At 43.0% G+C, this 43,209-nt stretch carries 35 protein-coding genes and 1 pseudogene (1 of these 36 cut by a window edge); 9 read left to right on the top strand and 27 right to left on the bottom strand.

The window, feature by feature from the left end; all coding sequences use genetic code 11:
* Positions 1-843: 843 nt before the first annotated feature.
* A pseudogene (locus CXF62_RS15015) lies at positions 844-1,185 on the top strand (septal ring lytic transglycosylase RlpA family protein); the annotation flags it as partial.
* 161 nt (positions 1,186-1,346) lie between these two features.
* Here the strand turns inward: CXF62_RS15015 and radA are convergent.
* From radA to CXF62_RS11980, 11 genes are all read right to left on the bottom strand, one after another.
* Positions 1,347-2,783: a DNA repair protein RadA gene (gene radA, locus CXF62_RS12030; RefSeq protein WP_102094543.1), complete on the bottom strand. Its 1,437-nt coding sequence runs from the start codon at positions 2,781-2,783 to the stop codon at positions 1,347-1,349.
* 392 nt (positions 2,784-3,175) lie between these two features.
* Positions 3,176-3,886 (bottom strand): LPS export ABC transporter ATP-binding protein, encoded by a 711-nt coding sequence (gene lptB, locus CXF62_RS12025; protein WP_371547716.1) that lies wholly within the window; start codon positions 3,884-3,886, stop codon positions 3,176-3,178.
* 143 nt (positions 3,887-4,029) lie between these two features.
* Positions 4,030-4,518: a lipopolysaccharide transport periplasmic protein LptA gene (gene lptA, locus CXF62_RS12020; protein WP_179799007.1), complete on the bottom strand. Its 489-nt coding sequence runs from the start codon at positions 4,516-4,518 to the stop codon at positions 4,030-4,032.
* Positions 4,519-4,676: 158 nt separating this feature from the next.
* The gene (lptC, locus tag CXF62_RS12015; RefSeq protein WP_102094540.1) at positions 4,677-5,261 is read right to left on the bottom strand and encodes an LPS export ABC transporter periplasmic protein LptC; all 585 of its coding nucleotides are present in this window, start codon (positions 5,259-5,261) and stop codon (positions 4,677-4,679) included.
* Positions 5,258-5,824, bottom strand: a complete 567-nt coding sequence (locus tag CXF62_RS12010) for a KdsC family phosphatase (RefSeq protein WP_102094539.1) — start codon at positions 5,822-5,824, stop codon at positions 5,258-5,260. The genes lptC and CXF62_RS12010 overlap by 4 nt, the downstream gene beginning before the upstream one ends.
* A gap of 77 nt (positions 5,825-5,901) precedes the next feature.
* Entirely contained in the window at positions 5,902-6,894 is a 993-nt protein-coding gene (locus CXF62_RS12005) for a KpsF/GutQ family sugar-phosphate isomerase (protein WP_102094538.1), read from the bottom strand.
* Between the two features lie 220 nt (positions 6,895-7,114).
* Entirely contained in the window at positions 7,115-7,642 is a 528-nt protein-coding gene (gene hfq, locus CXF62_RS12000) for an RNA chaperone Hfq (protein ID WP_102094537.1), read from the bottom strand.
* Positions 7,643-7,969: 327 nt separating this feature from the next.
* Positions 7,970-9,136 (bottom strand): tRNA (adenosine(37)-N6)-dimethylallyltransferase MiaA, encoded by a 1,167-nt coding sequence (gene miaA / locus CXF62_RS11995; RefSeq protein ID WP_102094536.1) that lies wholly within the window; start codon positions 9,134-9,136, stop codon positions 7,970-7,972.
* Between the two features lie 82 nt (positions 9,137-9,218).
* A complete protein-coding gene (mutL, locus tag CXF62_RS11990) occupies positions 9,219-11,003 on the bottom strand; it encodes a DNA mismatch repair endonuclease MutL (protein WP_102094535.1) in 1,785 nt (594 codons plus the stop codon).
* Between the two features lie 53 nt (positions 11,004-11,056).
* Positions 11,057-11,587 (bottom strand): tRNA (adenosine(37)-N6)-threonylcarbamoyltransferase complex ATPase subunit type 1 TsaE, encoded by a 531-nt coding sequence (tsaE, locus tag CXF62_RS11985; protein WP_102094534.1) that lies wholly within the window; start codon positions 11,585-11,587, stop codon positions 11,057-11,059.
* Positions 11,587-12,207 (bottom strand): 6-pyruvoyl trahydropterin synthase family protein, encoded by a 621-nt coding sequence (locus tag CXF62_RS11980; RefSeq protein WP_102091507.1) that lies wholly within the window; start codon positions 12,205-12,207, stop codon positions 11,587-11,589. The genes tsaE and CXF62_RS11980 overlap by 1 nt, the downstream gene beginning before the upstream one ends.
* 351 nt (positions 12,208-12,558) lie before the next feature.
* Here CXF62_RS11980 and CXF62_RS14945 point away from each other — a divergent pair, with 351 nt between their 5' ends.
* Entirely contained in the window at positions 12,559-12,681 is a 123-nt protein-coding gene (locus tag CXF62_RS14945; protein ID WP_021815223.1) for a hypothetical protein, read from the top strand.
* Between the two features lie 108 nt (positions 12,682-12,789).
* Here CXF62_RS14945 and CXF62_RS11975 read toward each other — a convergent pair whose 3' ends face one another.
* Positions 12,790-13,122 carry a YnfA family protein gene (locus CXF62_RS11975; protein ID WP_057760460.1) on the bottom strand — a complete coding sequence of 111 codons (333 nt, stop codon included), beginning with the start codon at positions 13,120-13,122 and terminating at the stop codon, positions 12,790-12,792.
* Positions 13,123-13,343: 221 nt separating this feature from the next.
* On the opposite strand from CXF62_RS11975, the gene htpX reads away from it, so the two are divergent.
* Entirely contained in the window at positions 13,344-14,252 is a 909-nt protein-coding gene (gene htpX, locus CXF62_RS11970) for a protease HtpX (protein WP_102094533.1), read from the top strand.
* A 160-nt stretch (positions 14,253-14,412) separates the two neighbouring features.
* Here the strand turns inward: htpX and CXF62_RS11965 are convergent, their stop codons facing one another.
* The 3 genes from CXF62_RS11965 to CXF62_RS11955 all read right to left on the bottom strand — a co-directional run bounded on the left by CXF62_RS11965 (position 14,413) and on the right by CXF62_RS11955 (position 19,145).
* Complete coding sequence (locus tag CXF62_RS11965) at positions 14,413-16,107, bottom strand: alpha/beta hydrolase-fold protein (RefSeq protein WP_102094532.1); 1,695 nt, start codon at positions 16,105-16,107, stop codon at positions 14,413-14,415.
* A 246-nt stretch (positions 16,108-16,353) separates the two neighbouring features.
* Positions 16,354-17,628, bottom strand: a complete 1,275-nt coding sequence (locus CXF62_RS11960; RefSeq protein ID WP_102091503.1) for a saccharopine dehydrogenase family protein — start codon at positions 17,626-17,628, stop codon at positions 16,354-16,356.
* Positions 17,629-17,903: 275 nt separating this feature from the next.
* Positions 17,904-19,145: a carboxynorspermidine decarboxylase gene (locus CXF62_RS11955; protein ID WP_102094531.1), complete on the bottom strand. Its 1,242-nt coding sequence runs from the start codon at positions 19,143-19,145 to the stop codon at positions 17,904-17,906.
* Between the two features lie 99 nt (positions 19,146-19,244).
* Between CXF62_RS11955 and CXF62_RS11950 the strand changes: the two genes are divergently transcribed.
* Positions 19,245-19,910 carry a DUF924 family protein gene (locus CXF62_RS11950; RefSeq protein ID WP_102094530.1) on the top strand — a complete coding sequence of 222 codons (666 nt, stop codon included), beginning with the start codon at positions 19,245-19,247 and terminating at the stop codon, positions 19,908-19,910.
* 133 nt (positions 19,911-20,043) lie between these two features.
* Here the strand turns inward: CXF62_RS11950 and CXF62_RS11945 are convergent, their stop codons facing one another.
* The 3 genes from CXF62_RS11945 to lpxB all read right to left on the bottom strand — a co-directional run bounded on the left by CXF62_RS11945 (position 20,044) and on the right by lpxB (position 23,824).
* Entirely contained in the window at positions 20,044-21,285 is a 1,242-nt protein-coding gene (locus tag CXF62_RS11945) for a CAP domain-containing protein (protein WP_102094529.1), read from the bottom strand.
* Between the two features lie 321 nt (positions 21,286-21,606).
* Positions 21,607-22,485, bottom strand: coding sequence for a ribonuclease HII (locus tag CXF62_RS11940; protein ID WP_102094528.1), 879 nt, complete (start codon positions 22,483-22,485; stop codon positions 21,607-21,609).
* A 22-nt stretch (positions 22,486-22,507) separates the two neighbouring features.
* Positions 22,508-23,824, bottom strand: coding sequence for a lipid-A-disaccharide synthase (lpxB, locus tag CXF62_RS11935; protein ID WP_102094527.1), 1,317 nt, complete (start codon positions 23,822-23,824; stop codon positions 22,508-22,510).
* A gap of 429 nt (positions 23,825-24,253) precedes the next feature.
* Here lpxB and CXF62_RS11930 point away from each other — a divergent pair, with 429 nt between their 5' ends.
* Positions 24,254-25,336 carry a 3-deoxy-7-phosphoheptulonate synthase gene (locus CXF62_RS11930; protein WP_102078467.1) on the top strand — a complete coding sequence of 361 codons (1,083 nt, stop codon included), beginning with the start codon at positions 24,254-24,256 and terminating at the stop codon, positions 25,334-25,336.
* 177 nt (positions 25,337-25,513) lie between these two features.
* Here the strand turns inward: CXF62_RS11930 and pepN are convergent, their stop codons facing one another.
* Entirely contained in the window at positions 25,514-28,114 is a 2,601-nt protein-coding gene (gene pepN / locus CXF62_RS11925; RefSeq protein WP_228153231.1) for an aminopeptidase N, read from the bottom strand.
* 433 nt (positions 28,115-28,547) lie between these two features.
* Here pepN and CXF62_RS11920 point away from each other — a divergent pair, with 433 nt between their 5' ends.
* The 3 genes from CXF62_RS11920 to CXF62_RS11910 all read left to right on the top strand — a co-directional run bounded on the left by CXF62_RS11920 (position 28,548) and on the right by CXF62_RS11910 (position 30,851).
* Complete coding sequence (locus tag CXF62_RS11920) at positions 28,548-29,156, top strand: DUF6231 family protein (RefSeq protein ID WP_102094525.1); 609 nt, start codon at positions 28,548-28,550, stop codon at positions 29,154-29,156.
* A 141-nt stretch (positions 29,157-29,297) separates the two neighbouring features.
* Positions 29,298-29,816, top strand: a complete 519-nt coding sequence (pal, locus tag CXF62_RS11915; RefSeq protein ID WP_102094524.1) for a peptidoglycan-associated lipoprotein Pal — start codon at positions 29,298-29,300, stop codon at positions 29,814-29,816.
* A gap of 216 nt (positions 29,817-30,032) precedes the next feature.
* Entirely contained in the window at positions 30,033-30,851 is an 819-nt protein-coding gene (locus CXF62_RS11910; protein ID WP_102094523.1) for a 4'-phosphopantetheinyl transferase family protein, read from the top strand.
* Positions 30,852-30,984: 133 nt separating this feature from the next.
* Here the strand turns inward: CXF62_RS11910 and CXF62_RS11905 are convergent, their stop codons facing one another.
* Positions 30,985-31,881, bottom strand: a complete 897-nt coding sequence (locus CXF62_RS11905) for a hypothetical protein (protein ID WP_102094522.1) — start codon at positions 31,879-31,881, stop codon at positions 30,985-30,987.
* A 593-nt stretch (positions 31,882-32,474) separates the two neighbouring features.
* Between CXF62_RS11905 and CXF62_RS11900 the strand changes: the two genes are divergently transcribed.
* The gene (locus CXF62_RS11900; RefSeq protein WP_102078462.1) at positions 32,475-33,233 is read left to right on the top strand and encodes an IclR family transcriptional regulator; all 759 of its coding nucleotides are present in this window, start codon (positions 32,475-32,477) and stop codon (positions 33,231-33,233) included.
* Positions 33,234-33,423: 190 nt separating this feature from the next.
* Here the strand turns inward: CXF62_RS11900 and mmsB are convergent, their stop codons facing one another.
* From mmsB to CXF62_RS11865, 7 genes are all read right to left on the bottom strand, one after another.
* On the bottom strand, positions 33,424-34,368 hold the full coding sequence (gene mmsB, locus CXF62_RS11895) for a 3-hydroxyisobutyrate dehydrogenase (protein WP_102094521.1): 945 nt from the start codon (positions 34,366-34,368) through the stop codon (positions 33,424-33,426).
* 107 nt (positions 34,369-34,475) lie between these two features.
* Entirely contained in the window at positions 34,476-35,735 is a 1,260-nt protein-coding gene (locus tag CXF62_RS11890) for an enoyl-CoA hydratase/isomerase family protein (protein ID WP_102094520.1), read from the bottom strand.
* 71 nt (positions 35,736-35,806) lie between these two features.
* Positions 35,807-36,589 (bottom strand): enoyl-CoA hydratase, encoded by a 783-nt coding sequence (locus CXF62_RS11885; RefSeq protein ID WP_102094519.1) that lies wholly within the window; start codon positions 36,587-36,589, stop codon positions 35,807-35,809.
* A gap of 32 nt (positions 36,590-36,621) precedes the next feature.
* The gene (locus CXF62_RS11880; RefSeq protein ID WP_102094518.1) at positions 36,622-37,782 is read right to left on the bottom strand and encodes an acyl-CoA dehydrogenase family protein; all 1,161 of its coding nucleotides are present in this window, start codon (positions 37,780-37,782) and stop codon (positions 36,622-36,624) included.
* Positions 37,783-38,001: 219 nt separating this feature from the next.
* Positions 38,002-39,486 carry a CoA-acylating methylmalonate-semialdehyde dehydrogenase gene (locus CXF62_RS11875; protein ID WP_102094517.1) on the bottom strand — a complete coding sequence of 495 codons (1,485 nt, stop codon included), beginning with the start codon at positions 39,484-39,486 and terminating at the stop codon, positions 38,002-38,004.
* A 343-nt stretch (positions 39,487-39,829) separates the two neighbouring features.
* Entirely contained in the window at positions 39,830-41,851 is a 2,022-nt protein-coding gene (locus CXF62_RS11870) for a propionate--CoA ligase (protein ID WP_102094516.1), read from the bottom strand.
* A 313-nt stretch (positions 41,852-42,164) separates the two neighbouring features.
* Positions 42,165-43,209, bottom strand: the 3' portion of a protein-coding gene (locus CXF62_RS11865; protein WP_102094515.1) for a fatty acid--CoA ligase. 626 nt of this gene lie beyond the right edge of the window; 1,045 of the gene's 1,671 nt are visible here — the last part of the coding sequence; its start codon lies off the right edge, out of view — the gene reads right to left on this strand; it ends in the stop codon at positions 42,165-42,167.

Genomic DNA, 43,209 nt, shown 5'->3' with positions numbered 1-43,209 from the left:
ATAGACATGATTTTCAATATGAGTTAATCGCCTATAAGTTCAGAAAGATTTTATTCCTTGTTTTTTACAAAAAATTGCGTTAACCTCGTTTTACTGTACTCTGATACATAACCCGTACATAGCTACTAATAAACTTTGCATTTAAATATATTTAGGTTGTAGCGTAGCCGTATAGTTAGCATCTTGTAGATTCCAGACTTTCAAATACACTACTTAATTAACGGTTTGATAACAAAGCGATACGCGATGTCCTCTGAACCTTTTATTAACGTAGCATTCTAAAAAAGTTTGTAGATCGCACATCATGTAAATACGACATATAGTGACATTGTCACTCAGTCCTGATTTTGGACTTTGTATTCAATGCTTATCGCTAACTATCATTTGAGCGTATCATCAGTCGCTTTAGCTCTATTTCTGCTGAACACTGATGATAATGAAATGAAAAATTACCATATATTAATATCTATAAGAGCCACGCATTAATCAATATGAAAATAATAGATTAATACCATGCTCAATCTAAAATATTTAGAGTTAGGTTTTGATGTATAAGTTATAGAGGTATTTATGAACAAGCGTTTATCTGGTTTACTTACAATGTCAGCAATGTTATTTGCTGGCTCTGCAGTCGCTACCAATGCAAATGCTGTAGAAGCAAAGACCACACTTGCTATGATTTCGCAAGATAACGCCTCCCACATTGACCGTGTACTTGGTGAACTAAGCCGTCAGCATGATGGTGCATCAAGTTTGGTAAAGTCAGCCCGTCAGCCGACTTCATTGGCACTTAGCAGCTCATTGTTAGCCAATGATACGACACAAGTTACCAATGATGAAGATGTATTAGAGCGCTTAACAGCTGTTGCTTCTAACTCTGTCAGTAAGTTCAAGCAGACTGGTCTTGCGTCTTGGTATGGTCGTAAGTTTCATGGTCGCAAGACTGCCAGTGGCGAAACTTTTGACATGAACGGTTTAACTGCAGCGCATCGCTCATTACCATTGAACTGCTATGTCAAAGTCACTAACAAGACCAATGGTAAAAGTGTCGTGGTAAAAGTGAACGATCGTGGCCCATTTCATGGTAACCGTGTATTAGACTTATCTTATGGTGCCGCCAAAAAACTCGGTATTACGAGTAAAGGCGTGGGTAACGTTGCTATTGAGCGCGTTGCAGGACCTTAACTTTAGGTATCAGTTTTAAAGACCAATAATATTGCTAGCCTATCTAGCAAAAAAAGCCTAACTCATCATTAGTTAGGCTTTTTTATGGTCTATATTTATCGTTCCAAACTAACAGTAGCGACTAAACTACTCAAAACAAAGTACTACTAATTCTATATAACTTATAACTCAAAGGCGCTTTCGATAGCATCATCGAGTCGCTCAACAGCAATCACATTGATACCTTTAAACTGAGGCGCATCTTTAGCAGGCGCATTGGCCTTTGGAATGATGGCATGCTTAAACCCATGTTTCATCGCTTCCTTCAGGCGCTCTTGTCCATTAGGTACTGGGCGGATTTCACCAGATAGACCGACTTCGCCGAATACTGCTAATGAAGATGGTAACGCTCTCTCTTTAATACTTGAAGCACAAGCCAACAGTACGGCCAAATCAGATCCTGTCTCTATGACTTTGACGCCACCAACGACGTTGACATAGACATCTTGTCCACTGGTATGTATTCCGCCGTGACGATGCATCACTGCTAGCAACATGGATAAACGTTGGAAGTCTAAACCTAGCGCCATTCTTCTAGGCGAACCTTGTGAATCATCGACCAAGGCCTGCACTTCTACTAGTAACGGCCTTGTACCTTCACGGCTGACCATTACTACAGATCCAGCAACAGGTTTATCGTAACGACTTAAAAATATCGCTGATGGATTGGCGACTTCTTTGAGCCCCATATCAGTCATACCAAAGATACCCAATTCATTAACCGCACCAAAGCGATTTTTGACCGCACGGATCATACGAAAACGTGAGTCAGACTGGCCTTCAAAATAAAGTACGGTATCAACCATATGCTCCAATACTCGCGGACCCGCTAGCGTACCTTCTTTGGTTACATGTCCTACTAAAAATAGTGCCGTTCCCGTTTGCTTAGCATAGCGGGTCAAAATTGCAGCAGACTCTCTAATCTGACTGACACCACCTGGTGCAGAGTTGATAGCGTCCGTATAAATTGTCTGAATAGAATCAATAATAGCAATGGCGGGCTGCTCTTGCGTTAATGCAGCGCAGATAGTTTCTACGTTAGTTTCGGCCAGTACACGCAGTCTATCAGCAGGCAAGTCTAAACGTTTGGCTCGCATGGCTACCTGCGCAAGTGATTCTTCACCCGTCACATATAGTGCACTACCTGCTAGTGAATCCGCCCGTGCCATATTGGTCGCCGTTTGCAGCAAGATCGTTGATTTACCAATACCTGGATCACCGCCGATTAACACTACGGAACCCGCCACTAACCCACCACCCAGTACGCGATCGAACTCACTGATACCAGTTGGTAGGCGTGTGTCGAGCGTCACACTTACTGCATTAAGCGGCATGACAGCACTGTGAGTACCAGAGTAGTTACCAGCTGGCGCACTGGTACCACGAGTAGCAGCTCGTGCGTTATTAGGCTTCGCGGTGCTCTTATTGTGATGAGGCATGCTGACATTTGGGGCTTCGACCAAGCTATTCCATTCCCCGCAATCCGTACACTGCCCGGCCCATTTACCAAAATGCGCACCGCAATGCTGACAGACATAGCTGCTTTTATTTTTTGCCATAGCTTATAAGCCTTATTCAGAGGGTCAATCGAGAATAATGAAGAAAGTATTGTCACGCTTTATAAGCGCTGATTCAAAAATATTTGTTATGATAAGTCAGCCTTTAGTTTTACAAGCTGTACTTGAAAGAGGATGATATTAATTGTAGAGATGTTAATTGTAGATATAAGTAGTAACTGGCTTACAGGCTCTATATAGAATAGTGTTAACCAGCTCTATTAGTTAATTAGAAAATATAAAGTTGTTAGTATAACTTTACGCAGCGTTTTGAAGGCAAAATGCAGAGGAAGTAAGGAAAACCTATGCCAGCACAACTCTACTTTAACGGCACCTTTTTGTTTTGAGCGCACTATATAAAATAGAGTATGAGATAAGCAACTTAACGCTCTCACTTATACTTGAAAGTCTTTACCTAGATAAACGGATTTCACTAAATCATTTTCTAACACTTCAGCCGAAGTGCCTTCTGCAATGATAGCGCCTTCTGATACGATATAAGCCTTTTCACAAATCGCCAATGTATCTCGAACATTATGATCGGTGATTAAAACGCCAATACCGCGATTTTTAAGCGTCAAAATAACGTCTTTAATATCACCGACAGAGATAGGATCTACCCCTGCGAAAGGTTCATCTAATAAGATAAACTTAGGATCAGCGGCCAATGCTCGCGCAATCTCACAGCGTCGACGCTCACCGCCTGACACGCTCATACCCTGAGACTTGCGCACATGTTCTAAATGGAACTCGCCAATCAACTTTTCAAGTTCTTGATGCTGTTCAGCTTTACTTAATTCTTTACGAGTCTGTAGGATAGCTAAGATATTATCTTCGATAGATAATTTACGAAAGATTGATGCCTCTTGTGGTAGATAGCCGATACCCGCACGCGCACGCTCGTGCATTGCGTATTTAGATAAATCCATTTTACCTAGCGTAACACGGCCCTTATCCATATTGACCAGTCCCACCACCATATAGAAACTTGTCGTTTTACCAGCACCGTTAGGCCCCAACAATCCGACAACTTGACCCTGTTCGACAGAAAATGAAACGTCTTTGACCACCCAACGCTTTCCATAGCGCTTGCCTAGATTTTGCATAGTCAATCGAGCGACAGGCGCCGTATTAGTATTTGATGCCGATAGGTCTAGATTTTTATCATCGCTCATAACTTACTCTTACTTTCACAAAATTTAAGCATTGCTAAAGGCAGACTGATTTACTCATAGCCTGTTTATTTGGATTAACGTACGCCACTCTGATTTGTACCATTGTTAGGCGGGAATACCAATTCAACGCGCTGATTACCACCAGCAGTCGCTTCAACATCACCTGCTTTTAGGCTATAACGAATGACGTTACCAGCGAAGCTTGCACCATTCTGAACCAACTTTGCATTGCCAGTTAGCGTAATAATCCCAGACACTGCATTGTAGTCAATCTTATTAGCCTGCCCTTTTGCCAAGCCCTTTTCTTGCGTGACTACTTGCTGCATAGTCGCTGGACGGCCAGTTGCTACTGCTGAGTTAATGCTACGCTGCTGAGAAAGATTGACCGTGATGTTGTCAGCCGTCATCTTAAACGTACCTTGAGTGATAATGACATTACCTGCATAACTGGTCACGCCGGTACGCTCACTATAAGTGGCTTTATCCGCTAGCAATTTAATCTGCTGATTAGAATCTGATGGCAACGCATGACTATATAGCGGTAGCGCCAATAACATCACCATTGGCAGTGTGCGCAATTTATGCAAGCAGAGTGCTGATGCGCGTAAAGTAGGCAAAAATTTAAGTTTCATATAAATAACTCATTTCATAATAGGTGGTAGGATTTGCAAACTTTATGCTAGCTGCTATTTTTTGACACAGTAAATAAGAAAGACTTTGATTAAAACAATGCTTTGTCTTGGCGTTCAGATGGAGAAAAGGCAACAGCAACTTGGCCAAATTCATATTCACCCGTTTCAAGATTGGCAGTCATACTAGAGGCTTCAAATCGATTCATGCCTTGTTCGATTTTCACAGGCGCGTCACTGTATACTTTGCCTGATTTCGTATTACCTTTTAGCGTACTACCAGTCACTTTTATCGGTTCGATCTCAGGGGTACTCTTATTGCCTTCGCTCACCAGTGTAAATCCACCTGATAAACTAAGCTCCCCTGTCTGTTGACTAATAGCTGCACTGCCCGCTTGAATACGATAGCGTTGCTCTGCAGATGGTTCCCAATTCATGGTAATGCCTGACATTTCATCCTGATTGGTCTCAGGATTATGCGTCAAAGACTCAGCGGTAAGCTCGTATTCGGTTTCACCTTGTTCATTGGTCTGCACGGCTTTGATATCAGTGGCTTCATAATCGACATCTGTTGTTTCAATATTGACTGGCGGCGTTACGTCGCCTTGCTGCTGAAAAAACCAACCTGCGATACCAGCAATAATTAAGGCTAATACAATTAAGACACGTGTATTCACGACTGGTTATCCTGAGTTTGCGCCTCATCAAGCGTGTAATGCGCGATAAAGTCTTGATAATGTCCATGACCTTTTAAAATAAGGTCACATATCTCGCGCACTGCACCAGTACCGCCAGCACGAGTCGTTACCATGTCACTGCGCTTGATGACTTCAGCATGCGCATTAGGTACGGTTGCCGCAAAGCCTACTGTTTGCATTGCTTTGATATCTGGTAAATCATCGCCCATATAGGCACAGTCAGCAGCAGTGATATTCAGGGCAGGATCTAGAGAAGATAGCAGCTCGTTTAGCGCAACAAGCTTATCATCACGGCCTTGCACCACATGGTTGACGCCCATTTCTGCTGCGCGCTTATTCACCATTGCACTACTACGGCCCGTAATAATGGCTGTCAAAATACCGTAGCGTGCTAACGACTTAACACCCACACCATCATGTACTGAGAACGCTTTGGTCTCAACACCATTGGCATCATAGATAATTTGACCATTGGATAAAATACCATCAACATCCATGACCAATAGTTTTACTTGTCCAGCTTTCTGTATCAAGTCCTGCATTATTTGTCTCTTTTTAATATTTATTTTCGAAGCGTTATTCTATATAGCTTAACTATTTCAACGGCAACTCACAAACCTTATTTGACCCCAGCTTGCAGCAAATCATGCACGGTAATAATAGCTTCTAAACGATCTTCATCATCAATAATCAATAACTGGCTAATACCACTCTCATTCATGACACTAAGCGCATCTGACGCACGCATCGTTTTACTGATATGGCGTGGATTACTGACCATTACTTCATGCATTGGCGTTTGTAGATCGATGCCTTTCTCTAACCCTCGGCGCAAGTCACCATCTGTGAACACACCGACGACCTTATTGTTATCATCAGTCACCACTGTCATGCCCAGTCGTCCGGCAGACATAGTAAATAAAGCTTGTTGCAATGGGGCTTGCTGATGAATCAAAGGCAAGTTTTCTGAATTGGTGTGCATCAAATCTTCAACACGCGTCAATAGCTGACGACCCAAGGCACCAGCAGGATGCGATAATGCAAAATCTTCAGAAGTGAAATTACGTGCGTGTACTAAAGCAACCGCTAACGCATCCCCGAGCGCTAAAGTAGCTGTCGTACTGGAGGTAGGCGCTAGATTAAGTGGACAAGCCTCTTGCGACTGACCGAGCGTTAATACAATGTCAGCTGCTCGTGGTAACATACCGCGCTTATCACGACTGATACTGATAAGAGGGATATTTAGATGCTTAACAACTGGCAGTAGCATCTTGATTTCATCTGACTCACCTGAGTTTGAAATAGCAAGCAGTACATCACCTTTCACAAGCATTCCCAAGTCGCCATGCCCCGCTTCACCAGGATGCATAAAAAAAGCAGGCGTACCCGTTGAGGCAAAAGTCGCTGCTATCTTGCGTCCAATTAATCCTGATTTGCCCATGCCCGTGACCACCACTCGACCCTTACAAGTCAGGATGATGTCACATGCTTGTGCAAATCTGTCGTCAATCTGCTCTGTTAGCAGTGCTAACGCAGATATCTCTGTATTAATGGCCTCGATAGCAGTGGTAATAAATTGCTCATGGGTTAAGTTGTTTTTGGTATCACTCATGAATCCGCTCTATTTTTATAATGAATCAATACGCTATTTTACTACACTATGTTTCATATTAGTAATAGTCTACAAAATCTACACTAATATAGTGCTGCATACGGAATAAAAGAGCTTGCTGCTATCTATACAAAAAAAACCCACTATTATTAGCAGGTTTTAAACGAATAAATCATGTCTTAATGTTTTTTCAGACAACACGCTCGATTAATTCAATACGTTAGCTATTGCTATCATTAGAACCGTCGTTTGGCTTATCTTCAAAGCCTGTGTTATCTGCCGTGGTATCAAACCCACGATCTTGACCGAAGCCACCACGCTCGAAGCCGCGCTCTTGACCTTGTCCAAAGCTACCGCGTTCAAAACCACGATCTTGACCTTGGCTAAAACCACCGCGATTAAATCCACTGCGACTCGATGCAAAACCACGTTCTTCAAAGCCGCCAGCAGCAGGGTTGCTACCACGTTCAAAGCCACCGCCTTGATATCCAGTCGGTGCTGCGCTCTGAGGCTGAGCACTTGTACCTGTCGTTGTGCTACTACGTGGGTTACGTGCTGGCACGACTGTTGAAATGGCATGCTTATATACCATTTGGCTCACTGTGTTTTTCAGGAGAACGACATATTGATCAAATGATTCAATTTGGCCTTGTAATTTAATACCATTTACCAAAAAAATAGAGACAGGAATGCGGTCTTTGCGCAGCGAGTTCAAGAACGGATCTTGTAAAGTTTGTCCTTTTGACATGAAATCTCTCCTAAATATTATATAGTTATGTTTTGAGTGCCAATTATTTTAAGTGTTAATTTAATTATAATGGCTAAAAGGTAGATACAATAAGGTGTTTTCTTTATAAAACGTATCTAAATAAATATTCATTGCTCTTAAGTGATTCCACTTTATCGCGAATACGTTATTATTGTAAATAATTAAGTAACTAGTTGTTTCGTTAATACTTTCTGTCTACAAAAGTCTATAAACCAGACATCATAACAAGGCTCAACGCACTGAGCCAAATTATAACAGCTATCTATGTCAATTTTTGAAACTAATTGTGTTAGCTATCATTGCACCTTAAGACAAGTACTCTCGTGCTTCGGCCATGGTTTCAAACGTTTGTAATATCATACGACTGCTAGCATCAGCCCCGCTCTCAAACTCTACTGTCCCATTCGATGATGCGCTAGGCAATTGCATTACCTTTCTTAGCCATGTGTACTGACGTTTTGCTAGCTGTCTTGTAGCATATAATGCCTTATTTTGCATTTCCTGACAAGCAAGCGCCTCGGTCTCTTGGTTAGCCATATTTGGTTGAGTAGCTGACTGAGCAACATTATCTGAGATTTCTTTTTCTCCGTTGACAGCTATATGCTTTTCAAAAGCTTCATAAAATTGAGCTTTATCTAGATGAGTCTCATCAAATATCGGATGCTCAATATGCACCAAGTATTCTAGTACTTGCCTGTAGCCCACACAGCGCATCGAAGGTATATTAGGCGTGAGCGGATACTTTTTTAGTAAGTCTATGACTTCAGCCACTAGCCCTTCATTCCACATGATATCTAGACGTTGTTCGATACGATTATGTAGCCATGGACGATCTGGCATTACCGATAGCGCATGCCATTGCTGATTCGGATTATGTGCCAATGCTTGCTTTGGCTTGCGCTGCCAGTCACTTATTGGAATATGTGTTTGTAGATAGACTTCAATTGCTCGCGTGATACGCTGAGTATCAGTAGCATTCAAGCGCTCATGACTTATAGGGTCTATACTCCCCAAATAATCATATAGAGCGCTAACACCTTCCTCTTGACGCCACTGCTCTACGCTCGCCCGTACGCTGTCATCGCTATCGGGCACAGGAGACAACCCATCGAGTAGCGCCATGTAATACATCATGGTACCGCCTACTAATAATGGTATCTTGCCATTTCTGTGACACTCGTCAATAAGACGAGCAACGTCACTGACAAACTCCGCCACGCTATAGCTTTGCGTAGGATCGATGATATCGACCAAATGATGTGGATAACGCGCCAGCTCAGCCGCTGTTGGCTTGGCTGTGCCAATGTTCATGTCACGATATATCAGCGCTGAGTCCACTGAGATTAATTCAAAACGACCTGTATCGTATAGCTCGTACGCCAGTGACGTCTTGCCGCTAGCAGTTGGTGCCATAAGACAAACCACGCTGTTATCCGTCAGTTTGTGAGGTAGGATATCAGACGAATGTTGCATAAAGTGGCCTTTCATAATATATGGATAACTCAGATATCGATTGGTTTAATTGCTTTAAGATGTTGTAATTATTTTCAGATATTCAGGATAGCATTAGCTTTACTAAGCGATGACTGTCTATCGCTTTAATAGCATTGTTCATGATTATTCCAGTAAGATCATTCACAAAAACCATTGAATCCTGTGCAGACATTTGCGCATTGACCATTATAAGTTGCTGATTAATCTCAGTAGCACTGTTTGGCAATCTATCTTTTTTGAATACTTGCTGACTAGAGGTAAGTGATTCGAACAACTGGCTTACTTTAAACTGCCAGTCTTTAGCACTTATCAGTGCACACTGCCCTTGGTGATAAAATAATAACCAAGGTAGCTTTTTATCATCTGTGTTTAAGTCCATGTCAACAGCTTCTACATCGTTAATGATATCTAAGCAAATTGGTAAAGATGCAGAGGTAGCTGCTCCATCAGAATAATGTGAAGTGCTGTGGTTACTATTGTTACTTTGGTCTGATCGTTCATTGATATAAGATCGCGCTGACTCTTGCAATAAAGGATTACTTGAAAGTGATTGGTTTGCAGTAGACTGATAAGACTGTCTAGTAGATTCTACTTGATTATTCTGCCTTTGGTTATTGCTAGACTGACTACTTGAGATGGGCATTTCAGACGAACGACCTTCAGAAGCATTATTATTTACCCATTCCACAGATTTGTATTGGCTGTCAGTTTCTGTCGTCGCTACGGACGCAGATGCAGAATCAATTCCAAGCCCAAACTTAGCTACATCAATCGTTTTCAACTGCGTACGAACTGTATGGCCTAAGTGCGCCATAATATTATTCAATGGACTGATTTTGATACGCTGTTTAGATGGATGCACATTGATATTCAACCATTGCGTTGGTAAATCAAAATACAGTGCATACCCCATACCTGCTAGCTGCGCACCTTGTGCCAGTTGACGTATTTGATTGCTAATCAATGCTTCTTTTACCAGTCTGCCATTTACATAAATCAGTTTGGGTAAGTCAGATTTGTCATGATGTAGCGGCCATAACCAACCACTAATCGCTGCCTGATTAACATTGCTATCATCGTACGCTACAGACGACTGTACCAGACTCGACAAATCTATCGATATTGCTAATGCATTATCTGTCAATGCCATACCAGTCGCTTGTTCTAGACGCGGCAGTGGCAAGCGGCTGTCATTATTGCCACTAATACTCATAGCACTTGCAGATAATGATAGCCGCTGTTTATTGTCATGAAAAAGTGTCAAAGCAACATCGGCACGCGCCAGTGCAACCTCTCGGACGATGGTTTCAATATGCCCGAACTCAGTAGCAATAGATTTTAAATTGCCACGGCGGGCAGGCACATTGAAATACAAATCTTTTACGACAATCGTAGTACCGCAGTTATGCACAACTGGTAACAGTTTTGGTGTGTCATCTAATACGCCAGCGACCTGTAATTGACGGCCAATACCACTCTCATCATGACTACTGGTTAAGGTCAAACGAGAGACAGCAGCCATCGCCGCTAACGCTTCACCGCGAAAACCCAACGTCGTAATACCATGCAGATTAGCAACGTCAGCAACCTTACTGGTCGCATGACGAGTGATGGCCATAACCATGTCATCAGGATGAATGCCGACCCCATTATCCACTACCTCAATCAGACCCATACCACCTTGAGTGATGCGCACCTCAATATTGGTCGCACCAGCATCGATGGCATTTTCCAGCAACTCCTTGACCACTGCTGCTGGACGGGTCACCACCTCACCTGCTGCTAATTGATTGATTAGCAACGGCGATAGTTTTTTAATACGGGTATTAGGATGATTATCTGGCATTTATAGATGTCATATTTTTGGAAAGTAGCGTTTGGTATAATTTAGATATTCATTTAGATGATAAGTTGTGATAAATCCAAACCCTGCGCTTGACCTGCCTTTGACACTCTCAACTGCACTTGGCGTGCTTCAGTGTCGTTATCACCGCTTACACTTTGGGTCATATCGATGAATAACGTAGGCGGTGGCAAATAGCTATCCGCGCGGCTAGCCCATTCGATGATGACTAGCGCTTCAGGCTCATCGAGATACTCATCAAACCCAATAAAAGACAGCTCTTCTGGATCTTGCAGACGATATAAGTCTGCATGATAAACTGGTTTGATGGAACCATCTTTTCGCTGAATACTGTAGGGCTCAACCAAGGTATAGGTTGGGCTTTTCACCGCACCTGTATGACCAAGCGCTTGTAACCAATAACGCGTTAGTGTCGTTTTACCAGCGCCCAAGTCACCTGCCAGCCACACGCTACCTGTCAGTGACAAGGTCGCTAATTGCTCAGCCAATGCTTGAGTATCTTGCTCAGAGTTTAATATCAGAGTCTTTAGGTATTTGCTATTTTCTATAGATTGACCATCACACATCAGACTGAACCTGCTTGTACTTGCTCTGTCTGAACCTGCATGGTCACGGTTGGATTGGTAAAGCTTTCACCGCGAATCAGCTTGGCATACAGCTCAGAGTCAGTCCACTCAGCACGAACCTGCTCACTGAATTCAAAATCTTCTAGAACTAGTTTACCCATTTGATCGTTTGCAACATCATCAGCAAAACACTGCGCATACCCTGTCGCCGTCTCATGGGCAATCACTGAGTACACGCTGACATCTGCTTCACCATTTTGCATTTGTGTCTGACGTAGTATTTCTTGTGCCCAAAAGAATATCACTCGTGAAAACTGCTCTGCCGATGGCGAAACTGGTAGGCTGATCCAACGTGCGCTAAATTTCTTACACGCTGCGACATACTCAGGATCATCTTTGTTCCAAAAGCAAATGGCATGATCAAAGCTATCGATAATGTCTTTGATAGAAGATTTTAGTAGGCCAAAGTCATAAACCATTTGCCCATGGTCTAAACGAGTGGCCTCAAGGATCAGCTCAATCTGATAGCTGTGACCATGAATCGAATGCTTACAACGCTCAGAACTACAATTACGAACGATGTGAGCATTTTCAAATTTAAATAGTTTACGAATACGCATAATAATTTGACCAAAACAGTAAGCACTATGGTGCTAAATGTTAATAAATAAGAGTTTGCCGCGTTTATGAATCGGTTTATGACGCATTATAGCAAATCGCCATGTATCCGTAAGTAAGCACTTATTAATACAATGATTGATTGAACGAATCAATTGATAAACTAGGACTAACCGTAAACATAAAGAATTTGAACGATAATTGAATCGTAGACGAATTGTGCGAGCGCTATCTATTACTAAAGCTTAAGCCTATACTCTATTCAGTAAACAGCTATGTTAGCTGTATTCACACTGTCTTGAATTCGCTTAACTTTGCGTAATGAGTAGTGTGCTGTAAAAAAGGAAACGATGATGAGCAAAGGTCAAGATAGTAAGAAGAACGTTAAGAAAAAGCCCCTTTTGACTGCTAAAGAGAAGAAAGCTGCCAAACAAGCCAAGAAAGACGACAATGGTAGTATTTTAGGCAAACATTAATAATCAATATATTAATATACCAATCCGACCTAGCCGTTTGATTGGTATTTTTTTGATTCGTCATTGGCCTTTAGCTAAGCACTGTCTTTAATTGAGCTTAGGTTTTGATTAAGCTCCGCGCGGCGCAAACATAATAATCGCCATTCCCAGCAACGCAACTACCGAACCCACTATATCCCACATGGTTGGTCGTATACCATTGACCGTCCACAACCATAAAATCGCCATGCATATATAAACACCACCATATGCAGCATAGACCCTGCCCGCAGCAGTTGGGTGTAATGACAGCAGCCAAACAAACGCGACTAAGCTCAGCGCACCAGGTATCAGCAGCCAGATTGACTTGCCTTCTCGCAGCCACAGATAAGGCAGATAACATCCTGCAATCTCAGCCAATGCAGTAAGCGCAAATAGCCCAACCGTCTTTAATTCTGTCAAAAATCACTACTCCTCATCTACTACTTTTCTAACCTGCTAAAACCAGTCAGGTATTGTACGGCATTCCCCAAAATAATCACCCTATCTCTGTCACCACTTATAAAAAGCTATTTTTTCTAACATTACAGTCAAAACCACAGTAAAATCTATCATAGCAAACAAACCTCTTAGATAACCGCCTATCTAGGCCATACCAACACTTTAAATAGGAAATTAGCGTCATGATGCGTATTGGATTATTTTTATTGACCAACTTAGCAGTGATCGTGGTCTTTAGCATTGTGTTTGGTATTTTATCGAGGTTTTTTGGAATCGGTGGTGTGCACAGCGCAGGTGGTCTTAACTACACTAGCCTTGCCGTTATGTGTGGTATCTACGGTATGGTCGGCTCGATGGTGTCGCTATTTATATCAAAGTGGATGGCTAAAAGATCCACTGGTACGGTAGTCATAGAATCGCCACGCACCGCTACTGAGCAATGGTTAGTTGATACAGTCGCCAAACAAGCGCGAGCCGTAAATATTGGTATGCCTGAGGTTGGTATCTTTGATAATTCGCAGCCAAATGCCTTTGCGACTGGTTGGAATAAAAATAAAGCCCTAGTAGCGGTTTCGTCTGGTCTACTACAAAATATGAACCAGGATGAGGTCGAAGCGGTACTGGCGCATGAGATTGGCCATGTGGCGAACGGTGACATGGTAACCCTTGCCCTTATTCAAGGCGTGGTCAATGCGTTTGTAATGTTCTTTGCACGCATTGTCGGTAGTTTCGTTGACCGTACTGTGTTTAAAAATACCAGTGACCGCCCAGGTATTGGTTACTTTATTACGAGTATCGTAATGGATATCTTACTTGGATTTTTGGCATCTGCCATCGTGATGTGGTTCTCACGCTTACGTGAATTCCGTGCGGATCAAATGGGCGCAAAATTGGCCAGCCGCGAAAAAATGATTAGGGCGCTTGATGCGCTTCGTCCTTCTGCACAGCGACCAGATCAAATGCCTGAGAGTATGAAAGCATTTGCGATCTCATCAGGACAAACGCAAGGCTTTAGTATTGCCAATCTATTCCGTTCACACCCAACGCTTGATGACCGTATTGCGGCGTTGAGAGAATATAATCCTAATTAATGACAATCGATTTAAAACCAACTTGCTACTTGTTAGCAGGTTGGTTTTAAAAAAATACTTTATATAGAAAATTAGAAGTTAGAGTATGAATACTCAGTCACTATCATTTTATTTAGTAGTAAAAGGCTAAACATTAGCGCTAGTTTAAATAAAAGAGATATTACTTCTTTTCCTTAGACGGAAAAAGCGATACCAAACCATCTCCTATGATTCCTCGCCAAGCAAAGTAATCATGTCCTGCAGCATACTCTTGATAATGTGTATCGTACCTTTTTGCCAATAAAACGTCTCGCAGATGACGATTGGTTCCCAATATACCGTTGCTACCACTTTTACCACGAGCCGTTTCAAACACGCCTGCGCTCAAAAAGAAACGAACGGGTGCCTTATCCATTTTTATTACCTCAGACGCTACGAAGTGTTTATCTTCTGCTGTCTGATCTTTTGGATGCCACCAGTAAGACCCAGACATAGAGATAACATTGCCAAATATGTCGGGGTGACGTAGTGCGATAGTCGTCGCTGCTAAACCGCCATAACTTGACCCTGCAATGACCGTTCTATCCGTTGGTATCGCTACTGGCAATCGTTTATTTATTTGTGGTACTAACTCATTGGCCAATACATCTGCAAACATTGGGTTGGCAGGTAATTCACGTGCACGGGCATCATTGTCAGGATTGCTAATAAACACCGCTGTCACTGGTGGAACCTTACCTTCTGCAATCAAATTATCTAAAATCGTGGGCAATCCAACCGTATCAATATAGGCTTCCGCATCAAAGATATATAACAGCACCGCATCATCTTTACTATTCTCCTTGTTGTTATTAACAGTTGGGGAGTAAATGGTGATATCGCGAGTATTGTCCAATGTACTATTGGTAAATTTAAAGGTAGACAACGCTCCTTTGGGAACCTCTGCCTGTCTTTTTATCCAACGCCTATTTGGTGCGTCTTTTAACGTAATAGTAGATTTGGTTGTGTACTTATCAGTGGCTGAACGTGGCCATGAATGGTGATTATAAGGATCGGCTTGAGCCACGGCTTTTATGGCGACTCTACGAGCAAACTCAGACAGAGGTGGCTCAGGGGTATTGGGAGCAATCTGATAGGATAAGTGCGTGTTGTTTGGCACAATAAAACTTTTGTACCATGTATCAGAGTCTACCAATCGTTGCAATGCATCATGATTGGTGGACGGGCCACCCATTAACTTGACATTGCGATAGTCTCCTAGCGCTAAAAACGTCATCACAGTGCCCAAAGCTGTGTCTTCAATCAGCGGTGTACCTAATACTTCCACTTCCGCCCAAAAGCGATCTGTACTCTGCCCTTTCTGCAATGACTCAAGTAATGCCGATACTCTGGGGCTGAGTAACGTGTCAGAACTGTCTAGAGAATTTCCTAAAGAACCTTTTAAATCTTGCTCTGCTAAACTAACACGTTGTTCGAGCACTATCTGATAAGCACCTGAGCCAGACAGTCGCCAGGTCTCTGCACAGTTTTCGGCTACTGAATAGAAGTGTTGTTTGCCACTTTTATTATCAATCAAACGGCGCGATACTTTTCCTGTGGCATCGATAACATCTAGCGTCATCATACTTCTATCACTCTCAACATATCCGGTTAGATAATCGCCTGTATCGCAAGGAACGCTAAAGTCTAATGACTTATGCTGTGGCTTGATATCAGCGTTTTCCCTGTTGGAATGATTTAAATCGCCTTTTAAGGGACTTTCAATCGTTAGCATCGTTGCCTCCGAACCAAATGCAGGAAATGACGCCGAATATAATAAAAAGGTAAAGCCTGCTATGGCCCATTTCTTCTTAGGAAGAAATCGTATGTATCTCATTCACTACTCCCTCATTTATTCACTGACAAACATCTAATTTCTACCTTTACAGAATGTCTAGCGAATGATACAAAAGTGAAATACTACCTTATTTTTAATATAGATGATATTGAAAATCATTATCGTTTGATAATTTATTCTGTATAATTAAATAGACAATGACAATTTATTTTTTCTTTATAAAATAAAAAACCCACCTGACTCAATTAAAGTCAGATGGGCTTTTAGAATAGATATAATGACTAACTAAATATCAAACTCAAGCGCTCTATCGCCTTCGCTATCTTTGATACGCGTTGGCAAACCAATCTTATTTAGCAGATTGATAAATGGCTTGGCATCTAACTCTTCGACGTTGACCATTTTGCCTGCATCCCATTCGCCAGTCGCGACTAATATCGCAGCAGCAACAGGTGGCACGCCTGCGGTATACGAGATACCTTGGCTACCAACTTCATTGTAAGCATCTTTATGATCTGAGACATTGTAGATAAACACTTCAGTCTCAACGCCATTGATTTTGCCTTTGACTTTGTCACCGATACAGGTCTTGCCTGTATAGTTCGGTGCAAGCGAGCTTGGATCTGGTAGTACTGCTTTAACAACTTTCAGTGGTACCACTTCTTGGCCTTCAGCAGTCATCACTGGCTGCTCAGATAGCAATCCTAAGCTCTGTAGGACAGTGAAGACATTGATGTAATGCTCACCAAAGCCCATCCAAAAGCGAATGTTTGGTACATCTAAGTTAGCTGACAATGAATGCACTTCATCATGACCGCTTAGATAGCTGTTTTGCACACCTACAACTGGCAAGTCGTCCGTACGTTTAACTTCAAACATTTTGTTAGACTGCCACTTGCTGTCTTGCCAAGAGTAAACCGTACCGGTGAACTCACGGAAGTTAATCTCTGGGTCAAAGTTGGTCGCAAAGTATTTGCCATGGCTGCCCGCATTGATATCAATGATATCGATATCCGTCACAGATCCTGCATCCATCATGTCATAGCCAAGACGCGCATAAGCGTTGACCATACCAGGATCAAACCCTGCACCTAAAATGGCCGTAACATTGTTGTCTGCACAGCGCTCTTTACGTTGCCACTCATAGTTGTTGTACCATGGCGGTGTCTCACAAATCTTACGTGGGTCTTCATGAATAGCCGTATCTATGTAGGCAGTACCTGTCTCAATGCAGGCTTCTAGTACGGTCATATTGATAAATGCCGAACCAACATTGATGACTATTTGTATTCCGGTGTCTTGTATCAGCTGCACGAGTGCTTGGCTGTCCATCGCATCGACTTGATGCGTATGCAAGACCGCAGCCTGCTTAAAGCTGTCTTTTTCTTTTACACTTTGGGCGATGGCATCGCATTTGTCTTTTGTACGTGAGGCGATATGAATCTCACCAAGTACATCATTGTGCATCGCACATTTATGCGCGACCACTTGAGCGACACCGCCTGCTCCGATGATCAGTACATCTTTTTTGTTGGGCTTAGCTTGTTGGTTTGTGTTCAATGAACAATCCTCCTTTGTGTCCCTGTCGATACCATTGATAGCGGCTATGCAAAACAGAAACGAGTGAATGATATGCGTGAATTAAAAAGGAAGACCGAGGAAAACCCACGCACCCGTCGGGCAAATAATACTCCATTATTTGCCCGACGCGATTATAACAATTTTTATTCCCTTATCGGTAAAAAATAATGTATCAATAGCAGATACCTTAAAATCACCCGTTATTAAGACTAAGCCTTTGTTTTCTAATGTAGAAAAGTCTTAGAAATATCGCGTTAAGACAAGCTGGCTTTATAATCTTGATAATCAAACTCGCGCTGGATATCGATACTGCCATCCAACCGGCGGATGACAATCGCTGGCATGTTGACCCCATTAAACCAATTCTTCTTCACCATCGTATAACCAGCAGCATTGCCAAAGGCAATCTGATCGCCTATCTGAAGATTACTCGGTAATGCATACTCGCCGAAGATATCACCTGCTAAGCAAGAACGACCATAAATAATGGTATGGTCTGCCGACTCAGCATTGGCTTCAGACGGCGCAGCTTCTGCTGGATTGCCAGTAGGTGCAATATTGCCAGCAGTATTATTGATCGCGGCAATCGGTGCGGACTCACGATAGATAAGCAAGTCGAGCATATGTGCTTCAATCGAAGCGTCGACGACGGCGAGATTTTTTTGATTGTGCATGGTGTCTAACACTGTCGTCACCAACGTGCCCGCACCGTGAATACTGGCTTCACCTGGCTCAAGATACACTTGCACGCCATAAGTGTCGCTAAACGCTTTCAAACGTGCAGCCAATTTTTCTAATGGATAATCAGGCGCAATAAAGTGGATACCACCGCCCAAGCTCACCCACTCAAGCTGCGCTAAGATATTACCAAATCTTTCTTCAATATCAGCCAAGCTTTCACTAAAGGCTTCAAAACTGTCATTTTCACAATTGTTATGAATCATGACGCCAGTGATATCGCCAAGTACCGCTGCGATTTTATCTTTATCATGCTCACCAAGACGGCTAAATGGGCGTGCAGGATCAGCAATCAAAAACGATGAGTTGCTGGTTTTTGGATTGAGTCGTAGACCTACAGGTATATTTTGCGCGGCGGCTTGCACTTTAAAAGCGTTGAGCTGTGAGATTGAGTTAAAAATGATTTTATCCGCATAGTTCAGCACTTCAGGGATTTCATCTGAACTATAGGCGACGCTATAAGCATGCGTTTCTTTTTTATCTTGGCTATTGGCATCATCGTTATTGCCAAAGGTCTCATAGCCCAATCTCACTTCATTAAGTGAAGACGAAGTCGTGCCATGCAGATAAGGCTGCATCACATCAAAAACGCCCCATGTGGCGAAGCATTTTAGTGCTAATAATGCCTTTGCACCAGACAGCTCACACAGCCTAGCGATGATTTTCATATTAGCGACGATGGCCGCTTCATCAAGCACGTAGTAAGGCGTTGGTGGCAATGTCGCGTTGATAGAATTCTCTAGATTTTTTGCATTCATAATAGATTACCTAATAGACACTCTGCTGTTGGTATCTTGACAGACAGATATAAATATTTGCGCTATAGTAGACTAAATTCATCATAATTAGAATATCTTATGGCACTCTCAACCGATTATTCCACTTCAGCCAGTCGATCCCATTCATCACAATTGGATCCAAAAAACATAGATTTGACTTATCTAGATCCTGATGCGCGTGCCGTGTTGGATTTTTGGTTTGATAAAAACAATGAAGCTTACTGGTTTGAACAAAACGATCGTTTTGATAAGCAGATACAGGATAAGTTTGGTGACCTTTGGCATGCAGCGAAACAAGGCGAATGTGTCACTTGGCGTATCGCAGAGTCTTCATTGGATGGTAATAGCTCGATAACGGCGTTGGCAGGACGCTTGGCAGAAATTATTGTGCTGGATCAGTTTTCACGCAATTTATGTCGCAAACAAGCCTGTGCTTTTGCCCAAGACGGCATGGCATTAGCACTCGCCCAAGAAGCTATTCAGCAGCCATACTTTGATACCTTACCGATGCAGTGGCGTCGATTTATGATCATACCGTTTATGCATTCTGAGTCAGCGCTGATTCACGACCGTTATCTACCATTATTTAAGCAATTAGACGATGCTACCACGCTAGATTTTGAATATCGTCATAAAGAGATCATTGATCAATTTGGGCGTTACCCACACCGCAACGAGGTACTAAATCGCGACTCAACTGAAGATGAAAAGAACTTTTTAAAACAGCCTAACTCATCGTTTTAGGCGAGACTCCTAGTGTTGTATGAAGATAATTAAAGTTATTACAAAAAAATCATCACATAAAAAGAAGGTCTAGACCATATCATTGGTTCAGACCTTTTTTTACGACAAATATTTAGAGAGTATTAAATACTTATTAGTAATTTACCTTACCAGTAGTAAACGTAAATGACTGCTGCTCTAATGTTTTATCGTCAACCAAAATATCAAAGCTGACCTTATATTCGCTATTACCATAAAGTCCACAATTACCACCTTTATTACTACCTGATTCACAGCTTTTGAGCGCATCAGTTAATGGCAAAATAAATGCTTCATTCGTTGGTAGCGCATAATTCGTACCTTTGTACGGATCATTGTCAGAATCAAGCAATTGAATCGGCACATCTATATTGCGCTGCACATCTCTGAATTTAACGTTACTCACTTTAACTTTATCAGCGGATGGCATGTTGATATAAACCGGCTGTCCGATAGGATCAGTACGTAAATTACGCCCAGAGCCTCTGACTGGATTTGGGGTTTCGTTATAAAGTGCAGTAACTGTCCCCGTCACATCTTGACATGGGTACGTAAAAACGCCTTCAAGCGTTTTATTTGTCGTGGTTTTTGTCCCTGCAGCATTGCTTACCAAAACATAGCCTTTATTGTTAGCAGCATTTTTACTACTAGGCGTATAGGTAACCACTCCTGTTCCTACTACGCCTGAGGTTGGCAACATTAAAGAGCGTAGATGATAAGGCGCCGACAACAACGATTTTGCCATAGAGCTTGCCACAGCTTCTGTGCTCAAAAAATTGCCTGCCGAACTATAATAGACAGACTGGGCAATGTTTTCAGTAACGCTATATTGCGAGTTGCCATAATCTGCATTGATCAATCGATCTGCCAGATCTAATCCACTGAAAAAAGGATTGTTAGAACCTGTCACACTAGCAATATCGCTGATTTCATTTTCGAAATGCGCGTTAAAGCTGGTTGGTGAGCTATTAGCAAATACATGTTTAATATAATTTGCGTGTTGAATAGCAATATCATCTAGTTCTGTATCAACGGATAGACCATTTAGACCACAGCTGGTTCTTGCTAGACTGAACTGATTATTTGCACTTAATGCTGCTTGTACATTGTTCTCAGCTGACCCATTGCCACCAGCGTTAGGAGCACCACCACTTTGTTCAGTTGGTGTCGCTATAATCGGAGCAGAAGTAATAGGTTCTGACGTGGTTGGCTCGGCAGTTTCATCACTTTGTGAGTTATCTGGTGTATTAGCAGATGTAGAACTACTATCGGAATCACCGCCTCCGCCGCACGCGCTGAGAAATATGGTTAAAAATAGCACTGCCGCAAGATTTTTCTGAGAAGTATAAGAAGTCATCGCTCATCCTATAAAATAATAGCCTGTTTGTGAAAAGCAATGAGAACCAAAATCAGTTACAGGTTAGTTAGTAATTGATTTAACAGTGTTTTATTTCAATATAATGTCTATTGTATTACAGATTATGAACTTTTGCTCATTATTTTATAAAAAACCTGCTACTCGCTGATTGCAGGTAACAGGTTTCTTTTTAGGTCTATAGATTAACACTATGCTTAGGCTATTTTTAAGGCAAAAATATTATCTATAAAGCACGATTCTTTTGTATTTGCTATACAGTCACTTTTTCATGATCACGTTTCTATAGTCGCTTTTTTATGGCTACTGTATTTCTAGCGCTTTTCTTACTGGTGCGAAACTACGTCTATGCGTTGGCAAGACACCATGTTTTTCGATTGCTTCCATGTGCGCACGCGTCGGATAGCCTTTGTGTTTGGCAATACCATATTCCGGATATTGAGCATCCAGTGTATACATCGATTCATCACGACTTACTTTTGCCAATATACTGGCCGCTGCAATACTAGTATGACGCGCATCGCCTTTTACCCATGCTTGACAGTCAATTGCAAATGGCGCTACCTCCAAATGTTTAAAGCTATCATAGTTCAAGTCAGGGCAACGATTTCCATCAAATAGCGCTTCGATCTTTAATTGATCGAGCGACGTGCTTTTATCATTTCTAGTGGTCGAGAATTTTTTAAAAATCACTTCTAGCAATGATTCAGTACATAAGCGCATGCCAAGCATCGTTGCTTGCAAGATATTCACCTGGTCGATCACTGCTGCTGGTATATCAGCGATGATATAACCGATAGCATGCTGCTGAACCAATGGATAAAGGATATCGCGCTTTTTTTCACTCAGTTGTTTGGAGTCTGTCAGTATCGACAACGGCGTGTCTTTAAGCGGTTGTTCCTCAATCAAACCTGACCAAGTCGCAGGTAATATTGCCGCCGCCACATTGACACTACCTAGTAATGGTCCGCGCCCTGCTTCATCAACGCCGATTTGTAGTATTGATTGCTCCGTCTCTTGGTTATCATTAGTCAGATATTGAGTAAGCAATTCAGCGGTATTCATTTGCCCATATAAACGTATGGGCGCTGCTAACTGAACATATTGTCCTTTAACATCAATATGCTCAATATTAATATCAATTACTTGAACTGGGCTTTCTGTACTGTGTTGAATATACATAATATTAGAAGGTCTTTCTTGTTTAATTAGGATTGACGGTATCGGTATTTTGGATAAACCACTGTTCAATCACGCTGTTTGCAGGCTCATGGTTGCTTTGCTGCTGTAGCGACTGCTTTGTCACTAGTAAGTCGTGTAATTGCTCGGCATAAGCGCGTGGTTGCAGCAATCGCATTACGGTGCGGCAGATATTGTCACCGCTCGCCTGCTCTTGAATCAGCTCAGGTACGATTGGCGCATTAGCCAATATATTAGGCAATGCCACATATGGTACTTTTACCAGACGCTTGGCTATTTGGTAAGTCAGCTGATTTAATTGATAGACCACTACCATCGGACGTTCAAGCAGCATTGCCTCCAGCGTTGCTGTCCCAGATGCCAGCATCACAATATCTGATGCCGCCATGGCATGTTGGCTAAATTCTGGCTGGGTATCATCGTAGACCACTACAATTGCTGCACGTAGCTGTTCTGAGCGTTGGTCGATCACTTCTTGCACAATATATTGATGGTTTTGATCGACCGTTGGAATAATAAAGCACAGCTTAGGATCTAACAGGATTAACTTTTGGATGCCATCAAGCATCAATGGCAAAATGGCTGTAATTTCACCGCGCCTAGAGCCTGGCATCACACAAATAAGCTGACTCACATCATCAAATCGTTCGATGAAGAACTGCTGCAACCCATCATTGTCCCAGACCAACTCACTGCGACGTTGATTGATTGGTGTATCTATCAACGTCTGATCAATGGTTCGTAGCAATGGATGACCCACACAGATCGCCGGATGGTTATGTCGCTCATAAACTGGCAACTCAAACGGGAATAAACATAGCACCAAATTGGTCGCTGCTTTAATATTATGGATACGCGACTCGCGCCACGCCCAAATAGAAGGACTGACGTACTGCACACAGAACACGCCTTGGGGCTTTAGTTTTTTGGATACTCGCAAATTAAAATCAGGCGCATCAATACCGACGAACCAATCAATATTGGCAGCCTTAAATGCGCTCAGTAGCTCGCGGCGCGCTTTAAGCAAATCTGGTAGCTGCGACATTACCTCAACCAGACCCATCACTGCCAAACGCTCTAATGGGAAAATACTCTGTAGCCCTTGCGCATGCATCTTCGTACCGCCTACGCCTACCCAGACAATATCATCACGTAGATTATTCATTTGCCGCATAAAATCTGCGCCTAAGCTGTCGCCAGATACCTCACCTGCGACGATGCCTATCACTAGCGGCGTAGCATTTATCTTTGCTACTTGAGAATCCGTCTCGGCTTGATGAATGAGGTCAGTATGGTGATGAGACGTAGCAGAATCTGTCATGACAAGCTCTCGATATTAGAAATACACAAAATAAAATAAACCGTTATTATAAAATATAACGTAATAAATCAGCGATACGAACTCACAGATAATGTGCGCACTCATCCGTACTGTTTTAATGCCACAGTTTGGGCCACCCATCGCTAATGTTGCTATCATACTTGACGATGATACAAATAGCGAAATTCACGCATAAAATCTGAGCGTTATGCATCAAAAACTCAACCAACTCTTATTAATAGATAGAAAAACCAAATGCTAAACGTGCATTTAGAACGTCAAATATCATGCTAAGTCTCTATAAGTATAACTAAGTTTTAGTTTCCTCATTCCAGTTATCAGTCAATTAACTGCTCGACTACCCTTGTCAACCAACACTTTTGTCCGCATAATGATTATTCCTATAAATCAGCTAGACGATATATAACCATGACAACATCAGTTACCCATAATGCAGATATTGACGACGTGAATATTGAAAAATTTATTCCTTTGATTACCCCCGCCGAGCTAAAAGCCGAGCTGCCTCTGTCAGACGACGCGTATAACACCGTACTAAAAGGTCGTAATACTATTCAAGATATCTTGGATGGTAAAGACAAGCGTTTGTTTGTGGTCATTGGCCCTTGCTCTATTCACGATATCAAAGCCGCTCACGAATATGCCGATCGTTTAGCCGTATTGGCAAAAGAAATCGAAGACAGTGTATTTGTGGTCATGCGTGTTTATTTTGAAAAACCTCGTACGACGGTTGGCTGGAAAGGCATGATCAACGACCCTGACATGAATGACAGCTTTGATATAGAAAAAGGCTTGCGCACGGCTCGTAAATTGCTACTTGATTTGAATGAAAAAGGTCTACCTTGCGCGACCGAAGCACTTGATCCAAATACGCCGCAGTACATCCAGGATCTAATCAGCTGGTCAGCCATTGGTGCACGTACCACTGAGAGCCAAACGCATCGCGAAATGAGCTCTGGTTTATCATGCCCAGTTGGCTTTAAGAACGGTACTGATGGTGGTATGACAGTTGCTGTAAATGCCATGCAAGCGGTTAAAGAAGGTCATAGCTTCTTAGGTCTATCATCAGATGGTAAAGTCTCTATCATCAAATCTAAAGGTAACCCTTACGCGCACGTGGTACTTCGCGGTGGTAATGGCAAGCCTAACTATGATGAAACTGCGGTAGCCCAAGTTGAAAACGAGCTGGCAAAAGGCAAGACCAATAGCAAGATTATGATTGACTCAAGCCATGCCAACTCCGGTAAAGACCCTTACCTACAACCGATGGTTATCAAAAACGTTGCCGAACAAATTCAAAACGGCAATAAATCAATTATCGGTATGATGATTGAGAGTCACTTAAAAGGCGGCAATCAAAAACTGACTGCTGATTTGAGCCAGCTTGAGTACGGCAAATCAATCACCGATGGCTGCCTAGATTGGGATAGCACCGTCACAGCATTACGTGACTTACGTGATATGGTAAAAGATGTACTACCAAATCGCTAATAGCTATCCGCGATAAATTATCGTCGAGCAAACGATAAAAAGCCCCTTTCGCATCAATGCGAAAGGGGCTTTTTATTTATGAACGTTGTATAAGAAATACTGTATTCTAAAACTTGGTTAGCAATGATCATCACGATACATGTTTCATTAACTGGTCAAAGCTAACCCTGTTCTCAATTAACTATTTGCAGCACCTAGTACACTCTCTAAGCTTTCGAGCACATGCTTAGATGAGACATTCTTTTGTAAATCTATCAGCTGCTCGTGCGCCATTTGACGACGCGGCTCAGCCAACGTATTCCAGCGGGCCAGTACTTGCAGTAAGCGTGACGCTAACACAGGGTTAGCATCATCTAATTTCTGAATCACGCCCGTATACATCTCTAAACCTTCTGCCGTCCAAAGTACCGTCGGTTGCGAGCTAAAGGCGCTGATGACCGAACGGACACGGTTAGGCGTATTCCAATCAAAGTCCGTGTGCGTCAGTAGCGACTTGACCGTGTCAGGCGTCACATCGTCGGCGGCAGCTTGGACACTGAACCACAAATCGATAACCAGATCGTTTGCTTGGAAACGATCATAGAAGTCCGCTAAGTACTTATCTGCACCTTCCAGCTGATGATTGACCATGGCCTTCAATGCACCAAAGCGCTCAGTCATACAGCTCGCATTATCATACTGCTGCTGTGCCCAGTCTGCTGCATCATCCACATTGACAGTCAACGCCATATCAAGTACGACATTACGCAGCGCACGAATACCTCGAGCTTCAGCGCTATCCTCATAAGACTGCATTGGCAGGTTATTATACAGCTCAGCCCATTGGCCTTTTAACTTATCAGCTACTTGCTTATACAGCCCATCGCGCTGCTCTTTAACCAACACTGGATCGTAGTCTTTAGAAATAGCAGAAGCCAACTCTTGCGCTGATGGAATATCAAGTAACCGTGCCGCTAGCATCGCATCGTCAGCCGCTAAGACAGGCAGCGTCTGCGCCAATGCTTCTAGGTATACATCAGGGCTGCTCTTCCCACCTTGTCCTTGCAGCAAAATACGATTTACCAGCATTTGAGTAACTTGCCAGCGGTTAAACCCATTGGTTTCATGCTTAAGCAAAAACGCTAAGTCTGCATCTTGGTAGTCATAGTTGAGCTGTACTGGCGCGCTAAAGTCACGTAGTAATGACACGACAGGCTCGCTTGCGACATTCTCAAAGACAAACGTTTGCGTCGCCTCGTCAAGCAATAACATACGCTCAGCAACGATAGCGCCTGAGTCTTTGTCAAATAAGGCGGTTGCTACAGGTATCGGCAATGGTTTTGGTGCATCAAAGCCTTTAACATGGCGTGTTTGCTGATTCAAAGTGATGGTCAGCGTCTGTGCGTTGCTATCATAGGTTTGAGAACCCGATACCACTGGCGTACCAGGTTGACGATACCAATCAATAAAATTCTCGATTTTGTCATCGGTGATACTCAGTGCTGATAAAAAGTCCTCAACCGTTACCGCTTGTCCATCATAGCGACGGAAATATTCATCTGTTCCTTTGCGGAAATCATCTGGCCCTAACGTATTGGCAATCATGCGTACAATTTCAGCGCCCTTCTCATAGACAGTCGTCGTATAAAAATTATTAATCTCAACAAAACTCTCTGGACGTACCGGATGTGCTAATGGACCTGCATCTTCGCTGAATTGATGGGCACGCAGGGTCGCCACATCATCGATACGCTGTACCGCACTTGACTGTTGATCTGCTGAAAATGACTGATCACGGTAAACGGTAAAACCTTCTTTCAAGCACAGCTGAAACCAATCACGGCAAGTGATACGGTTACCAGTCCAATTATGAAAATACTCATGAGCAATAATGGCTTTTACGCTAAAACTACGGGCATCGGTGGTCGTCTCAGGGCTAGATAACACGCAAGCGGTGTTAAAAATATTCAAGCCCTTATTTTCCATCGCACCCATATTAAACTGGCTGACCGCCACAATCATGTAGCGATCTAAATCATAGGCTCGACCATAATTGACCTCATCCCATTTCATGGCATCCTTTAAGGCTTGCATACCGACATCGCATTTATCAATATCAGCAGACTTGGCATACAACTCAAGCAATACTTCTCGACCTTCGCTGGTCGTATAAGAATCTGTCAATACATCTAAATCGGCAACTACACAGGCAAATAGATAGCTTGGCTTATTGGTTGGATCGTGCCAGATGGCGTAATGGCGGTCTGGCGCGTCGGCCACTTCACCTGCTTCGACTAAGTTACCATTGGCCAATAACGTCGGATAGCGCTTATCTGCTTCAAGTCGCGTGGTAAATATCGCTAGCACATCAGGGCGATCCGGATAAAAAGTAATCTTACGGAAACCCTCTGGCTCGCACTGAGTCACAAACATAGTATCGTCGCCACTGCCCGCCATATACAGACCTTCAAGCGCCGTATTAGTCTGTGGGTAGATACGCACTTGAATATCTAAAGTAGCTCGCTCAGGGGCATTATAAATCGTCAGCTTACCCGCTACCTGCTGATAATCCTCAGTGCTCAGTGCCTTACCATTCATCGTAATCGTTAGCAGCTCTAATGACTCACCAAATAAGACAATATCCCCTGCCGTTTGACGTACCATCTCAAGCGTACTGTCTACCTGCGCGTAGTCTTCAAACAGCTTAATATCTAAATGTACCGTATCGACATCAAAACTTGGTTTGGTATAGTCTTTTAAGTTAATCTTACTTGGCGTATGGGGCGGCACATCTGGCATTTCAGGATTGATGATTTGTGCATCAGTTTCAGCAGTAGACATATGGTGTCCTATTATTATCGTTGATTTGGTTATAAGTTATTTTTACTAGGGGTGAATAATATAATAATGAGTAATATCTTTTCGCTATTTGCAAAAGGCTTTAATGCAAATAAAGACTTTATCTCTAGGCTAACTAATCAGCTAAGCGCTTAATAAGCTAAGCACATACACAAAACTTCGCAGTGACTAAGCTAACTTCATTACTAAATTGATTTTCTCATCAAGCTTATAGCTAGATTGACCTAAATCACTAAATTTCAAGTATGTAAAGTAAGATATCGTCGGTTCAAGATGATTTAAATATGAAACATACGTTATCAATTGGATAATGTCGTTGAAAATGATTTAATAGTCATACTGATGACCTATCATTTAACTAACGGCCTATTATATGACAAAAAATACGGTGAAACGCGCAGACATTACCCTACCTTTGCTTATAGAGTATGTTGATGCACTACTACCCTCATTAACGACTCAAACAGAACTGTCACCTGAGCATAACAAAGATAATAGTGAAGCATTGTGGGTAGCACATAACCATGCCGACTTATTAGCACTACAAGCCCAACTTGACGATACTACATCTATTAATGAGAACACTGAAGCGAAGCTGAACGCACGACACTTATCAACGTTATCAGATCTTGCTAAACAACATGTACCTGATCGTTATGAGCTTGCTTGCTTTTGGCTACCCACCTTGTCAGAAGAGCTGACTCAGCACTATGTACCGCTACTCATGCGCTACCGTGACCTGTATGCCGCGCATTTGCTTATTGCATTGGACAGCTCTGTAGACTTAAAACCTTATGGCTTTACACCATTTGATATATTGAATGAGCCGTCTCTAAATATTGATGATATTCAATCTATTACCTCATCAACCGTTACTGCGACGCTTTGGCAATTTAATCTATATGACTACAAACAACTACCAAATTGGCTCAATGCTGATTACTGGGCCAACCCTGAAAACTGGGGCAAGCACCGCTGGTAATACGCTCGATTTTATCTATCGTAATTTACAGTAAAAATACTTACATAAATTAACATTTAGTATATTATAGATAGAGATTGCCTAAGTTTTATCGGAAGCAGTTTAAAAAAACAAATTTAATTAAAATTTTAGGAGCTCGTCATGTCAATCAGTTTTTCTAAGATCGCTGTTCTTGCTGTGCTATCAAGCGCCGTTGCACTAACCACTGGTTGTGCTACCAAGCGCTCTACCTCAGAAGTTGTCGTTGCCCCGCTAGGTATCCCAGGTGGACAAGTTGGCTACAATGGTGCGGTTATCGTTGATAACTCAAATGCTGTCATCACTGGCGCTGAGAATATTCAAGCAGTGGTCTACTTTGCCTTTGATAGCAGCGAAATTACTGCTCAATCAGCGAGCGTCCTTAACCAACACATAAGCCTGCTAAATTCAAACCCAGCAGCGACTGTCGTTATCGCAGGTCACACTGATGAGCGCGGTAGCCGTGAATACAACATGGCACTAGGTGAGCGACGCGCACAAGCTGCACGTAACTACCTTGCTGCTCAAGGTGTCACTGCAAACAACATCCGTGTCATTAGCTATGGTGAAGAGCGCCCTGCAGCAGCTGGTAACACAGAAGACGCGTATGCACAAAACCGTCGTGCTGAACTATCTTACTAAATTGTGTTTTAGCGTTATTTGTAGCGTTCGATAGTTTAATAAAAGCCCAGCAAGAATATATTGCTGGGCTTTTTGGATTTTTAGTAGGTTAATTAGATATCAATTATTTAACTATAGCTATTGTATGACTATCTATGTATCAAATACATAGCGTTCAGACTTACGCAATTTTATATACTCGATTCTATAATAATCGTTTTTGATGACTAGTAATATATGCCGACTTCCAACCTTACCCAGATACAGTACACGCAACTCGACACCACGACATGGTGTGTGACTGCTCAAGTGAGTGAGTCAATCAGTCATTTAGTCACTGGAATCTTATGGAACAAGTTATTATGGTTGTCATCCTGTAATACGTCGTATAAAGGCATCATTAAGCTCAATAATCTAAGCTGGCACTATCAGGTGGCGACAGCAGCACCTAGACACTCAGTACCTGCTCTAGCACGTAAACAGCGGCAGCAGCAGCGGCAAGGCGTCAGGCAACTATTACAAGAGCTGCTCAAAAAATTAGAAATAGATGACACCTTAGATGAGTCAAGCTTTCCCTATCGGCTCGTTAATAGTCAGCATTACGTATGCTTTAGCCATACAGGAGCTGGTAGTTCAAAGCAAACCACAGAATCGAATCAGACAAATTTTACGTATTTACACAGTAAAATAGCGGTTGTTATCAGTCGTCAACGCCCTGCTGGTATCGATATAGAGAGTAATAATATTTCGTGGCATGTAGTCAAGCGTTTCTATTCAGAGAGTGAGTTGAGCATTTTACAGGAGCTGTCTACAGATCAGCGAGAACGCACTGCCAAACTCTTGTGGCAAATAAAAGAAAGCTTTATCAAAGTCAACCAATATACGTTAGCTCAAGGCTTGGGTATGGATTACTCCTACCTTATTCCTAGCTTAATCGAAAATGATAAAGAGATTAACGCTTCTTCTTCTGTAATCAATGATATTGAGGATACAGATTACCAGTCTGTTTACCGCATTGCCACGTTACAATCTCAGCAAACTGTCATTGTTTTCTAATCAAGGTCTTTTGAGCAAAATTCAAACCTGATTTCAGAATATTTTCACTAATTTATTTTAGACATAAAAAAACGACCCTAAAAAGGATCGTTTTTTGTTTTCTACTAATGACAGTATTTAAACTGTAATTAGATTAGAAACGGTAAGTTGCACCAACTTTAACGATTGGCATCCACTCAAGGTAGTCTTTATCTTCTAACTCTTGCTCAGCTAAATTAGCTACTTGTTGAGCAGTTAAACCTGAATCCACAGTCTGGTCACCATCACCATTTCTAATTTGTACTGTATCATTACTTTGATTGCTTGAACGAACAGTCGCATCGGTTTTGCCCATATAAGCGGCACCAATTTCACCGAATAGACCGAAATTATTAGTGATGTTAGGACGGAAACCAATAGTAGCATAAGGAGCTAGCTTGTTGCGGTGTTCCATAGTACCTTGTAGAGAGCCTACAGAATCTGCATCATATCTAGCACCATTAATTTCATAATAACCACCCTCGCCACCTTCAGAATTGGCCGTCACATCAAAATCGTTGTCAGGTACGATGATACCTGCGCCCATTGTGAACCAGTTAGCCATCGGGCGAACCTGCACACCTAGGTATGGGTTGCTAAAGTCAGCATCTACATCGTAGTTTACGTCATTGGCATCGAAATCACCGCCGAAAAGGTCAGCAACATCGCCACCTGCCCAACCAGCTTGCAATTCAGTTTTTTCGTTAAGTGACCAACCGATATTCGCACCATAACCTAGAGTACCAACTTCAGCGCTAACTGATGCTGGGTTTACTACTTTATTGAAGAAGCCTTTAGTGCCACCGACCACAGCGCCAGTAGTGTTGCTTACTACACCAGCGTTAGCATCGTATGCGTAAGAAGCAGGTTCTGCTTGATAGGCAACTGCAACTGGCTCAGCTTCATATGCAACTGCAGCGTTGTCATCAACAACGATAACTGGATCAGCAGCTAATGCAGCAGTTGATGCTAGAACAGCAGCAGAGATTGCCGTCAATTTAATCAATTTCATAATTATTCTCCTAAAGTGTGAAATAAACCCGCCCATAAAAAACGATGATTGTGCTTTTGTTAAACCATCATTTTGTTGAGGTGATTAAAACAATTCTGACTTAAAAAGTCACCCCTACTGATGCTGTTTTTATTTGCCATTATGTAAAGATTGCATAGGTACTGTAATAATTGCTACACCAATCTGCAAAAATTCGCCTTTATGTTACATAACGTCCTTAAAGTAACCAAACAGCGTAAACATGAGAATTTGCTTGCTTAATGTTTATGTAAGGGTATTGCAAAATATGTCCACATAATTATCTAGAACGCCTTTTGACTCAATGACAGTTATATGGCTTAACCTTACAGAATAGTGTGCCTTGTTAGTTGACGTATCTATTGTTACTTGTATAAGAGAATTTACGACAACAAATAAAACGATATAAATGATCTCATATAACGCGACTAACGCTTGCCTCAAGCAAATATTATGCTAAATTAGTTGTTATAATAGATTTGTTATAGAACGTCATTAATGTCACCATTTGTCTTAGTTATGAAAATCTTGTGATGTTGTCTGCTCTATTTCTTTACTCCTACTGAGTCATATATATGCCTAAAGTATCTTCGATTACCCGTGTCCTAGAAATCATCGAAGCAGTGTCCTATGCTTCAAAACCGCTTTCTCCACTTGAGCTCTCACAAGAGCTAGATATCCCTAAACCGACCATTCATAGATTGATTCAAAATTTGGTTGATGATGGTTTTTTGACTGTTGATATTGGTGGCGGTATTATCCCTGGTAAGCGCGTACGCAATTTGAGCGTTGAGCTCTGGCAGCAACGGTTATTTTTTAACGAACGGCAGATGATTTTGCAAAAGCTGGTTGACGAGCTAAAAGAAACTTGCGGCATTGGTATTCCTTATCATATGAATATGATCTATACCAATCGTGCTCAGACGACCTTGCCACTACAGATTTATCTTCCTGTCGGAGCAAAATCACCCATGTGGTGTACAGCGACTGGCAAGCTCTATCTAAGCCAACTATCTACAACTAGCCGTATGAAAATACTACAAGGGTTACCACTAGATAAGTTCACTAAGAATACCATTACTGATATCGATGCATTAAATGCCGAGCTTGATCGTATCGCTGATACTGGTATCGGCATCGATAACGAGGAGTTTATCTCTGAGATGGTCGCAGTGGCTGTACCTATACTGGACAAAAAGTCACGCTATCTGGCTTCTCTCTATCTGCATGCACCAACCATACGGGTATCACTTGACGATCTGCTGACTCATGTACCACGCCTACAAAAAGCCGCGCAAGACGTTCAGACGCTCGTCTACGATCTGCAAAGCTAATACTATCTATTAGCCATCAAAAAAGGTCTACGCTATGATTTTAGCGTAGACCTTTTTCTTTTTAGCAAATGCATTCTCTTAATTAATGCCACCTACTAATGATACGAAAAATTCTTAATACTGGTATGTTTAAGAATTGATATGTCTAAGAAGGTTACATTCAAAAGAGAAGCAGTCAAGAGAGTCATGTTTAAGACAATAATGAGACATCATGACGTCCGATAATACTAGAAAAATCTTTATCACCATTCTCTACAGTATGTGAGGCATACAACTCTGTTGCTTTAGCACCCATTGGCGTTTCTACTTCAGCGTCTTGAGCAGTTTGCATCGCAAGGTTTAGATCTTTTTGCATCAATTTGCTCATAAAGCCGCCTTGATAGCCATTGCTAGAGGGCACATTTTCCATGACTTTTGGATAAGGATTATAAACTTCTAGTGTCCAGTTACGCCCTGAGCTTTGTAGCATGATATCTGATAGCACTTTTGGGTCCAAACCGTTCTTGACGCCTAGATTAATCGCTTCTGCCGTGCCTGCCATCAGAATACCTAACAGCATATTGTTGCAGATTTTAGCCACTTGTCCTGCGCCGTGCTCGCCAGCATGAAAGATGTTTTTCCCCATCACGGCAAGTATTGGCTCAGCCTTAGCAAAAGCAGCATCATCGCCACCAACGATAAAGGTCAAACTACCAGCAACTGCCCCGCCTGTGCCACCAGAGACTGGCGCATCCAAAAAGTCGATGCCAAGCTTACTTGCCGCCTCTGCCACTTTCCTTGCATCAGCCGCCGCAATCGTACTACTGTCAATCACAAGCGTGCCTTTTGGCAACTCTGCAAGCAATCCATCAGAGCCACTATCGCCCAGATATACAGAATGTACATGCTGACCTGCAGGTAACATACTAATTACAACTTGAGCATTACTTGCGGCATCTTTAGGACTTTTTGCGACGCTAGCCCCTGCTTGTGCTAAGCGCTGGGTTGCAACCTCAGACAAATCAAAGACAGATAGCGTGTAACCTGCCTTTAATAAGTTCTCTGCCATTGGGGCACCCATATTACCAAGCCCGATAAAGGCAATATGTGGTTTAGAGTTATTATTATCCATCGTACTTGTATCCTTTGTACCCATCTCATCACTCCTTGATGATTTATGATGTAGCTATTGCTACATACTATTTAACAGTATTTATTAGTGAATCTTGCTTATGTCCTACTTTATAAATTGCTTTTAAGCAGTTAGCGGACATACTGACTACTCAAAGCATTATCACCCAGCCAATCGCTCAAAGGATGCTCACCTTTTGGATAAGGGTTGGCAAAGTGCTTATCGATATACGCCTGCCCTTCTACACTTAGACAGTCTGCCAATGAACGCGACCATTTGGGCTTTCTATCTTTATCAATTAATAATGCCCGCACGCCTTCTTTAAAATCAGGATTGGCCGCGCAATGTACTGCGACATTGGTCTCTAAATACAGTACTTGTTCGATCGATAGGTCAGCGACTTTGTGATACAACGCATAGGTTAATGCAGCCGTGACTGGGCAGCCATGCCGATAGGTTGCAACTGCTCGCTGAGTCCAACTGTCTTCTGCAAAGTCTTGGTTTAGCTGCATGAGTGCTTCATCGCTTTGTAGCAACGCATCAATATCAGCCAGACCACCACTATTCATTAGTTGCTGAATAGGTTGCCAATATATTGCAAGCTTACTATCAGGTAGTTCGGCTACTGGCAACTCAGCAAGCGCACAGCTGACAATACTATGCGCACTATTGTTATGGCACTTATCTGCACCGCTCGTGTTATCGACTGCCTGCCAGTCGCTCTGTCTGAGGCGCTGCATGACGGCATCATAGTCATGGCTGGCAACGGCATACTCTGCCAGATTGGCCAATAGCGCGTCACTGCCATTGCACATCGCGCCAGTTAGACCTAAAAACAAACCCGTCTTAGCAGGCATACGCTGCAAAAACCAACTGCCAGATGCATCAGGGAACAGTCCAATAGTGACCTCAGGCATGGCAAAACGTGTGCGCTCAGTGACCAGACGATGACTACATCCTGCCATCAGCCCCATACCGCCGCCCATGATGATGCCATCGCCCCAAAGTATTAGTGGCTTTGGATAAAAGTGCATTTGACGATAGAGACGATACTCATGACTGAAAAACTCAGTAGCATAAGGGTTTGGCATGGGTGCACTGGTAGACATACTGTCATAGAGCTTACGAATATCGCCGCCTGCACAGAACGCTTTGTCCCCTGCACCTTTTAATACAAGCGCCACCACTTGATTATCATCTTGCCACTGCTCTAGCTGCGCTGATAGCAATTGACACATATCAACGCTGAGTGCATTAAGTGATTTTGGGGTGTTAAGTGTCATGACTCCAATCAAGCGTCCACAATCTGTCGGTTCAGTATTGAACAATACAGAGGCCTCTTGCTCGGTATTGTTCGAAGAGTTTTGGGTATCGTCGGTAGCTGCTGTCATAAAAGTGACCTACAAAGTTAAAAAGTTAAATAATGTCATGAGTGTTATGACTCAAGCATTTTAAGCAATGCTTATTTGTTTTGCCAATTGGGTTTACGCTTTTCCAAAAAGGCTTGTACCCCTTCGCGCTGATCGTTGGTATCAAACAACTTCACGAAAGCTTCGCGCTCATGGATAAGATTTTGCGCAGGCGGGGTATCTCTAGCCGCCTGAATCAGTTGCTTGGAATAACTGACGGCGACGGGTGATTGCTTTGCTACTTTTTTTGCTAAGTCCTGAGCGATTTGCAGACCTTCACCTTTTGCCGCGACCTCTTCAACCAGACCGATACGCAATGCCGTATCCGCATCAACACGCTCACCGCACAGTATCATGCGTTTGGCCCAACCTTCCCCTACTAACATAGGTAGATTTTGCGTGCCACCAGCACATGGCAATAGTCCTACGCCTGTCTCTGGCAACGCCATCTGGGCGTGCACTTCTGCGATACGGATATCACATGCGAGCGCACACTCTAGTCCGCCGCCCATCGCATAGCCATTGATGACAGCGATACTGACGCCACGATAGGCAGATAGCGCTTCGAATGCTTCACCAAATGCAATCGCCATACTTATTGCGCGGCCTTTATCGCCGTCTGAGAAATTGTTTAAATCTGCACCTGCTGAGAAGAACTTTTCGCCATCACCATGCACGATTAATGCGTAGACATCGTCGTTGGCATTGAGGTCGGTGATGAGCTGCTTAAGCGCTTGCAGACTGTCCATTGTCCATGTATGTGCCGGTGGGTTATTCAACGTCAATGTTGCGGTATGGCCATCAATTGATAGCTGTAGATTTGTATAGTCTGTCATAAAACATCCTTGTTTCAGTAAAACGAGATAAATTAGCGTAGCTGGTTTAGCCCTTCATCTTGTAGAACTTGACGTGAAATAATCACACGCATGATCTCATTGGTACCTTCCAGAATTTGATGGACACGCAAGTCTCGCACATGGCGCTCAAGCGGATACTCGTTTAGATAACCATAGCCGCCGTGCAACTGTAGAGCTTCATTGGCAACATCGAAACAAAGATCCGTAGACAGACGTTTTGCCATTGCGCAGTAGGTAGACGCTTGTCCATCGTTGTTGTCGACTTTATCAGCTGCTAGATACAGCATTTGGCGCGCGGCAATGGTCTGAGTCAACATATCAGCAAGCTTAAACTGTACTGACTGTAAGCTGGCAATCGGACTACCAAATTGACTGCGCTCTCGCACATAACTGGTTGCGGTCTCTAACGCCGCTTGTGCCGTACCTACCGCACAAATACCGATATTAATACGACCACCATCCAATCCTTTCATCGCGATACGAAAGCCTTGGCCTTCCTCACCTATCAGGTTCTCTACTGGTACTTTTACGTCTCTAAAGCTAATCGTGCGCGTTGGCTGTGCTTTCCAGCCCATTTTATGCTCGTTTTTGCCATATTCGATACCAGAACTATTGGCGTCTACGACGAACGCTGACACGCCTTTTGGCCCAGCACCACCAGTACGTGCCATTACTACCAATACATCAGTTGAGCCTGCGCCAGAAATAAAGGTTTTTTCACCATTCAGTACATAATGCTCGCCTTGCTTCTCCGCTTTGGTACGTAATGAAGCTGCATCAGACCCTGCATTTGGTTCTGTTAGGCAATAGCTACCAAGCCACTCACCGCTGACCATGTTAGGTAGATATTTTTTGCATAGCGTATCGCTGCCATATTCACCAATCATCCATGCCGCCATGTTATGAATACTCATATACGCTGCTACAGCCGTGTCGCCCCATGCAAGCTCTTCGAATACCATCGCTGAATCGAGTCTTGGTAAGCCCAAGCCGTCATATTCTGGATTGGTGTACAGTCCCAAAAAGCCAAGCTCACCAGATTTTTTAATAACATCTATTGGGAAGTGCGAGTTGCGATCCCATTCGGCAGCGTTTGGCTTTAGCTCTTTTTGTGCAAACTGACGAGCCGTTTGGCGAAAGGCGACTTGGTCATCGGTCAATGAAAAATCCATAGGGTCATCCTTGTTCTTATAGATCAAATAGAGGGCTTAAATCTCAGATAAACGTTAATAAAAGCGCTAGTAAAAATGTTGGTCAGAGATTTTATAAGACATTAGTGCGACATGATAGCGGCATAACGATAATAAAACTGCGTTTAATAGTATCGCAAGTCGCATTATCGTCATACCGAAAACACAAAATGTCATACTGAAAAAACAGTGAGCTGACGATTAAATTGAAATGGTCGTATTCACACTACGGCTTGCTTCATCATCAAACCAACGCGCAGTCACGGTCTTCGTCTGAGTATAGAATTGGACGGCTTGCTTGCCATAAGGACCTAGGTCACCGAGCTTGCTGCCACGTGACCCTGAGAAGGAGAACATAGGTAGTGGCACAGGGATTGGCAAGTTAATACCGATTTGACCAACTTGAATGTCTTGCTGGAATTTATGTGCAGCCGCCCCTGACTGAGTAAATATCGCTGTGCCATTGCCATGTGGGTTGGCATTCAGTAGTTCAATCGCTTCATCTAAGCTATTAGCACGCATAATACACAGTACTGGGCCAAAGATTTCTTGTTGATAAATTTGCATATCGCTTGTGACATTATCAAAGATAGTTGGGCCTACAAAGTTACCTTTCTCGAACCCTTCAACGGTAATGCCACGACCATCTAAAATCAAGCTCGCGCCTTCTTCCACCCCAGTTCCAATCAAATGCTCGACACGGGCCTTTGCAGCAGGCGAAATCAGTGGTCCCAAATCCTTGTCATTTTTGCCAGCTGAGACGACTAAGCTTTCTGCTTTTGCTTTAATCTCATCAATCCACTCACCAGCTGCGCCTACTAGTACGACGACCGATAGCGCCATACAGCGTTGACCAGCTGCACCAAATGCTGCGCCTGCTAACTGATTGAGCGTTTGTTCTTTGTTAGCATCAGGCAGGATAACGCCATGGTTTTTTGCGCCCATCATGCACTGTGCACGTTTACCTGATTGGCTGGCACGCTCATAGACATGTTTGCCTACATGAGTAGAACCGACGAAAGAAACCGCTTTAATATCTGGATGGTCGCAGATAGCATCGACGGTTGCTTTGCCACCATGTACGACGTTAAGAACGCCTTCTGGTACGCCAGCTTCAATCGCTAGCTCTACCAAACGCATAGTCACCATTGGATCTTGTTCAGAAGGTTTTAGGATGAATGTGTTGCCTGTAGCAATCGCCATTGGGAACATCCATAGCGGAATCATCGCTGGAAAGTTAAATGGTGTGATACCAGCGCAAACACCGAGTGGCTGCCAAATACTATAAGTATCGACACCTGACGCTACGTTTTCTACAAAGTCGCCGATTTGCAGATTGGCAATACCAGCGGCATGCTCTACCACTTCTAAACCGCGGAACACATCACCGCGTGCATCAGCAATCGTCTTGCCTTGCTCTGCGGTCAAGATTTCTGCCAACTCATCCATGTGATCGCGAATAAGAGATTGATACTTTAAAAAGATACGCGCACGCGTGGTAATTGGCGTTTTGCGCCATGTCTCAAACGCAGTCTGTGCAGCGGTGACAGCTTGGTTAATCTCATCATTGGTGGTTTGCGGAACTTTTGCGATGACTTCTTGCGTCGCTGGATCAGTGATATCAATCCATTCGTCGGTGTTAGATTGTACGAACTGACCATTGATGAGCTGTTGAACGTGGTGCATAAGATATCCTTATCTTTTTTGCGAGACTACCGTGTGACGGCACCTAGATATTTATTAGAAAAATAAAAGCGATGGGTATTTATCTATAAAACATTATTAAAAACTGAATTTTAAAATGATTTATTTTGTATCGTTATTGACTATAACAATAAACCATTTTTACGGTCAAGCGCTTTATCGAAATTATATCTAAGTTTATTTTAATAGCACGTGTTCCTATAAAAATTGCTTAAATAAAAAAAACGAAAAAGCCCATGATGACTCATGAGCTTTTTAAAGTTAACCAGACTTTCATACGCGATGAACAACATCACTATTTTTGTATAAGGTTAATTTATACCAATCAATAATCTTTCATCGCCTGCTTGATCGCATCGATAGCAGTTGGGTTATCAAGCGTTGACATATCTCCTGTCGGTTGGTTTTCCGCCAGAGCACGAATTGAGCGACGTAAGATTTTTCCAGAGCGAGTTTTTGGCAGTGCCTGCGGAAAGTAGATAGCGGCTGGTCGCGCAATACCGCCCAAAGATTTGACGACAGCGCCTATCACTTGCTGCTCGATACGGAAACGGTTTTCGGTGGTTTCAATTTGCGTTTGATCTTTTAGGACGCAGAACGCAATAGGTAGCTCACCTTTTAGCTCGTCTTGAATACCCACTACGGCACACTCTGCCATCTCTGGATGCGTACTGATTGCCTCTTCAATCTCTTGTGTGCCTATACGATGTCCTGCGACGTTAATCACATCATCGGTACGCCCTAAGATGTAGAAATAACCCTCTTCATCTGTCACTGCATAGTCCGAGGTTGAGTACTGCTGACCATCAAACAGACCAAAGTAGCTGCTGATAAAGCGCTCGTCGTTACGCCATACCGTGGTAAGACAGCCAGGCGGTAATGGTGCTTTAATTGCAAGCAATCCTTTTTCACCAGCCTGACAAGGATCGCCCGTTTCCTCATTGATGACATGCGCTTCATAGCCATACATCGGGTAACCAGGTGACCCTTGCTTGTGCGGCTTATGATTGAACTTTGGCGTATGGCTCAAGATTGGCCAACCAGATTCTGTTTGCCAATAGTGATCTAAAATTGGTACGCCTAGATGCTGAGTCAACCAACTAGCCGTCGATTCATCAAGCGGCTCGCCTGCGAGAAAGAACGACTTCACACTAGACACATCATAACGCGTCATCCAGCTTTCGTCTTGTTTTTTGAGCATACGCACACCTGTGGGTGCGGTGAATAAAATATTAACTTTGTTAGCTTCAACGATACGCCACCAGATACCTGGGTTTGGCATATGCGGTAAACCCTCATACATAATACTGGTCATACCCGCCAGTAACGGCGCATAGATCGTATAAGAGTGCCCGACGGCCCAACCAATATCAGATATCGCCCAGAACGTCTCGCCAGCCTTGCCATCATAGACATAATGTATCGACGTCGTCAGCGCGACGGCATGACCACCTGTATCGCGCTGCACCCCTTTAGGTGTGCCAGTAGTACCAGAAGTATAAAGTAGATAGGACGGGGTATTGGACTCAAGCCAAACCGGCTCTACGACTGCATTGGCCTCGCAGCTATGACGACGCTCGGTCGCATAATCAACATCGATCGCTTTGGTTTCAAATGGCAATATACCGCGATTGACCACCAGCACATGCTCTGGTTTGACAGTCGCTTGTTCGACGCCTTGATTGACTAGGTTTTTATAATTGACGACCTTACCACCGCGTAGCCCTGCATCTACCGTAATGACCATTTTTGCCTCGGCATCGTCCATACGGATAGCCAAGTTATGGGCAGCAAACCCACCAAATACGACTGAATGGACGGCACCAATACGAGCACAAGCCAGCATAGCGTAAGCCGCTTCTAATATCATCGGCATATAGATAATGACACGGTCACCCTCGCCAATACCGTGACGCTGTAGCACATCGGCAAAATAATTAACTTCTTTATACAAGTCATTATAAGTCAGGCGGCGCTTGGTATAGTCTGTATAAAACTCAACGTTGTTACCCAAATCTTTAAACGAATCAACGACCGCTGGAAAGGTTTCTATCAACTCTTGATTAATCTCTGATGACACCCACACAAAAGCATCTTGCTCTGCCCGGTCTGCCAGATGACGATCGACGCAGTTATAACAAAGATTGGTCTCACCACCGACAAACCATTTGGCAAAAGGCAGATTGCTGTCATCTAGAATTTGCTCAGGCTCTTTATGCCAATAGATACGCTTCGCCTGCTCAGCCCAAAACTGCTCTCGATCCGTAATAGACTCATGATAAATATCAGCGAATTTTGGCGTGTCTGTCATTTGGGTAGAAACTGGGGATTGGGAATGGTCGCTCATAGTAGCTGTCCTTAGCATAAACGAGAAATGAGGCAATAGTATTTTATAGTTAAGGCACTTAATAAGTTATAACGGTATTCACCTCGTGTAACGCACTGTCTGCGTGCAACTGGCTGATACCAACTCTAAAATGCTTCAACTATAAAATACCATGTCTTAGTAAATACTGGTCATCCTTGCCAGAATTAAAAAACCGATACATATCGTATCGGTTTAAAATGTAGCAGAGCCTATGGGAAAGGTCAACTATTAAGCGTGTAATACGCGCTACATTTTGACGAATACAAATATTTGAACATTTAATCAATACTAATTAAATCTCAGTTTGATTGGCATACATCTCACGCATGACTTTTTTGTCATGTTTGCCAACGGAAGTTTTTGGTAGCTCATCAACGAATTTAAACTGGCTTGGTACGCCATATTTAGGAATGATACCGCGCTCTACCGCTTTTTCTGCAATCGCTTTGATATCATCAGCACTGGTATCCTTAGCATCAGGCTTTAATACCACCAAAGCCAATGGACGCTCACCCCATTGCTTATCACGCACTCCAATCACTGACACATCAGCCACTGATGGATGTAACGATAAAATGGTCTCAATCTCTAACGATGAAATCCACTCACCACCTGATTTGATTACATCCTTTAAGCGATCGGTGATTTTGATATAGCCATCAGGACGTATGTACGCAATATCTTGGGTATGCATATAACCATTTTCCCACAGCTCTTTGCCAGCGTCGTCATTTTTAAGATAGCTTTGGGTCAACCAAGGCGCACGCAATACAAGCTCGCCTGTATTGTCTGGTCCAGTCCCTACTGACTTGTTGCCTTCACCCCATACCTGAGCATCGACCATGAGTACGGGTTTACCTGTCATACAACGACGGGCAATATCTTCTTCTTCAGTCATTTCAGGCTCATCGAGACTAAAACCCGTTAAGCTAATAAGCGGCGCAGTCTCTGACATACCATAGCCTGTATAGACCTCAATGCCTTGTGCCATCGCCGTTTTGGCTAGACCTTCTGTCAGTCTTGAACCACCAATAATCATTTTTAGACCATTAAAGCTGGCGTCGCGATCTTGTGCTTCTTTGAGTACCATTTGCAAAATTGTTGGTACACAATGGGTGATACTGACCTTTTCATTGACAATTAAGTCCATCAACGTATCAGGCGCATAGCGACCTGGATAGACTTGCTTTAGACCCACCATGGTTGCTGTAAACGGAAAACCCCATGCATGCACATGGAACATTGGCGTCATCGGCATATAGACATCCCCATAGCTCACGCCTTGCTTATCAGGCAGCATCCCCAAGGTTGCCGCTTCTGCTAGTGTATGTAGCACT

The organism is Psychrobacter sp. MES7-P7E (assembly GCF_002863645.1).
Classification (GTDB): domain Bacteria; phylum Pseudomonadota; class Gammaproteobacteria; order Pseudomonadales; family Moraxellaceae; genus Psychrobacter.
The sequence above is the reverse complement of the archived record's forward strand: the minus strand, read 5'-3'. Positions and strand labels throughout refer to the sequence as shown.

What these genes read in the sequence shown, in the direction of transcription:
- lptB (WP_371547716.1), bottom strand. Translation starts at nt 3,886, where the DNA reads ATGCAAAATCTAGGCAAGCGCTATGGAAAGCGTTGGGTGGTCAAAGAC.
- mutL (WP_102094535.1), bottom strand. Translation starts at nt 11,003, where the DNA reads ATGCCAGATAATCATCCTAATACCCGTATTAAAAAACTATCGCCGTTG.
- CXF62_RS11955 (WP_102094531.1), bottom strand. Translation starts at nt 19,145, where the DNA reads ATGAATGCAAAAAATCTAGAGAATTCTATCAACGCGACATTGCCACCA.
- CXF62_RS11930 (WP_102078467.1), top strand. Translation starts at nt 24,254, where the DNA reads ATGACAACATCAGTTACCCATAATGCAGATATTGACGACGTGAATATT.
- CXF62_RS11945 (WP_102094529.1), bottom strand. Translation starts at nt 21,285, where the DNA reads ATGACTTCTTATACTTCTCAGAAAAATCTTGCGGCAGTGCTATTTTTA.
- pal (WP_102094524.1), top strand. Translation starts at nt 29,298, where the DNA reads ATGTCAATCAGTTTTTCTAAGATCGCTGTTCTTGCTGTGCTATCAAGC.
- CXF62_RS11875 (WP_102094517.1), bottom strand. Translation starts at nt 39,486, where the DNA reads ATGCACCACGTTCAACAGCTCATCAATGGTCAGTTCGTACAATCTAAC.
- miaA (WP_102094536.1), bottom strand. Translation starts at nt 9,136, where the DNA reads ATGCAACATTCGTCTGATATCCTACCTCACAAACTGACGGATAACAGC.
- CXF62_RS11920 (WP_102094525.1), top strand. Translation starts at nt 28,548, where the DNA reads ATGACAAAAAATACGGTGAAACGCGCAGACATTACCCTACCTTTGCTT.
- radA (WP_102094543.1), bottom strand. Translation starts at nt 2,783, where the DNA reads ATGGCAAAAAATAAAAGCAGCTATGTCTGTCAGCATTGCGGTGCGCAT.
- CXF62_RS11965 (WP_102094532.1), bottom strand. Translation starts at nt 16,107, where the DNA reads ATGAGATACATACGATTTCTTCCTAAGAAGAAATGGGCCATAGCAGGC.
- htpX (WP_102094533.1), top strand. Translation starts at nt 13,344, where the DNA reads ATGATGCGTATTGGATTATTTTTATTGACCAACTTAGCAGTGATCGTG.
- CXF62_RS11905 (WP_102094522.1), bottom strand. Translation starts at nt 31,881, where the DNA reads ATGAAATTGATTAAATTGACGGCAATCTCTGCTGCTGTTCTAGCATCA.
- mmsB (WP_102094521.1), bottom strand. Translation starts at nt 34,368, where the DNA reads ATGGGTACAAAGGATACAAGTACGATGGATAATAATAACTCTAAACCA.
- pepN (WP_228153231.1), bottom strand. Translation starts at nt 28,114, where the DNA reads ATGCCAGATGTGCCGCCCCATACGCCAAGTAAGATTAACTTAAAAGAC.
- CXF62_RS11890 (WP_102094520.1), bottom strand. Translation starts at nt 35,735, where the DNA reads ATGACAGCAGCTACCGACGATACCCAAAACTCTTCGAACAATACCGAG.
- CXF62_RS11980 (WP_102091507.1), bottom strand. Translation starts at nt 12,207, where the DNA reads ATGCGTATTCGTAAACTATTTAAATTTGAAAATGCTCACATCGTTCGT.
- tsaE (WP_102094534.1), bottom strand. Translation starts at nt 11,587, where the DNA reads ATGTGTGATGGTCAATCTATAGAAAATAGCAAATACCTAAAGACTCTG.
- CXF62_RS11950 (WP_102094530.1), top strand. Translation starts at nt 19,245, where the DNA reads ATGGCACTCTCAACCGATTATTCCACTTCAGCCAGTCGATCCCATTCA.
- CXF62_RS12010 (WP_102094539.1), bottom strand. Translation starts at nt 5,824, where the DNA reads ATGCAGGACTTGATACAGAAAGCTGGACAAGTAAAACTATTGGTCATG.
- CXF62_RS14945 (WP_021815223.1), top strand. Translation starts at nt 12,559, where the DNA reads ATGAGCAAAGGTCAAGATAGTAAGAAGAACGTTAAGAAAAAGCCCCTT.
- CXF62_RS12005 (WP_102094538.1), bottom strand. Translation starts at nt 6,894, where the DNA reads ATGAGTGATACCAAAAACAACTTAACCCATGAGCAATTTATTACCACT.
- lpxB (WP_102094527.1), bottom strand. Translation starts at nt 23,824, where the DNA reads ATGACAGATTCTGCTACGTCTCATCACCATACTGACCTCATTCATCAA.
- CXF62_RS11940 (WP_102094528.1), bottom strand. Translation starts at nt 22,485, where the DNA reads ATGTATATTCAACACAGTACAGAAAGCCCAGTTCAAGTAATTGATATT.
- hfq (WP_102094537.1), bottom strand. Translation starts at nt 7,642, where the DNA reads ATGTCAAAAGGACAAACTTTACAAGATCCGTTCTTGAACTCGCTGCGC.
- CXF62_RS11910 (WP_102094523.1), top strand. Translation starts at nt 30,033, where the DNA reads ATGCCGACTTCCAACCTTACCCAGATACAGTACACGCAACTCGACACC.
- CXF62_RS11885 (WP_102094519.1), bottom strand. Translation starts at nt 36,589, where the DNA reads ATGACAGACTATACAAATCTACAGCTATCAATTGATGGCCATACCGCA.
- CXF62_RS11870 (WP_102094516.1), bottom strand. Translation starts at nt 41,851, where the DNA reads ATGAGCGACCATTCCCAATCCCCAGTTTCTACCCAAATGACAGACACG.
- CXF62_RS11900 (WP_102078462.1), top strand. Translation starts at nt 32,475, where the DNA reads ATGCCTAAAGTATCTTCGATTACCCGTGTCCTAGAAATCATCGAAGCA.
- lptA (WP_179799007.1), bottom strand. Translation starts at nt 4,518, where the DNA reads ATGGTGATGTTATTGGCGCTACCGCTATATAGTCATGCGTTGCCATCA.
- CXF62_RS11880 (WP_102094518.1), bottom strand. Translation starts at nt 37,782, where the DNA reads ATGGATTTTTCATTGACCGATGACCAAGTCGCCTTTCGCCAAACGGCT.